This window comes from Sphingomonas sp. P3_C5, assembly GCF_056402635.1.
This window is the reverse complement of record NZ_JBFUHA010000011.1, coordinates 114109-171704: the sequence shown is the minus strand read 5'-3', so window position 1 is coordinate 171704 and position 57596 is coordinate 114109. Positions and strand designations below refer to the sequence as shown.

Sequence of the window (57596 nt, the reverse complement as noted above, 5' to 3'; positions counted from 1 at the left end):
CGGCGTCGTGGATCAATCAGGTCGAGCGTTGGTTCGCCGAACTCACCCGCAAGCAAATCCAGCGCGGTGTCCACACTTCCACAGCCCAACTCGAAGCCGATATCCGAAGCTTCATCGATCGGCACAACGCCAATCCAAAGCCTTTCCGATGGACCAAATCCGCCGACGATATCCTCGCCGCCGTCAAACGCTTCTGTCAAAAGACCGAGCAAACATTATGCACCGAACTTTAGATTCAGGTGACTAGGGCCAATCGACATTCAGCCCATGCCGGCCTGCAAATGGCGATTTCCTGCGTTTCGGTACTCACCTACCTGAAGTACGCCGCGCTCCGATGCTCGGAAATCTCCATTTTCGGCTCGACCTGAACTGAATGTCGATCGGCCCTAGATCGGTAGTGGCCCTCAGGGTGCGGCTGCGCGGCCTGGATCGCTCCGCAGCTTCGTCCTTGTTGCATTGGACAGGGCGCCCCGGAACGGACGATCGTACCAACGATCCAAAAGCGGACATAAGATCAGAAGGCCGATGATGCAGGCAGCGCCGACGACCGGTCCCGGCAGGTGCGCCAAGGTCGCTGCCGCTGCGCTCAATTCCAATAGAGGCCTGTGCACAGCGTAGATCGGAAATGATATGATGCCGAGGTATATGAATATCTTTAGAGCGGCGGGCGAAGGCTCTGTTGAAGTTCCCACGATGACAAGCGCCGGGCTTAGAATTAGGATAAAGAGTAGGTCGTAATAATACTCAAAAAAGACTGGCACCATAAAACACGCGATTAAGGCAAGTAAAAGTAACGTTGCCGGAACGCGTCGGACACGAATATTCAATCTATAAATCAAAAGTCCGGCTGAGAATGAAAAGATCGTTCTGGCAATGCCGCCAATGGTATCTGTAGACAGAGCACCCAAGTTGGCGCTTTCGAATCTGAAAACCAGTGCGACGAGCGCGCCTCCCGCCAGGGTGATTATGATAGCGAGAACTCGATTGCTGAGTTTATGAAACAGCATCGCGTAGGCGACATTCACCAGCAACTCATACATCAACGACCAAGACGGTATATTCATGCTGAAGAGATTGTAGCCTCTTTCTTTAATTGGGAACGGCAAGAACAGTAGGGCGGTCGTTATCGCTATACCGAGCTGCATGGTTGTGAAGGCGTAGTGGTTGTGAGTGAGGATTAGCGCCAGTTCACGAACTGTGCCGAGAAGAATGCCGGCAAGATATAGCGGATAGAAGCGGATAATCCGGATTTTGGCAAACTCGCGCCAGCCGAGCCCGCCTGCGATCCGATTATCGTAAGCATGCGCGATCACGAATCCGGAAAGCATGAAGAACAGATCGACGGCCAAATATCCCCTTGGGAAGATCTGGATATGGAAGAGATTGACCGCGTGGTAGAGGACGACGCTAACCGCGGCGACGCCTCGCATTGCATTCAGGGTCTCATAGTTTTTCCGTTCCATGGGTTCCCCAAGAGCTTTCGATTCAGGCAGCGCATGATCGTCGCGCGCCACAGGTCCCGGACGCTTCAGGACTGTATCTCGACGAATGCCGAGACTGGTCCCTGCCCCAGCCTATTCCGTGTTTAGCTGACGATCCGACCGAAGATGCCGTTCCCAGATCGTGACGAGGCTGTCCCGAAACGCCTCGACCGAAAATCGCTTGCCGAATGTATCGATGCCGTTGTCGCAAAGGCGTTGGCGCAAGGCGGGATCGGCCATCAGTCTGGCGATTGCCGCGGTCAGCGCGGCCTGGTCGCCGACCGGGCAAAAGATGACATCATGGCCGTCAGTCAGCACCTCGGGCATCGCCCCGATCGGCGTGGTGATCGCCGGGGTGCCAAGACCAAGCGCTTCGAGCACGACGAGCGGAAGTCCTTCGTCATAGGAGGGCAGCACGAGAAGGTCAGCGCTCGAGACCAAATTGTTCGCGGTTTCCTGGCCAACCCAGCCGCTGAAGCCGATCTTCTCGGCAATGCCGGCGCTATCTGCCACGGCTGTATAATAGGCGATGTCGCCATTGCCGGCAAAGCGGGCGTGCCAGGGGATGTCGCTCGGCGGTAGCTTGGCGAGGGCGTGGATCAGATCCGTCACGCCCTTTCGCTCGATCAGATTGCCGAGGAACAGGATGCGCAGCTCGCCGTGATCGTTGCTGTGGCGTCGCCCGACCGGCGGGTCGATCGGCACGCCGTTGATCAGGACTTCCACGCGCTCGCGGCTGATGCCGATCTCTTCGCACAGCCAGGTCCGCCAGCGTTCCCCGAGCACGATGTTGCAGGTGGCGATCCGGAAGGGGACGAGCGCCAGCCAGCGCCCCAAAGGCGATAGCCGCGCGATATCGCGTTCAAAGGTGACCGCATGGAAATGCAGGAACACCGGCATGAAGACCAGCCTGCAGAACAGCACCAGGGTTCCCTTGCGTGCCGCCGACCCTCGGTCTCCGAAATTCACATGGACGATTGCCGGCGTGAACGTCACGCGTGCCTTGAGGATGATCCAGCAGGCCTTGATGACCAGCAAAGGCGACCACCAGCGACCGCGATGATCCCGCGTGCTGACCGGAACGGCCTTGAAGCCGCGCAGCGCGTCCGGCGGCGCCTGGACCACATAGTCCCGGACGCGGCCCATGCCTCCGCCATTTTCCTCGTGCGGCGCTACAATGAAGGCAATCGTTCGTCTTGAGATAGCTATTGTGCCCCCTGGTTCGACTTCAACACCCGGAAACCGTTTGCGGATCCGGTATTCGACGTGACTTCATCCGGGCCCAGACCCGCCTGAGGAATTCAGGCGGGCGGACCTCAGTTATAACTATCGGCCGCGACCTTGGCCCAGGTCGCGTGGTTCGCTTTCTCTTCCGCCGCCACAGCCATTTTTGCCAAGAGATCGGGCTTGTTGACGAAGGATTCGATGGCCTTGCCTACCGCCTGCGAGTCTCGCTCTTTCACCAATATCCCGGTTACGCCGTCCTCAACCGCTTCGGGAATTCCGCCCGAACGCGTGGCAATGGCCGGCAGGCCGTAGGCTCCGGCCTCCAGAAAGGCGAGGCCGAAACCTTCGAACCGCCCGCCCAGATCCTGATAGCCGGGCAAGCAGAAGAGATCGCCTGCGGACAATCTTTTGCGAACATCATCGTCCGGCAAGGCACCGAAAAAGCAGGTTTTTGCCTTCAGATCCTTGATCGCCGCGCGCAACGCGTCAGCATAGTCAGCTTCCTGAAGAGGGCCGATGATCCACCATTCGATGCGGCTCGACACGGCTTCCGGCAAAGCCGCGAGCGCGTTTGCCACCACCATATGCCCCTTGCGGGGGACAACCCGGCCAAGGGAGACGATGATGAATCTATCGTCGGCTATTCCGAGCGCTGCGCGGGTGGTGCGCTTGTCCAGGCGGCCGGACTTCCAGACTTCACCTACGCCGAGCGGTATGCCGCGAACGCTCGTCGCATCTATGTGTGGGAATGTCCGCAGCAGGAGATCGGCGGTGAACTGGCTGTTCGCTGTCCAGCGCGCCCAGCCGGATCGCCAGAAGCCGATCGCCTTCAGCGCCATGCGGCGGCGCGGCGCGCTCATATAATTGATCTCGGTGCCGTGGACCGTGAGGATCGTCATGGCCTTGCCGCGCGGGGACAGCCGGGCCGGGATGAAGAACGGCCAGTCGACCGCGTGGATGAGATCGAAGGCCTGCTCCTTTAGAAGGCGCCTTGTTTCCTGAATCCGTTTGGGCAGCCCCTTGAAGGAGGCCGGACCGCCGGCGAAGCGCACGACACGAAAATCGAACTCGGCATCGATCGCAGTACAATCCTTGCCATAATCGGGTGCCAGGACCACGACCTCATGCCCCGCAGCAGCCGCCGCCGACGCCATCTCCCGCGCATAAGATCCTATTCCTCCATGGAAGGGCGGAAATTCGCTGGTGAGAAGGGCGATCTTCATGAAGTTCAGTATCCGGGATGATGGCGGGTCATTGATGTGCAGACATCGTCAGGCGCTTCGCTTCAGATCTGGAGGCTGTGCCCCGGACTTGTAGAATTGCTGGAACATGGCGCCGGCGCGAGCAACGTATCTGCGTTGCGCCAGAAAGAGCATCATCAGCACGCATTGCGGTATCAGCAATGATTTCACGCCGATCGAGAGCGACCCGGCCGTCACAAGCATGAAAAAACACGCCATGTAGAATGCAGATCGATCAAGGGCTTGTGAAATCCGAAACAAGAACAACGGCAGGCCCACAATCATCGGCAGGACGGCAATAAACCCATATGTCAAGGTGAGTGCCACCCAACATAGTTCAATCGCGACGCCCGAGTGGAATTTAGCGAACGCATCGCGCTCGAGCACATTTATGCCCCACAACAGATCGTGAGCAGATACCTGCATTAGTATCTCGATCGCTGAGTTGCGCTGCTGAGCACTATTCAGGTCGTTCGTGAAACGATCAAGGGTCGCATCGACGAACGGAAGAGGGAGGAAAACGAGCGTCAGGCCGACCAGGACCAGAATTACCGGCAGTGCCCGCTGTAGCAAAGTCAGATCGGCCTGACCGGCTTCGCGCCGGGCAGCGACCGAACTCAGGAGCAACACGACGGGCGTAAACACGAGTGCGGACCGGCCGCCAAAGGCGAACATTGCAATGCAGTGCAGGATCAGTTCCGGCAATCGGCGGGTGATCGGATTTTGGCCGCGCCGCGCAGAGACAAGGTACACAATGACGAGGCCCGTCAGCAACGAGGCATTCAGCGGGTGGGCGACAAACGCGGTTGAACGAGGATCGCGCGTCGTGTCCATAAAGCCGTGGATCAGTCGATGGCCGACCAGTCTTTCTCCGATGCCGATCAACGAATTGAGCGCCATGAAAATGCGCAACGGCATCTCGAAGGCGCGTAGTTCATCGGTGGAGAGGCACCGCGCGCACAGGTAAATCATGGATGGCGTGAAAAAATTGGTGATGACGGTGGTCAATTCTCCACTTGTAACACCCGCCATCGTAATAAAAATTGCGCGAATTAGGAGAATGAACGCAGCAATATTGAAAAATATGAACGGACCGGATTTTAGCGTTCTTAGAATCTTGCTTGGATACAGAAAAGTAGCGACGCCGGTGGCAGCCACGATCAGATATGTTCCTGGATGCATCCGGGTGAAAATCGAACCGGCATCCGATGAGTATTTCCAGCCGACATTGTCGAGCAGGTCAGCGCCGAACAGGAAAATAGATCCTGCCGCCAGCACGAACAAAAGGTGAAACAGGCGCGTCACTGCGAAAATTTCGCCAGCCGCGAACCATCCGGGCTTGATTTATACCGCATCGCAGCATCCTGTAGCGCACGTGCAGCGGCACCCGCAACCAGCTTGTTCGCATAGGGTGTCCAATGTGGGTCGATCGGCAGCCTGTCCAGCGCGGCATGGTCGCGCGCATAGGCTGTAGCGAAGAGCGGGCCAGCCTCGACCACCGAAAATCCACTCGCTCGCGCCTGGTCGGCGAGGCGATGGCGGGCGAGCCAGTCGCGGGTCGGGCAGAGGCTCTCGGTCGGTCGCTCGCCTTCGAGGCGGCCATGGTCTCCGTCGAATGCGAGGACGATCTTCTCGGGAGGGAGCCGCAAGGCGCGGGGAAGCTCGTTCACCCAGGCGGCGAGCAGCCGCTCATCTTTCGCGGACAGGCGGGCAGGCCGGCACCCGGTCTTGACCGGCTTGGGGAAACCGGACGCGAGCAGCATGGACGGCGAGAATTTGAGGTTGACGCGGATATAGCGAAACAGCCCCGAGCCCCGGAGATGCTCGCCAAGGCCGCCATGAACGCGCGGCGGCGTGAGGTGTATGACGTCCGGCGCGGGGCCCCAGCTGTAAAGGCCGGCGTCTGGCGTATAGCCCTCGACGAAATCCTCGGCGACGATGAGGACGACGGCCCAGCGCGGCCGATAGCGCTGCCCGACCAGCCGGGCCACGCCCAGATAATGTGGCAGGCTCGTCCCGCTGATGCCGAAATTATAGACCTGATCCTGGGGCAGGCCGAGATCGCTGGCGAGGAACGCCTGCAAGCGACCATCGGCGGGGTTGCTCATCCCCTCGATATAGCTGTCTCCGATCACGACGCCGACCGAGGCGCCGTCCTTGTAATCGAAGGGCGAGGAGAAGCCGGCATTGTTGACATGTCCGTGCTGAACATTCGCCAGATTCCAGGCGAAGGACATGGTCGTGTCGGTGTTGGGGACCATGTGTCGCGCGGGCCAGTCGCTGGAGGGCTCAGCCGCCAATACGCCGGCGGGCAGCGGCAGGAGCCGGAGCACGATTTCGGCCGCGAGCAAAGCGAGGAGGATGCCGCCGACCAGGTGGATGATTCGTGTCATGCCCGCTCCCTTTCGCATCAGAAGTTGAAGTAGATGAACGCGGAATTCTCACGCGAGGCGGCGACCAGGGCGAGCCAGCAGACGGCCGCGCTCCAGGCGCCGAGGCCGGCCCAGATCGGCCAGGCGGCGGCCGCTGCGCGGCGCTCGATGAGGGGCTTGAGGCGGTCGAGGATCAGCGTCTGCGAATTGGGCAGCAGCACGACGAAGGCGATGAGGGCCGTAAGCAACAGCCAGGCCTGCTCGCGGCCGGCGAGTTGATCGACCTGGGGTGTCGCGCCAGCCATGGCGTGCAGCATCGCCAGGGCGCCATCGACCGTCGTCGCGCGGAAGAAGACCCAGGCGATGACCACGCCGAGCATGGTGACCGCCCATCCCAGGGCGCGTGCGGGGAGGCCGCTGATCAGCGAGAGACGGAGGCGCTGCGTCAGCCAGCGCCAGAAGTGGTTGATGATGAGGTACGTGCCGTGGAGCGCTCCCCAGATCACGAAGGTCCAGGCGGCGCCGTGCCAGAGGCCGCCAAGGACCATGGTGGCGGCGAGATTGACGTAGCGCCGGACCTGGCCGTGCCGGTTTCCGCCCAGGCCGATATAGAGATAATCGCGCAGGAAGCGGGACAGAGTCATGTGCCAGCGGCGCCAGAATTCGATGATGTTGATCGAGCGATAGGGCGAGGCGAAATTGAAGGGCAGCTGGATGTTGAGCAGCAGCGAGATGCCGACCGCCATGTCCGAATAGCCGGAAAAGTCGAAATAGATCTGCATCGCATAGGCGATCGCGCCCTCCCATGCGTGGAGCGGCCCGACCTGGCCGTGAGCCGCCGCGTTGAAGGCGTGATCGGCTATGCCTGAGACGCTGTCCGCCACCAGCACTTTCTTCGCCATGCCGACGAGCAGGAATGCGGCGCCGAGGGTGAATTTGACGAGATCGGGGCGGTAGGTTCGGGGCTCGGCGAATTGCGGCATCATTTCCGCGTGATGCAGGATCGGGCCCGAGATCAGATGCGGGAAATAGGTGACGAACAGGCCGTAATGGACAAGCCGCGCGTCGCGAACCTTGCCCTTATAGGCATCCGCCAGAAACGCGATCTGAGTGAAGGTGAAGAAGGAGATGCCGATCGGCAGCACCACATTCAGGACCGGAAGATGGACGCTGGCKGCCGCGAGATTGTCGATGAAGAAGTTGTAATATTTGAAGAAAGCCAAGAGGATGAGATTCGCCGCGATCCACAGCGTGGTGATCGCCTTTCCGGTCTTCGAGCAGGCATGGCGCGCGATCCAGATGCCGCCGAAGAAATTGAATAGGATCGAGCCGACCAGCAGGCCGATGAATTCKGGTACCCAGAATCCGTAGAAGACCAGCGACATGGCAAAAAGCCAGCTTGCGGCGAGCGCGGGCCGGGTAAAGCGCGCGATCAGGTAGAAGCCGATGACCGTGACGGGCAGGAAGAGGAACAGGAAAAGGCCCGACGTGAACAGCATTGTCGCTTACCCTACTCGCGATCGGCCGTTGCGAGGCGTCTGCCCCTGCCAGCTGGCTTGTCGAATTGTCAGGTCGCGAGCGATTTCGCAAGTGCAGCATATTCGCCGGCGATGCTGTGCCAGGAGCGGCGCTCGAGCGTCACTTCCCGATATTGGACGGCACGCGACTGCCAGCTTTCGATCGGCTGGGCATAAAAGGCGCGAATCGCGGCGCTGATCTCGTCTGGGCCAGCCGGCGGGGCGATGGTGACGGCGGGCATGCCTTCCGCGATGAGCGTGCCGATTCCGCCGGCGCTCGTCGCGATGATCGGGCGGGCGTTTGAGGCAGCGAGGAGCGCAACGCCGCTTTGCGAGTGGAAGTCGCCATAAGGCATGAGCAAGGCGTCGCTTTCGGCGAACAGCTCTGCGAGCTCGTCATCCTCGACATAGTGCATTCTGAGCGACACCGCGTCGCGATGCTGGGCCGCGAGGTGTGCGCAGGCGGCGGCATAGCCAGCCTCTTCGCGGTGCGCTTCGCCGGCCACGATAAGGCGCACGGGAACGCCCGACCGGCGTGCGGCTGCAGCGCCGGCTATGGCGCCGAGGACGTTCTTGTTCCGGCGGATGGTACCGAACAGCAGCAGCTGGCTGGTGCCGGGGGGCGGGGAGAAGCTCTTCATCACGAAGACGCCGTGCTCGATGACATGGACGGGCGCGGATATGCGCGGGTGCGCCGCGCTGAACTGGGTGCGGGTGGGCTCGCTCAGCACGACGATTGCCGAGGCGGTGCGGAAGAAGAGGGAGTGCGCGCMGCGCTCGAAGACGCGCAGCCGGGCCGGGAGCATCCATGCATGCGGCAGCGGATCATGGGCGATGACGATGAGTTTTGCGCCGGTCAGCCTGAGCAGGAACAGGACCGGGATGGCGATGATCAGCGGATCGGGAATGGTGATGATGAAGACACGCGTCGAGAGCCGCGCGCGCAACAGCGACAGGGCGCTGCCGATCATCCTGCTGATCGAAACGATCGCGCGGCGGGGCTTTGCGCTCCCCGGCCCGAGTTCCCTCGGCGGCCTGAGCCGAATCAGGGCGGCGTGATCTGTCTCCAGAAAGGAGAAATCGGTGCGCGGCGAGACGAATATCACGCTGGCGCCTTGCTCGATCAGGCCCTTGGCGAGCTCCTGCGCGAACAGTCCCGCGCCGGCTGTTCGCCAGGAGCGGGTATAGAGGCACACCTGGCCCGGGAAAATGGCGGTGGAGGCTGCGCCGGAATTGGTCATGATTCGCCGATACCCCCAAAAGCACCTCGCAACGATGACTCGCCGGTAACGATCAGCGGGCGATAGGCCAACTTTGATCGTTCCGCCGATGATGTTTGATTAATCCTTGCTTCCGACCTGTGGCTGCGTCAGCTACCGGAGCGCCATTGAACTGCGACGCGGGGCGGATCGAGCATGACGGATGCCGAAATCGGATTTGAACGCGCGGCGGCGCCAGAGGCGGACGCCGCCGTATCCGAGGTGGCAGGCTCGCCTGGTTCGAGGGGGCGTTCCCGCCGCGCGCGCGAGGATCGCGCCGGGGTGATCCGGCTGTTCATATTCGGCGCCTGTATCTTCCTGCTGACCAGCCCTTTCACCTTCACGCTGATCCATGAAGATCCGAACGTTCGGGTACTTCTGAACATCAGCAACATGCGCCAGTCGGACAATTCGCAGGTGCTGCTTTACCTCGTGCGCGCCGGCGTGCTGGCGATGGCCGGCCTGTTCATGATCCCGAGGATCCGCGCCGTGTTCCGCGGCCTGCCGCAGCTGCTGCCGGTGATTCCATTCACCGTCTGGGCCGCGCTCTCGATTCTCTGGTCGGATGATGCGGCGGTGACATGGCACGGTGTCGCGGCGCTGGTCGCGCTCTGGCTCACCGGATTCCTGATCGCGCAGCAGCTCCGACCCGTCGACCTTGCACGCGCGATCGTGGTCGCTGCCGTGATCATGGCGGTGACGTCGATTGCCTATGCGCTGGTGCTGCCGGCATACGGCATTCACCAGATCACTGACGCAACCCAGAATGTCCATGCCGGCGCCTGGCGCGGGGTGTATCTACACAAGAACTTCCTGGGCCATGTTTCCGCCTTTTTCGCAGCCGGCATTTTCTTCCTTGGGAAGGAGGTCGTGCCGTCGCGCATCCTAAAATGGGGCATTTTCGCGCTGCTGATCTTCACCGCGGCTATGACGACATCGGCCAGTGCCCTCGCCATGGTCGTCATTTCGGTGGCGGCAGTATGGGGGTGCGTCATGGCCAGCCCGAAGACGCGCACCAAGGCGATCATCATCGGCGCGCCCGCGGCACTCGCGCTGTACTGGTCGGTCGCGGCGATTCTCGATGCGCTCGGCCGCGACGATACTTTCTCGGGCCGTACGGTGGTGTGGAGGCTGGCCACCGACAGCTTCTTCAGCCAGCCCTTTAACGGCTTTGGCTATGTCGCGATGACCTACGGCGATTTCTCCTATCAATTGATACGCACGACTGGCCTGTCCGATCCGCACAACGCCTTTTTCGACATTGCGCTCGGCACGGGTTTTGTGGGCCTGGCGCTGTTCCTGCTTATCCTGCCCTTTGCCTGGATCGCCGCGCGGCGGCTCTATCTTGCGGGCGGCGGCGAAGCGCAGGCGGCGCTGGCCCTGTCCGGCATCGCAATCGGGTGGATCATATCCGGCATGACCGAATCGAGCGACCGGCCCTTCACCGCAATGGGCGGACTTGGGCTGTTCGCGTTCATCGCTTTGTTGTCGGTGCCGCGTGCGCGCCGTCAGGTTCGACGTTCGAGAGGCCTGAGGCCGAAAATGGCTGAGCCCGTTCAGGCGCGGGCATAGCGCCCCAGATATGCCGCGAACCTGCCGGTGCGATCGCCGATGATGACCTCGGCCTCATGCGCGCGCAGCGGCCTCACGAGAAAGACCAGTAGCAGGAAGGCGGATCCCGCCACGATTCCGACCCCAATGATATTGACCGGCGTGGGGCTGAGCTGGCGCGATATCCACACACCGGCCCCCGCGCAGAATGTCGCCAGCAGCGACACGGTTACGGCGATGCGGAGGTCGATCACCTTGCGTATGCCTCGCCGCCTGAGGGCTGCGTACATCAGCCACAGGCGCGACAGCGAATCGGCGACCGGGCAAAGCAGGAGTATGATGAGCCCGAAGCGCGGCGCGAGCAGCAAGGCGGCGGCGAGCCAGACCAGGCTGAGCGTGAGCGTGCGAAACAGCGCCGAGGCGGCGTTCAGCGCTACCGCGACGATCTCGAAGGCGCGATAGGCAGAACTGGTCAGCAGATAGCCGAGCAACCAGGGCAGGGCCGTTGCCGCTGCGGCGTACCGCCCGCCGGTCATCACCGCGATGATTGCCTGTCCAGAGACTATGGTACCGACAATCGCTGCGCCAATTGCGATCATGTCGGCCTTGGTCACTAGGGAAAGCACCGCTTCCAGGCGCGATTGGTCACCCGATCTGGCATAGTGCCGCATGACCGCCGGCTCGACGAATGGAAACAGCAGCATGCCCGGCGTGTAGCGCTGGAAGCTCATTGCCAGTGTCTGGGTGAACGAAAAGCCGGCGAATGCCAGCGTCTCGAGAACACGGCCGGCGATAAGTCGCACGATGGCCGGGCTTGAGGCGAACCAAGCCAGGGCGCTCGCATAGCCGCTCGTCCCGGTCGCCAGGAATTCGCGACGGTTCAGCCGCTGCACGGTATCTCCTTTGGGCAGGTGTCTCAGCGCGCGAAGGATCTGGGCGATCAAATATGCAGAGGCGACGAAGGCGGTCAGCGTGGCAATGGCCAATATGTTGGTAGCGCCTGTCGCTACCCCAGCGACCGCGGCTGCTGCGACCAGGATCAGCCGGAGCGACGCTTCTCCAATCAGTGCGGCACGCGAAGCGCGTTGCAGGCCAAGCGACTGGGCGACCGCGTCGGCATCGACCTGCACCAGGCTGATGAGGATATAGAGCGACGCCGTCAGCAGAAATCGCGGATCGACTTTTTCTGCCAGGCCGAACCAGGTGGCGATCCAGTAGGCGATCACGATGGCGATCGCGCTTCCGATAACGCGGAAGGAGAGGATAGAGACGACCAGGCGCCGCACCGCCGAAGGCCAGAGACCGGTTCCGGCCTGACCGACATATTTGGGAATCAGCCTGGGTATGCCGAAAGATATGACCGTCTGCATGAGGGTTGCCCATGCGAAGACGAGCGCGAAGCGCGCATATTCGGGGATCGGGAGGAGACGCACGACGAGGATCTGGAAACCCAGCAGGACGACAAGCGAGGTCAGCCGTCCGCTGAGGAATACCGCCGCACTGTTCCGCATTGCCCGCTCGCCACCGCCATGAGAGCCCTGTCGTTGGGGCACGGCCCATCAAGTTACAACCCTCATGGGCAAGGCATGCGACGTAACCGATTGACCGCTTATTCGACCCTAGTCATTTACTTGATCCCCATCCCGCGCTGGTAGTTCGCAATCCATAATGTCGATCCATTCGGAACATGCCAGGTTTTCGCGCTTCGTGACCATGTCGAGTTCACGGATCAACAGCGCGTCGCCCTGGCTGGCATTGTTGCAAATCGCTTTCGCTCTGTTGCTCGGACTGGCGATGGTAGGGCCCGCCATGACTGGCGGGAGCGATCTGGGGGATGCGGCGGGCAGTGCCTTTCGGCAGACATTGTATCTCGTCGTCGGGCTGCTGATCCTGATTGGGATCAGGCCGCTGATGCAACCGTCTCGCATGGTTGTCGTCCCTTGGCCGATCGTGCTGCTGTTGGCCTATTGCGCCGTTACATTGCTCTGGTCGATTGCCCCCGGCGGTGGGCTTCGGCGGTTGATTCTGACATCGCTCATCATCTGGTCTATTTTCGCCGCCGCGTCGGAGCTCGGCTATTCGCGCACGCTCGGCGCTCTCCGCCTGGTGCTCGCACTCGCGGTTTTCGGCAACATCGCGACGGCCCTGTTGTTGCCCGGAATCGGGATTCACCAGGCCAATGACGTTCTCGACAAGAACCTGATTGGCGATTGGTGCGGATTCATGATGCAGAAGAACATCACCGCCGCCGCGACAGCCTTTGCAATCCTTGCCTTCCTGTTTGGTGGGGGGCGGTTGTCGCCGATCCTTCGGTACGGCGTACTCGCGGCGGCGACGTTTCTGCTGTTCAAAACGGGTTCGCGAACGTCGATGGGCGCGTGCGTGGGAACCGCCTTCATTGGCTTCCTGTTTCTCGCCTACCGCGCCCGTTTTCGTATGACATTGCTCGTGACGTCCGTCCTGACGCTGTTTGCGGTGCGCGCGGTGTTCGGCGCCATACAGGTCAACAAGATATTATACCCCAGCGACCCCAAATTGCTCTCCGGGAGGTCGGACATCTGGGTGCCGCTGCTCGATTTCGCGCGGGACAGTCATTATCTTGGAGCGGGCTTCGGCTCATTTTGGGACGTCGGGGCGGGCAGCCCCATCTTTCGATACGCCAAGGGCTGGGTCGTAACGCTGGGGCAGGGCCATAATGGTTATCTCGATCTGCTGGTCACGATCGGCCTGCCTGGCCTGCTGCTCGCAATCATTGTGCTGTTCGCGTTGCCGATGATGCGATTGCTCTCGAGCCGGGCGGCCGAAGGGCAGCGCGGCGCGCTGGTCATTGCGATGATTGCCTTTTGCGTCACCCAAAACGCCACTGAGACATCGCTGCTCGATCGGGACACGATCGGCGAGATCATGTTGATGACTGCCCTCGCACTGCTCACCCTGATTACGCGCGATGCTGGCCCGAATTGGTTGCGCCCCTATCGGAGGCCGGCCTTTGTGGGATTTGCTGCACACGCACATCGTCCGGCCGCACCGCTGCGGAACATGCGTGCGGCGTAGCGCACGCGAATCGGGTTGCCTTCGGGGTTGCGAGATTGTGCAGTGCAGCTATGGCAAGATGGCCGCTACGGAAGGTAGACCATGTTGAGTTCTGATGATCCGCGGCATCGCAATGAAATCTGCAATACCGCCTCTATTTCCGCTTATTTCTCGGACTACGCCGATAGGCTCCGCCATGCACTTGGAACCGTCGACATGGCGATGCTTGAGCTTGCCCGCGCATCCATTGAGGAATCGGCCGCGCGAGGCGCGCGCATCCATGCGATCGGCAATGGCGGATCTGCGGCGATTGCCGATCATTTATGCTGTGACCTCGTCAAGGGTACGCATGTCGATGGCCATCCGACGATTGAGGTAGGATCGCTCACCTCGAACGTCGCGCTCTACTCGGCGATCGCCAACGATTTCGGGTTCGACGAAGTCTTCTCCCGACAGATCGGGTTTTTGGCCAAGGCCGGTGACGTGCTGCTGGCGATTTCATCGTCGGGCAACAGTCCCAATATCCTTGCGGGTGTTGCGGCGGCGGCGGCGAGAGGCGTCACAACGATCGGACTGAGCGGCTTTTCCGGCGGCAAGCTCAGGCACATTGTCGACATCTCCCTTCATGTGGATGCCTCGAATTACGGGATCGTCGAAGACGCACATCAGTCGATCATGCATATCCTGGCGCAGTTTATCGCGTGCCGACGCGACGGAGCCTAGCCGATGCCTGTTAGCGATGCGATTTCCATCCTCGTTACCGGTGGCGCCGGATTTATCGGCTGCCATGTCTGTGAACAACTTGTCACGCGCGGACACCGGGTTCTCGCCGTGGACAATCTGGTCTTGGGGCGCCGCGAACACCTGGCCGGGCTTACGGCGAACGATCGTTTCGGTTTCATCGAAATGGATGTGACCGATCGTGCCGCTCTGGACACTTTGTTCGAGCGGGAAGGGTTCAATGCCGTCTTCCATCTCGCGGCGAATTCGGACATCGCGCGCAGCCATGCCGATCCCGGCGTCGACTATAGCGCAACCCTGGATACCAGCTTTTCTGTGCTTGAAGCGATGCGACGCCACCAGGTGCGTCAGATCGTCTTTGCCTCGACCTCTGCCGTTTACGGCGATGCGGTCGGCGCCCTCGGCGAAAGCCATGGGCCGTTACTGCCGATATCGCATTATGGGGCCGCCAAGCTTGCATCCGAGGCGTTCATCTCGTCCTACGCGGCCAATTACGGCATCCGCGCCTGGATACCCCGCTTTCCCAATGTCGTGGGCGACCGGCTGACGCACGGTGCGATCTACGATTTCGTTGGCAAGCTGCGGCGAACACCGGAGCGCCTCGACGTGCTTGGCGACGGTACGCAGATCAAGCCGTATCTGCACGTCGACGATCTGGTCGATGCGATCCTTCTCGGTTGGGAACGCATGACCGCCGAGGTCAACCTGTTCAACATCGCCGGCTCGACGCGGTGCAGCGTCAAGCGGATGGCGGAGATTGTCGTCGAGGCATGGGGCCGGCCGGCCGAGATCGTCTATGGCGGCGGTGACCGCGGGTGGATCGGCGACGTTCCCTCGGTCGAATATGACACCAGCGTGATGCGCGAGCTCGGTTGGTCGCCGCGGCTCGATTCCGAGGGAGCTGTCCGTGCGGCGGCGCGCTGGGCGATCGAGGCGACTTCGTGAAAATTGCCATCCTTGCGGGCGGCAAGGGAACCAGGCTCGGCCTGGTTGACCGGCCAAAATCCATGGTGATGGTTGGCGGCACGCCGTTGCTCGAGCGGCTGATCGAGACCGCCCGGCAGGCCGGCCTGACCGATATCATACTGCTGACCGGCTATATGGCCGAAGTGATTGAAGAGCATTTCGGCGATGGCGAGAGATTCGGTGTCCGCATCGCCCATGTCCGTGAACATACGCCGCTGGGCACGGCAGGTGCGGTTCGCGCGGCGCGAGCGCTGTTCGACGCACCCTTCCTGCTCCTGTACGGCGACACGCTGCTTGATGTCGATCTTGGCCGGATGGCTGCTTTCCACGCGAAATCAGGCGCGCTCGCGACGGTCTTCGTTCATCCCAATGATCATCCGCAAGACAGCGACCTTGTAGAGGCCGACGAGAGCGGGCGGATCGTCAGACTGTTCACCAAGCCGCACGCCGACGGCGCATTGCTGCCCAATCTCGTCAGTGCGGCGCTCTATGTGCTCGACCCTGCCGCGATCGATTACGTCTCTGATGGTGGCGCAAGCGACTGGGCACATGACATTTTTCCAGCGATGCTCGACGCCGGAGAGATGCTGTGCGCCTATCGCAGCGTCGAATATATAAAGGACATGGGTACGCCCGATCGGGTGGTACGCGGTGAGACCGATCTTGCATCGGGTCGGGTCGCGCGACTGAGCTTGCGAGAGGCAAAGCCGGCGATCTTTCTTGACAGGGATGGTGTGCTCAATGTCGAAATCAACGGCGTGCATGATGCTGCGTCCCTGGCGCTGACGGATGAGGCGGCAGCCGCGGTGCGGGCCGTCAATCTGGCTGGGGTGCCGGCAATCTGCATTACCAATCAGCCCGATATCGCCAAGGGCCTGATGAGCTTCGACGATCTTCGTGCGGTCAGTGCGGCGCTCGATACCGGACTGGCACGCGGTCAGGCCTATCTCGACGATATGTTCTTTTGCCCTCATCACCCCGAGCTCGGCTGGCCCGGTGAAGTGCCCGCCCTGAAGATCCCTTGCGAGTGTCGCAAGCCAGCCGCGGGAATGCTGAAGGCCGCGGCCGAGCGGCACCGGATCGATCTTGGCCGCTCATGGCTGATCGGCGATCGGCTGAGCGACGTCGCCGCCGCACAAGCCGCGGGTAGTCGCGGAATTCTGCTTGGCGAAGAAGGACTCGCCCCCGATCAGCACCTCTATCCCACTATCGTGCCGGACCATGTCGCGGCTGGCCTGATGGACGCGGTCACTCATGCTTTGTCAGAACTCTCATGATCATTTCCCGAACACCGTTGCGCATCAGCTTTTGCGGCGGGGGCACTGATCTGCCCAGCTTCTACCGCGAACATGGCGGTGCGGTGCTCAGCATGTCGATCGCGCGTTACGTGTACCTCTCAATGCACGACTATTTTGGCGGCGAGAGCTATATTCTCAAATATTCCCAGCTGGAGACCCCGGATACGGTGGACATGATCCAGCATCGGATCATCCGCGAGGTTTTCCGGTCCAAAGGCATATCGGGCGTGGATTTCAATTCAAGCGCTGATGTGCCGGCCGGGACCGGCCTCGGTTCATCGAGCGCCTTCACGGTCGGGCTCCTCAATCTCTGCTATGCCTATCAGGGCAGCTATGTGAGCCGTTCCGCGCTCGCCGCTGAAGCCTGTGATGTCGAGATCAACCGCCTGGGCGAACCGATCGGCAAGCAGGATCAATATGGCTGCTCGATCGGCGGCATGAAATTGATCCGCTTTCATCCCGACGAAGGCGTTACCTACGAAGTCGTGCCACTGACGCTCGACATGCGACACCGGCTCGAGAGCAATCTGGTGATGCTCTATATGGGGGGATCGCGTTCAGCGAGCGAAATCCTCGCGACACAGGCGAAGGTGATAGCGCAGGGCGGTGCGGCGATCGACGACTTGCGCGCCATGGCTGCGCAGGCCGAAGGTCTGCGCGGCGACATCATCCATGATATCGACGCGGTCGGGCACTATCTTCACGAGGGATGGATGCGCAAAAGGCGCATCGCCAGCGGCATCAGCAACGCGATGATCGACGATGCCTATCAGAAGGCGCTTGATGCCGGTGCGATCGGCGGCAAGCTGCTTGGCGCCGGCGGCTCGGGATTCCTGCTCATCTATGCCGTTGGCGAAGCGCGCGATGCGGTGATCGCAGCGCTGCCGCAGTATCCCGCTTATAGTGTCCGCCTCGACGAGATCGGCACAGCGATTATCTACTCGGACGAATCCTCAAGCCTCGATCGACAGCGCATCGTCGAATAAAGCCGGCGGCATTACCGACAGGTCGCTGGTCGATTTGACGGTGCGTTGCCGGGCCAGGACATAGAGGACCGGCGAATAGCTCCGGAGGAACGGGATTCGCGCTAGCGCACGGTAGAGCGGGCGAAACATGAATTTGTCCGACGTGGGGGAAGGCATGTAGCCCGCGCGCACCACATCCATGCCCAGATAGGCGATGAACGCCTTCAGTTGAGACATGGTATATTCGTGCTTGTGCCGGCCGGTATGATCGGCCCTATAGCGATAATAGATATTCCGCTGGAATATCAATTTGATGATGTTGCCGATCGCTGACACATTAGGGACCGTGATGCAGAGATAGCCATCGGACTTCAGGACTCGGCGCACCTCCCGCGCGAACGAGACCGGAAAATGGTCGAAATGCTCGAGAATCTCGCACGCGGTGACGACATCGACGCTGTCATCGGCAAAGGGAAACCCGTCCGCCTCCATGTTCGCGTGGCTGAGCTCGATCGGTCCGGCGTCCGAGTAGATCTCGGCGCTGTCCTTCAGCGGGTGATCGTCGTTCGCGAAGAAGACGCCGTGCGCGCGGGCTGCGCCCGCCTTTTTGCACCGATACAGCAGATAAAAGGGGGAAGCGCCGACATCGATGACGGTCTTGCCCGCAACCAGCGGACGGATCACTTCGAATGTCCGATCCATCCGATCGAGCGCCTTGGCGAAATAGCTTCCGCGGGCATGATAGGGGGTGGGGGACTGTAACGCAGTGTCGTAGAACAGCGCGAATTCGCTCATTTTCGTTCCCATGCGCGAAGAATTGCTGCGGGACGACGCATCATCCCGCCAAATTGGAAGCGCGTCACCTGCCGCACCATCAGACCTTGACGGGCTGCTGCGCCACGCGTGTGCGCACGCGCTTTCGCATATCATGCGGGACAAGCCATATCAAAGCGAAGGCGAAAAGCTGGCGCGGCGTCGGCCGGCCCTTCACGAACGCAGCGCGCAGCAGGCCCGCCAAGGCCGGTCCGCGCCTGCCCTCGGGCGGCACCTGTGAGGCGACGGTCAGCGCAAAGCCGCTATAGGCGCGCGGCGTCACCAGATCGTCCATGTCGTCGATCCAGCTCATCGACTTCTCGAGCCTGTAGGTCTTGCTCAGCGAGGGGCCGCCCTGCGGAGCATAATAGACAACAAGGGGTTCCTCGACGGTGACGAACCGGTAGCCGAGCTGCTTCACGGCACGGATGCACAATTCCCATTCCTCGTGCTGGCGCACGTCGCGAAAATTCAGAATATCGAACATCGCGCGCGGGAATATGAGCGCCGAGGTCTGTATCATCGCTTCGCCGCCCCGCAGCCAGGAATGGCGACCGAACAGCCACTCGTCGATCGGCTGCCGGCCCCGATAGGGCAGGGTGGGGCTGATACGCTCCCCGATCGGCGACACGATGCGAAACAGGGTCGACAAGACGCAGCGTTCGTCGGGTGCCGCTGCAAGTTGCCGCTCGAGTTTTTCCGGCAGCCATTCGTCGTCGTCGTCGAGAAACGCCACCCACCGACCGGCACTCGCCGCCGCGCCTGCGTCACGCGCGACACCGGCGCCGCCCTTTTCCGTCCGGACGATCGAACGCAGGCGGTCGTCATCGATTGCGGCGAGGGCCGACACGGTTGCCGGATCATCGCCATCGATCACCACGATCACTTCAAGATCCCGCATCGTCTGCGCCAGCACGCTCTGAACGGCACGCACGACGAGCTTTGGGCGCCCGAAAGTGGGGATGACGACACTTACCTCGGACATTGCAGCTGCTCTACCTCGCTCGCGAGAAGGGAATCCCGGCCGACCTCCCTCTCGCCCCGGGCCGAACCTAGCGGCGAGAGATCGGCATAGTCCAGTTCAGCGAGCGAGCGGCGCGTCTGCCGCCAGATCATCACGGCGAATACCGTTTCACCGATCAGGATGCCGCCAAGGGAAGCCAGGGTTCCGAAGATCGCGAGAAGCACCAGAACCGCCACGATCGAACAGCCGCCCGATACGACGCTGGCGAAGGCCAGCCGGCGAAATGCTCCGATCGCCTGCAGGAATGCGCTCTCCGGAGCGCGCATCAGTCGGGCGAGGCCGACGCCCATCCACAAGGCCCCGCTTGCAGCGAGAAAATCGAACGAATAGCGCGTGCCGAATACGGCGCCTGGCGCCAGATAGAGCAGGAGCACGGCGGCGCCCGCAGTGCCGGCCCATATCAGCAGCATGATCAGCCTGAACAGGCGCATCGCGGGCTGCACTGTCGATGCCCCCTCGGCGCTGACCGCCAGCGCGAGCCGCGGTCTTTCGAACTCCATCATTGCGTTCATCGCGACGGTGAAGGGCCTGATCAGGAGGCTGCTCGCTGCAATCGGCGCGAATGCCGCAGGCCCCTGGAGCAATGTTACGAGATAGGCATGTGCATTTGCGGTCGATTCCGTCGTCACCACGCCCAGGAGCGACCAGCCCGAGTGCTGCCGCCAGACATGGATATAGCCGCGCGCCCTGGCCGGGCGGACCGTGATGAACTGGCTCTGCAGAAAGGTCCGGCCAAAGCTGAGCAATCCGACCGTTGCAGCGATCAGCAGCGCAGCGGCGGTCATGCGCAACGGATCGGCGGGTTCGACCTTCAGCAGGAACGGCGCACACATCATGATCGCCGCATAGCTGAGATCTGAACGCGTCACCGCGAGCTGGCGGCCAAGAGCATAAGCATGCGCGCGTGCAAACCAGCGCAGGAGCGCCATAGCGGCATAGCCGGCGAACAGCAGCGCGGCCGGCCAGTCGATTGCCAGGGCGCGGCCGATCAGGGCGAAGATTACGAAGGCGAACGCCGCCCCGATCAGATTTGCCGCCATCAGTTGCTGAATCACGCGGGTTTTCTCATCCGTCGCCGCGTCGCGCAGGAGCGCCGGCAGCGGCGCGCAGAACAATGCGGTCCATACGCCCCAGCTGAATTGGGAGAGGATGAGCATCAGGGAGAAGATGCCATAGGCGTGCGGCGCCATCTCATGCAGGAGGATGAGCGACAGGATGAACTGCGCGAAAGCCGACCCCACCGGACCCGCCATGGCGGTCAGGTAACGGGCTATTCGAACAAGGGATCGCGATTCGAACAAACCAGCCGCGCCTTCCGTCTCACCAATGCGCATTGTCATTAGGGGCGCCGACACATAAAATCACGGTTATTTTGCGGTGCAGCAAAGTCGGTGCTACGATCGCTTGTCTGCTGCGCGACTCCGTCAGCCGGCAGATGGGCGAGCGGACCGGGGAATGCATGCGATCGTAGCCAAGGCGGATCGGGCAGCATGGCCGGTCATCCGCGCTGTAGGGGTGTTTTTCTTGCCCATATTCGCTGCATTGGCGTTGATCCTGCTGATCCCCGGAAATAACGATAAACCCCTTCCGCCCAGCGTTTCCCCGACTGGCCTCTCTTCGGCACCCGGCCCGGTTCGTGATGAGCGTTATCTGTGGCGGCCGGTTGCGATTGGCGGCGGCGGCTACATAACCGGCCTGGCAGTGGACGCATCCGGGCAACGGCTCCTCGCCCGCAGTGATGTGCACGGCGCCTATGTCTGGAACCAATCGCTGGATCGCTGGGTGCAACTCGCAACGTCCGCTTCCATGCCCGAGGAGTTCGTCAGTTCCAGGGGTGCGGTGCACGGCGCTTATGAGATTGCCGTCGCGCCCGGCAATCCCGAGCGACTCTATCTGGCAATTTCCGGGCAGGTCTTCCGCTCGGACAATGGCGGCGCGCGGTTCGAGTCGGCTACAAAGAAAGTGCCATTCCCACTCTCCTGGGATGCGAATTCGGCCTTTCGCTTCAACGGCCCCTTCATGGCCGTTAGCCCGAAAGATCCCGACCGGCTCTTCCTTGGTACGCCAGGGGATGGGCTGTGGCGAACCGGCGATGGCGGGAAGACTTGGGCAAAGGTCACCGAAGTACCGCCAGGTGCTGACCTGCGACCCGGCGAACCGGGCCTGCAGACGGCGGGTATAGCCCTCTGGTTCGCGCCTGCTCCGTCGACGGGGGTGTACGCGGCAGTCCCCGGGCACGGACTTTACGTAGCGCCGAGTGCGGATGCCGCCTTTGCTCCCCTCGCGGCCGGCGCCGGCCCACTCACCATCGCTCGCGGGGAATTCACGCATGACGGCAGCTTTATCGCGCTTGATCGAGAAGCCGGCAGGGCCTGGATATTGCGCGGGAATCAGTGGCATGCGCTGACCGGGACGAGCCTGCCCTCGGCTGCCTTTGCAGGGGTTGCGGTCGAGCCCGGCGGCAAGCGCGTGATCATTACCGATCAGGGCGGAAAGGCGTGGTGTTCGAGCGATCAGGGCGAAACCTGGGTCGGGATGGATCACGCGGTCGCTCCGTCCGACCGCGAGCCGCCGTGGCTCGCGCGGCTTCACACCGGCTTTTTTGCCTCGGGGCAGATCCAGTTCGATCCGGTCGTTCATGGCCGCCTCTGGGTCGGGGCGGGAACGGGCGTATATCGCGCCGACCTCGCTGAGGGCTGCGCCGAGCAAATCACCTGGCACAGCCAAGTGCGGGGCATTGAGGAACTGGTGGCCGAGGATGTCATTCAGCGGCCGGGGCGGGCGCCTCTGTTCGCGGCGCTGGATTTCGGCATTCATGTCAAGCGCGACCTCAACAGCTTTTCGACCGCCTATGGCCCGAAAACCCGAGACCTGATCGCCGCGCAGAAGCTCGACTGGAGCCCGGCCGATCCCTTGTTTGTCGTCACCAACGCCTCGGATACCAGGCTGGGCTGCTGCTCCGAGGATGGCGATGCCGTTCTGGCGGGCTTCAGCGTGGATGGCGGCGATCACTGGCAGAAATTCCCGACATTGCCGGTGCCGCCGGGAACGCTGGCCAGTGATCCGCATGCAATGGCCTTCGGGACGATCGCGGTCGCGGCGGATTCCACCAGCAATATCGTCTGGGTTCCGGCGCGCAATCTGTCACCCTTCTATACGCGGGATCGTGGCGCCACGTGGCAGCGCGTCGTCCTGTCGGGCGAGCAGCTGCCGCTTACCGGCTCGTTCGACAGCCTCTGGTTGCCACGACGTACGCTGGCGGCCGATCGGGTCCTGCCGGGTACTTTCTACATGGTCCATAGCGGCAATCCGACGAACCCCGACTTGAAGGGGCTCTGGCGCACGAAAGACGGCGGTGTGCATTGGAGCAGGGCGTTTACTGGCGATATTGCTCCCGACAGCCAATTCGCAGCCAAGCTTCGCTCGGTGCCGGGCAAGGCGGGGCATCTTTTCTTTACGGCATCAGTCGCGTCGAGCAGCGATAGCCGGTTGCGGCGTTCGATCGACGGCGGTGCGCGCTGGACCATCGTTCCAGATGTCGATCGCGTCGACGATGTGGCATTCGGCAAGTCGGCGCCGGGCAGCGAGTATCCGACGATCTTCATCAGCGGGCGCGTTTCGGGCGCTCCCGGTATCTGGCGATCGGTCGACAATGCAGCGCATTGGCAGAGGATCGCAGACTTACCGCTTGGCCGGCTCGATCAGGTCAATGTGCTGGAAGGGGACAAGGACATATTTGGCCGAATCTATATCGGCTATGTCGGTTCCGGCTGGATTTACGGCGAACCCGCGCCGTGTGCCGCAGCACCGGTCAAGTTCGGCGATGATCGCGAGTGTTTTGCGACGCCCGCTCGATGAGGGCTTTCTCCCAATTCAATCGCTCGCCGGTCACGGGCGAGGAAAAAAGCGCGGAAACAGGGCCGCTTCCGGTTCCCTTCGTCGTGGCTGTCATCAGCAGCGGGATGATGTTCCGGGCATTTGACGGTGGCTGGGGTCAGGCACTTTCGTGCCTGCTCAACACTTGCCTGCTCGCAGCGCTACTATGGAAGGCACCGCCGGGCCTCGATTTCTGGGGGCGGGGCAAGATCGTCTTCGCATTGGTTGCGGGCGCGATATGCTGGGTCACGGCAATCACGTTCCTGACGCTGGATGCCTTTCCCGATTATGCGCTGGGCAAGCTACTGTCGCTGATCTCCGGATTCTCCGCGCTGCTGATCGGCGCCTTGATGTCGCGCGGGCGGCGCAAGCGGCGCGCTATCCTCGACTGGCTTTTGTTGTTCAACACGCTCTTCCTCGTTGCCGGCCTCTTGTTCAGGGAGACGGGTGTCGACGTGATGCTGCCTTTCTGGACCCTGGAACGAATGGGCCGATTCACCGGAGTCGCCGCCAATGCGAACGTCACGGCAGCGGTGGCGGCATGTTGTGCCATCATTGCAGTCGCCCGATTGCTCGGTGGCACGCGTGGTCTCGTGCAGCGCTGGGGCGACCAGTCTGGTGTCACCCACTCGCTGTTCATCCCTTTGGCGGCACTTCCGATCGGCGTGGTGATCATCACCGCATCACGCTTCACCGCCGTCGTGATGAGTGTCGTGATCCTTGCCTATCTGTTCGACTGGCTGATCAAGCGGCGGCGGAAGATGATCTGGCGCGTCCTTGCCATCGGGGTGGGGGCGATCGGCGCGGGTTGGTTCCTCACCTCGGACTTGGTGCTGAGGCAGCGCTTCTCGAGCATCGGGGCGAGCAATGACGACCGGTTTTCGGCCTGGACTCATTTGCTTGAGGTAGCGATGCAGCGGCCGTTTACAGGATATGGGCTGGGGACCTTTTCGAGCGTCCACGCCCACTTCCTGACGACGCCGCGCTTCGCGCAGGCCGAGTGGGCGTGGAATTCGCCGCACAATCTCTTCCTGCAGCTGATGCTCCAGGGTGGGCTTCCCTATCTCCTGCTGTTGCTCTCGGCCGCCGGTGTGGGCGCCGCGCAAACGATCCGGTCATTACGCGGCCGCTGGACGGGGGATCACCTCCTTGTCGTGGTGCTGCTGATCGTCCTGGTTAGTTGCGCGATGGTGGACCTAGTTCTCGACATGCCGGCGCCGGTTAGCCTCGCCATGTTCCTGGCCGGATCATTGTGGGGGCAGGCCATTAACCGGCCCGAAATCGGCGTCGTCGCGGCGGGAGACGACCCACCTGGTCATAAAGCCGCGATAGGCTTCGGTGCCCCGCATGGCGTCGAGCATCCCGTTTAGAATTTTGACGTCGTCGCGTGAGAGCCAGACCGCTTCGTCGAGCAGGTGAGAGTGCGTTTCCGCATCCAGCTGCTCCCATTCGCGCAACCCATATTCCACGCGCCAGCTGCCCGACTGGCGAAGATAGGGGGCCTCGCGATAGCTCTCACTCAGCGCGCGCAATGCCGCCGGCGAGGCATCGCCAGAGCGCAACATTTCGACAAAGGCAAGGGTAGCGGCGCGTTCGCCCCAATAGGGGCGAGCGCTCTGCAGCGTGGAGAGCTCGGCTGCGGCGCGATCAAGCAGGGGTGCGCGGCGCGCATCTCCCATGGCAAGGCGTTGTGCTACGCGCGCCGACATCAGTGCATCGGCGAAACGCACCCGCGGGACTGCGTTTTGCGATGCGTGGGTTGGCGGGAGATCGACCTTACCGGCATCGAACGCAGCCGTTTGATCTCTCAGCTGAGCCTCCGCGGAGGCAGCGACATGGTCCTGGGCAAGGACATAGCCCGAGACACTTGCCGCCGCCGCAAGGGCGCCCAGCATGAGCGTGTTGATGAGGCGCTCCGCGACGCCCCCTGAATCATGCCTGCTGATAATAGCCGGAATATTTCTTTGAATAATACAGGCTTCCCACCGCCTCAGCGCTGGAATCGACCATCGTGAAGATCACGCCCGCCATCTTGGCGCCATCCGATTGCAGCGATGCGAGGGCAGCCGATGCTGCCTGCGCCGGCGTCGCATCCCAGCGCACGACCATTGCGACGGAATCTGCCATGACCGCGAGGAAGCGGCCATCGGCCAGGCCCATGATCGGCGGAAGATCGAGCACGATCGCCTCATAGCGGCCGCGCAACCCCGCCAGTACCTGCTCCATCTTGCCGTCGCCGAAAAGGTTGCCGGAACTGAAAAATGGTTCCTTTACGAGCAGGTGATCGAGATTTTCGACGCCGCTTGCCTCGATGGTATCGTCCAGGCTCGCCTTGCCGTGAAGCAGTTCGACCAGGCCGGGTCTGGTGCTCTGATCGGCAACCAGCTGGCGCAGCACTGCGCGCCTCACGTCACAGTCGATCAGCAGGGTATGCTGGCCGTTGACCGCGAGCGTGCGAGCGAACGCCAAGGCGGTTGTCGTCTTGCCCTCGCTCGGCAGTGCCGAGGTAATGGCGACGATCTGCGGCGCGCTCGTGCCCCTCACACCCATGATCGACGCGCGCGCTATGCGCATCGATTCAGAGAAGAGCGAGGTAGGCTTTTCGAGCAGCAGATCTGCAGGGTGTTTGTGACGCTCTTTCGGGATCGTCGCCAACAGTGGCAGGCCGAGCCGCTCCTCGACATCGGCGGCTGAGCGCAGGCCCGATACGAGCATTTCCTGCACTGCTACCGTGGAGGCGCCAGCCGAAAGTGCGACAAGAAATACCAGCGCGAGGAGCAGCGGCTTATTGGGCGATGTCGGACGCAAAGGAGGCGTAGCGACGTCGATGACCTCGGCCTGGGCGATCTGGTTGGTCGCTGCCTGCTGCATATCGAGGAGGTTCTGGGACAGTTTATCATATTGCGCGCGCTCAGTGGTAACCTCGGCGTCGAGGCTTTTACCCTGTACCGCGCTCCGGGCATTCGATGCCTGCTGGCTCGCGAGCCGGCCCATCGACCCCTCCAGGCTGGCGAGCCGTGCGTTGGCAGCTGCGGCACGCGATTGCAGTGATGACATGATGCGCTCGGACTCGGCCTTGAGCTGGGCGTCGGCATCCGCGACCTTGGACCGGGCGGCGACCGTCGCCGGATGTTTTTCGCCGTAGCGAGACAAGACGTCGCCAAGATCCCGCAGCGCTTCAGCACGCTGGGTCCGGAACTGTCCGATCACAGGTGAGGCAAGTACGTCGGCAACCGTATCGATCCCGCCGCGCGCCTGCTGGCTGCGCGCCGCGCTGAGTACGGCATTTGCCTGAGCCGCCTCGGACCGAGCCTCGGCCAGCTGCCCGGAAAGCGGGGAAATCTGCTGATCGACGATCGTGCCGGTCGATCCACCATTGGAGGTCAAACCGCTGACAATGCCAACCTGCCCCTGATACGATGCCAACTGCGCTTCTTTCGCCCGGATGTCGGCGCTCAGCGCATCGAGCTGGGTCTTGAGGAAGGTCGCTTTTTTGCCTGCAGCGTCGGTCTTGGAGCCGACCTTGGCGTACAGATATTCATTGGCAAAGGCGTTCGCGATAGTTGCCGACTTCAGCCGGTCCTTGGAGGTGAAGGAGATGCCGAGGATGTAGCTCAACTTGGCGCGATTGACGTCGAGCCGGTCAAGGAGAGCGGCGGCGACCGACGTTTCACGGTCCGCGGGCGACATCGCCGCATTTGAGGCACTTGCCTTGCTGTATTCCGGATCATTGAGAAGTCGCAATTTGCGGACGACCGTGCGCGCAATGTCTACCGACTTGATCATCGTGACTTCGGTCTCGATCGCCTCCGGCGAAAGCGACTGGCTATCCGATTGCTGCTCGGCCGCGACGGGTGTGCGCGACGGGTCGATCCGGACGTGCGTGGTCGAGGTGTATTTGGGTGTGAGCATCAATACCACGCCGGCACCAAGCGCAAACACCGTAACGGAGACTATCACGAGCGTCAGCCATCGCATGAGCAGGACTTGGCGAATTCGTCCAACGATGCTCGAGAGCCCGCCCTCGTCAGCTTCAATATCGGAATTGACTTTCATGATTACTTAGTCACCTTGATTTTGGCGCGTTGGCAGCAATATGTTATCGTCTAAAAGTAACGCCGAGCTGGAACCGAAATTCGTTAAACCCGCTACTGAAACCCGACGTCGTCCGCCGGAGGTAGTTGAGAGATCCATTCAAGGAAATCGTCCGGGAAGAGAGATAAGTGGCGCCCGCGGTGGCTTGGTAGAAATTATTCCGGTTCGGCGAATCTTGATAAATCTGACGCCGATATTCGACAGCGCCGTTGAGAATCAGGTTTTGCAAGAGCTCGTGGTTGATCCGCAGCTGTACGCGGTTTTCGAAGAACGAGCTCGTATTCGCTATGCTGGTGTCCTCGACTGTACGCCCCAAGCCAATGCCGATCGTTGTCAGGGCCGACGGGAAAAATTCAATATCCGCTTCGACGGAGACGCCTGACGCATCGTGGTAGAGTGCGGACGTGTAGTTCCGGTTGATATAGCCGGCACCCAATTTGCCCCGCATCAATCCCGCAAGGTCAAAATTTACACCGCCGACAATGCGAAACCCACGCGAACTGCGATTGGCTACCCCACTGAACAAGGGAATGCTGTAGTCGATCCTGCTGTAGGTTCCCTGCGTGTAGAGCGACAGGCTGGGGGAGATCGCATATTGATATTCCCCGGTTGCGCGCCATACGATTCGATCGCGGTCCCGCTGGTCAATCACGCCGCCGGGCTGGACGATGTCATTGAAGCTGAAGCTGGTCCGATCGAGCGCAACGATCGCGCGCGATTGCCCTTGGCGATACTGGCCGCGAAGCGAGAAGAAGCTCCGATTATAGCTCGACAGGACCGAGAGCGAGGAATTGATCGCACCGGTCTGCGGTGATTCGAAGAGCCTACTGAATTGCCCCTCGCCGGTAAGTGAAAAGGCGCCCGCAATGTCTTTCCTGCCCAGCGCTCGCAGCGTGTAAGAGGATTCATTGCGTCGCCCGTTGCTCAGATAGCGGCGCAGAAGCGCCGACCMCGACAAAGCCACCTCGTCAATCGCCCAGTCGGACGTGGCGCTCACGCTCGGCAGAGCGTAGATGAACCCCGAGTCCGTCGGATTGTTTGTCGTCAGATAGATGTTGCTGTTGTAGCCAGCGCCAACTTCGACCTGCGGTTTCACTATAAAGCTGCCGAGCTGAACGCCGATCGGCTCATAGTCCGGCCGCGGACGCTCGAGAACGCCGACGTTCCTGTCGCGGTCGAAATTGTCCGGGATCGCCGTATCAACCAGCACCGACGAATCGGTCTGCGCAGCGGCTGGCATCGCGCAGCACGAAGTCAGGCCTATGGCAGTTGCGATAGCAAAGCGCGTCATCGTTGCCCCATTCTTTCGAAGTTTTCGTGAGCGGCGCGGACCGCAAACGCCAATGCAGAGCTTTTACTGATAATTGCTGTTCCCGCCGCCGCCGCCGCCACCACCGGGCGACGAGAACGCGCTGCTGCCGCCCCCGCCTGTGATTGCGCCGGTGCCCCGCCGCTTTTTCTTCAAAAGGGCGATGCGTGCGTTGGCGACGGCAGTGGCGAGATTGCCGGTTGCTCCAGCGCCGACCTCATCGAGTGCCGCTGAAATCGCATCGTCGGTGTAAGCTCCCTGGCTCACGACAAAGACGATAACGGCTTCGAGATCTTCCGCCGACGCTGTCGCCGGTTGCTTGGCGAGCTCGGTTTTGATTGCCGTAGCGAGCGCCTTGCCGGCGTCATCCGCTGCCATGGGGGCGCCGGCCATTGTTGCGCCTGCCATTGAGGGATTCCCGCTGATTGCCACTGCCAGCAGCGCACCAGTCAATGCAATGTTCCTGATCTTGTTCATAGCAATGTTATCCCCCAAAACAGCCGGCGGTATGGGTATGCCAACCCTTAGAAATATCTTTCTCCGATTCGGATCGTGTCGCCCGGCAGCACTCGCAGGTCCGGCGTGAGCTTATAGGCGATTTCATCAGTCCTGCCGGCTTGCCTTATGTAAACGACCGACTTCTGGGCGCGCGGGGAAAACCCCTGCGCAAGCGCGATTGCATTTAGCGCCGTCATCCCCGTGGCATAGGGAAACTGGCCAGGCGTCTTGACTTCGCCCAAGATGAAAAACGGGCGATAGGTGACGATCTCAAGCCCGATCTTCGGGTCCTTGAGATAGCCGTTCCCGAGCATCTCCTGGATCGTCGCGCTGACCTCGCCGGCCGACTTCCCGGCCACTTTGACATCGCCAATGAGCGGGAGCGACAGGAGACCATCAGCGGTGACCGAAAATTCACCGGAAAGCGTTGGTTCGTTGTACACCGAAATACGGATCTTGTCGCCCGAACCCAGCCGGTAATCTTCGCCCGCGCCCGTGGCCTGCACATAACGATCGCCGGATGATATGACGGGGCCGGTCGCGCCCGCGCAGGCCGAGAGCAACAGAAAAATCACCGCAACACTCAAGCTCAGCCGCATGATACACCCTTTGGCTACAATCTCGGTTGACCACTCCGTTGGCCCACACTTATTTTTACGTTATATTCACTTCCCCTCAGGCTGCAATAAAAATGCTGCATTGCATCTAAAACCGCTGTGCCATTCAGGGAGTGACGGGTTTGGAGCCCCGCCGCTTGACATTGCAGTGCTGTCCCTAGAGAGCCGAGGGTGTCCCAAAAGCGGGGCTGCGCGTCCATATGGTTGACGTTCCCACTATCAGGCTTGATGGTCGTCTGCGGGGTGGCCATATTGCTGCAGTTGCGAAATGAAAGCCCTGACGGTGTTTCCTGTCCCGAAAGCAAAGGTGTTTCGATGGCCATAGGTCGAACGGTGGGTGCTCGACGCGCCAGGCCGCGCACCAGGCGAGGCGAGCGCATCTACGCGATCGGCGACATCCATGGCAGGCTCGATCTGCTGGAGGCGTCGCTCGGTCAGATCGATCGTCATTCGGCAACGCTTCCGCCTGCCGATTCCGTGCATGTGGTCCTTTTGGGTGACCTTGTTGATCGCGGGCCGGATTCCGCCGGTGTTCTGAGACTGGCGCACGAAATTCAATCGCGATCCGGGCTTCTCGTTGTCCTGAAGGGAAACCATGAAGAGCTCATGGTCCGTGCAATGGACGGAGAGCCTGGTGTAATGCGTACCTGGATGAAAGTTGGCGGCGCGGAGACGCTGATGAGCTATGGCATCGATCCAGCGACAACGGATGCGGATATCATGCCAGCGACCAAGGCGCTCGTGCAACGCGTCCCCCGCGCGATCGTCGATTGGCTAAGGGCGTTGCCGCTGACAGCGCAATCGGGAGATTATCTGTTCTGTCACGCGGGCATTCGCCCGGGGGTGCCGCTCGCCAGACAGTCGCGCGAGGATCTGCTCTGGATCCGCGAGGAGTTTCTACGCGACGAGCGCGACCATGGCGCGGTGGTGGTCCACGGCCACAGCGTCTCGCCCGAAGTCGATGTGAGGGCTAATCGCATTGGGATCGACACTGGTGCCTATCGCACCGGCATTCTGACAGCCCTCTTCCTTGACGGCATGAACAGCGAAATCCTGCCCGTCACGCTTGAAAACGACCGCCCGCTTATGGCCGGCCAGGAACGCGTGGCTTTCGGCTGATGTGGTTCGCTCCCCTTAGTGCGGCGTTGCTTGGTGTTGCGGCACAGGTCAGCGCCGTGCCTGGCGAGCAAGCCTCGCCCCAACCCGCACCGCCGCTTTCCGTGAATCCGACACCTGCCAAGATCGGCTATATGACTGCCGGCCAGCTGGCTGATCGTTGCAGCGACAGTTCCGCGGCCGCCAGCACTTACTGTTTTGCTTTCATCACCGGCGTTCACGATACGGTACAGGCCTATGAGCAATGGCTGGCGCAGCGCGAATTCTGCGTCCCCGCGGGCACGCCTCAGGCCGACCTCAGGCGCTCGTTTCTATCCTATATGCTGGTCTACCCGAAGAATTCAGGCGGCGAGGCTGCGTCAGTGGTCGTTGTCGCGCTGAAGGCGGCATATCCCTGCAAGTGAAGTGTTTGCGCGTCAGGCTGCGGCGATGCGCCGCATTTCGTCTTGATGGTTGTCGAGCCGGGTAGCGGTGAAGACCACTTTCGTCCCTCGCAAGCCAGTTACGCGCTGGAAGTCACGGCGCAAGCTCGGGCCGATCCTTGCTTTTGCGATCGCTATCGTTTTGCTCTTCTCACTTGTCGGCGTGGCGGTCTTCGTCGCGCTCGGTGACGGGCGGGTCCCCGGCATTGAATCCACCGGGAAGCACCGGCCAGCGCAACCCAAATTTGATGTCAGCGAATTCGCTCCGGCTGATCCCACGAAGCTCAAGCAGGTTTCGGCCGAAACGGCAGAGGCCATCAACGCGGCATTGCCCGTTTCGACGGCTCCGAATCCCGCCGCCAGATCCTTCGCCGTCCCGCCGAAGGACATCATGGCCCTGGCGCGCAGCCTGGATTGTATGACTGCTGCCATCTATTACGAGGCGGCCACCGAACCGCTCGATGGCCAACGCGCGGTCGCGCAGGTCATCCTGAATCGCGTGCGCCATCCCTTATATCCGCATTCGGTCTGTGATGTGATCTATCAGGGGGTGGGTCACGGTCGAAGCTGCCAGTTCAGTTTTGCATGCGACGGATCGATATCGCGGCGGCCTGATCCTGCGGGCTGGCGCCGCGCGCATCTTGTTGCCCTCACGGCGCTTACGGGTTCTGTTTACGCGCCCGTCGGCTGGGCAACCCATTATCATGCCGACTATGTTGCGCCCGTATGGGCTCCAACCCTGGTCAAGACGAGCGTCATTGGCCGCCACATATTCTATCGATTGGCCGGCGGGCTCGGACAGGCGAACTCCTTTTCGGCGCGCTATGCTGGTCTGGAACCCGACGCGCCGACGATTGCGGCTGCGCTCGGGCAAGCGGTCTCTCCTGATCTCAGTCTCACGTCGGAGCCGGTTCCGCCAGCGGCGCGGCCAGTCCTGTTGCCATCGGGAAGCCCTGTCGATGGCGGCACGCAGGCCACGCCCAGTGTTCCGTCGCCTTCAGGGCGCTGGGTTGTGCCATCGCAGGGGAATGATGTTAACAACACGGCGCCAGCACGCTAATATACGACCAAAATCACTGGGGGGTGAACACGGTCTACCATGCAGCTGGACGATGAACGCTATAAATATATCCGCCTGAGCAGACCTGATTTTTGGATGCGCCGATTGCTCCGCCGTCCGACGCTCGATCGCGCGCTGTATGCCGACTCGAATATGACTGCTGAGGATCAAGCTGCCCTCGCCGACGTGGTGCGGTCTTCTCAACGGCGATTTCAGGATCGTCGGTTGCTGTTCATTTTCGGGATGATGCCGCGCAGTGGTACCAATTTTCTGTTCGAGCTCCTGCTTCGAGCGCCACCTTTTCAGCGCAGCCAGATAGGATTTGCCGAGTTGCCGATCCTGGCCGGCGAAGACTATTTCCGTGGGCCGACAGACCTCATCGGCAGGGTTCATCGCCCCAGTGCCGACGCATTCGGTCGGATGGAGTGGATGGCCTATGCCGTTTCGGGGTTCCGCAATCGCGTGCTGGACATTGCCAGCCCGGGGTCGGTGACCCTGATCAAGAATCCGGTAACCTGGAATATCGAACTGTGGCCGGTGTTTTTTCCGCAGGACCGGACGCTCTTTATCGTCCGCGATTCCCGCTACGTCGTGGACAGTTTCGTGCGCACTTTCGCGCGTCGCCGCTTGAGCCGCACGTTTGAGGATATCTGCATCGAAACGGCGCTTGCGGCTGAAAAGAGCCTCGCCTTCATTGCCTCGCAACCGAAGGAGCGGTTGTTGCTGCTGCGCTACGAAGATGTTGTAGCCGACAAGGCAGGGACGGTGTCGACCGTCCTCTCCTGGATGGGCTGCGACCCTCAGCGATGCCCGACGGAGGCGCTCGAGGATGTGGCGGTGTACGGGTCTTCGACGCACTCCCGGCGCCATGCGAGCGGACGGGTCGACTGGACGCCCGTCGCCCCGGACGCGACCTTCGATCCGGTCAACCGTAGTCTCGATTGGTCATCGTCATGGCGCAGGGTTTTCGATCGTCACTGCGGACTTCTAAACGAGCGTCTCGGATATCCCGCTGCGTGAATGCCACGCGGCCAAGGCTTTGGATTCGATCTCTTTGGGAAGTCTCTGACCTGGTTCGGGAAAAGGCTTCAGCCACACCTCGTGAAGCCGCCGGCATCGACCGCCATTCAATCAACTCTGGATCGTGAGCCACTCTCTTGGATCCTGGCGTGACTGGATGCGCAACCAGCGATAATCGGTCTGATCCCAACGGCGCAGCTGATACGACAGGCTGTCGAGCACAAAATCGCCGTCGGCGAGATGGACAACGAGGATTGTGTGAAGGCCCCATTGTTTTGAGAAGACGACAGCCAGCGTGAGATCGCTCGGGTCGATTCCCATCTCGATAAGCCGCATACGCTTTTCGATCGCGATATCTTCGCAATCACCCGCCATGCGTCCGTTGTGAGACGGGCGTGCCCAATATTCCCCCGTGCCGTAGAGATTCTGGTCCGTAAGCTGGATCACATTGCGGTTCACCTCAGTATTGAGGTGCTTAATCAATGCGAGATCGAGCGCCGCATATCGGCCCTTTGCCGAATTTCGGTGTGCGGCTTCGCTCAAGGCAGGCCGTGCGCCGGCAACATTTGCGGGAGATGTTTCCGTCGAATCCGCAACCTCCCCGACTGGAGCGCAGCCTGTCGCGGCCATGTCGCTATTCTCGGAGAAGAACGGCAAAAAGCCGACTGGTTCGAAAGCGAAGGATTGCGCGTCGGAAATGTCGCTGAAGCCGCCACCCGATACCGAGACTTCGCGATCGCAGACTGCGGGAGCCTCCACCACCGCAGCCGCGTCGATCGTGACGGATCCGGTCGCGCCCTGTTCGGGATCGTGAAGGGACGATTGCGCGACGTTTGCGGGCTCAGTTGCCCGTCCCTGCGCGCCATCTCCCTCCATCTTCCGGCAGAGCTCGCTATCGCGGCGGCACAACTCCACATAGCCTAGCGGGGTATCCGCCACTGGACCCAGTGTAACAAAGGGCCCCGTTTTGGCGAGGGCAGGGCTCGATAACGCCGAGCCAGCGAATAAGATCGCGACGCCGGCCCAGATAGAGGTCGATAGTGCCCTGTGCATGAAGGCACCGGTAACCCGGCATAATCGAAGGCTTTGTTTAGACGGTAGGTTAACTTGGCGTTTAGGGTAAAATCACGCCGTAATTTGAATCGGAGAGGCCACTCACAGCATCGTAGTGCCAAGGAAATGCCCGCTTGAATCGAACTGATCGATCTGGAAGGGAGTTTGCGCCGCAGGGTTGTAATAATCGATTTCACTGCTGTGATCTGCGTGCATCAGCTTGATATTCTTGCTGCCGTCTACAGCATAACTCGCCCAGCTGGAAAGGCTCCAGTCGCTATTGAAGTCGCCATGGCTGGTGAGCCTGCCGGTGGGGTCATAATTGTCGAGAGCGATGTGGCCGTTATTTTCGAGATAGGAGTGCTGCTGGACGTGCCCGAACGTGTCGTAGATCATCGTATCGAGAAAGCCCCAGTCGACATTGTACGTGTCGACTTCCTTGACGATTCCGCTTTGATATTGTGTGCGAACATGCCCGCTCGCGGTGTCGTCCGCGGTTGAGACAAATGCACCGCTGGCATCGTGCTGCTCCGAGTGTACGACCGTGGTCGTTCCGGGCGCGTAGAGATGCAGCGAGTAGCTGCCGTCACTGGCAAATACCTTGTCGCCGCCCACTGCGCCCGCCACGGTGATGAACTGGGCAGACAAAGGCTTTGCGGTTGCCGGATCATAGCCAGTCAGCCAGCCCGAACCATCGGCGCTCGCGATCCACTGGCGCAGCATATGCCCGTCGGGATCATATTCGCTTCGGCTGATCAAGTGATTGGATGCGTCGACGATGTCGCTCATCGACGCGTGCGCGCTGCCGAACCCGAACGTGTCGATCTGCTGCGCGCCGTTGGCGAGAGCKGTCCGCGAAACCTGCACATCGAAATAATTCTGGAGCACGCCCATTTGCGCGGCGTCCTTGAGGCCAACGCCGGGCTCGACCGAGAACATGTAGTTACCCTGCCAGCTCTCGCCGGCCGCCCAGTACGTCACGCCCTGCCATACGTCCTGGTTCAGCTTCAGGAACGCCAGGCTATTGTCGAGTGCCGCGAGCGACGCGCTGTCGGACGCGACGCCCACTTCGCCAAGGTATAGCCGCACGCCAGCGGTGCGCGCCCAGTCGGTGACGGCGCTCAGCCGCTCTGCCCCGATGGTCGATGAAACGACCGACGCATGCGTACCCGACCCATCGCTGTCGAGATATTGATGGATTTCAAACGCATAGTTGTTGAGCGGATCGATAATGGCGCCCGTCGCGCCCAGCACTCTGGCATTGTCCGTGGTGGTCCAGGTCGAGCCGGCGTCCCAATGCACGCCGGGGATCAGTATCTGCTGGGTGGCGCCGCTGGCACGGATTGCGCCGATGGCGGCATTGACCATCGGCAGCCATGCAGCAGCCGTTGCCTGTTGCGGCTCATTCATGAGATCGAAGATGACGTTCGGATCGCCCTTCAGCGCTCCGGAAAGCTTCGACCACACATCTGCAAAGGCGCTCGTCGGTACGTCCGCCGTGCCGATCAGTTTGCCATTATAAGCGCCGTAATTGTGGAGATCGACGATAAGAGTCAGCCCCTGCGCTTTCGCATAATCAGCAGTCTGCTGGATCTTCGCGAGGTAGGCAGGGTCTAGCGCGCCGTTCAACGTGGGCTGCAGACTTTCCCAGGATATGGTGAGGCGGACCGTGTCCATCCCCTTGGCAGCAAAATATTGCAGCTCTTCGTGGGTCGGGAAATAGTCGATGCCGGTCTTCTGGCCGGCCGCTCCGATATACTCAGCTCCGCTGATATTGATGCCAACGCTGAGCGCATGGGTCGATGGGGAAACCACGTCCGCAAAGTGAAAATTCGCAGATGTCAGGTCGCTCGTGATGACGCCCTTCAGCGTGAGGCTGGTCGCGCTGTCGAGGCGCAGGATCGTGTCGCTGCCGCTCTGGATCAGATGGGACTGGATCTGTGCGAAGCTTGAAAAGGCGTAATGATCGAGCTCGATAATATCAGCCCCGACACCCTTGGCGCTGAAGTCGGTGATGACATCCGCGCCGTCTCCCTTTGCATGGACGAACAGGTCGTTTCCGCCCCCGCCGGTCAGCGTGTCGTTGCCCAATGCGCCCTTCAGAATGTCATTTCCGGTCCCGCCCACAATGCTGTCCGCCGCCGCGGTGCCTGTGAGGGTAAGCGGCGTGCCCGCCGAAAATGTGACACTGCCATTGCTTGCTAATGTCGTCTTCCCGTTTGTCACCATCACGCCATCATAGGATGCGCTGCGGACAAAAAGGTTGCGATCCTCGTGCAGTGTCAGGTCGCCATGCGCATCGTTGATATATTTGACTGTGACGGCGTGGGTCCCGGCGCCCCAGTCGCCGCGCAGCGTGACGGTATCGACATGCCCGCTTGTCCGTGTGGATGCGGCCGCGAAGGTGCCGCCGACCTGCTTGCCGTCGACAAAGACCTGATATTGCGCATCGCCCTGATACGCATCCTCTGCGATCTGGAGGACGATCGTATCGGCGCCAGTTCCGACATTGATCGCGCCGTTGACCGGCGACGTCACCGTGTGAACGGTCGCGGTGCCGTTCGCATAGAGGTTCGCCTTGCCGTCACCGATGGTGATGCCGTTATAGCTGACACTGTCGACATAGAGATTGCGGTCGAGGCCGGACACAAGATCCCTGGCATCGTTGATGAACTTGACGCTGATGTCGTGCGGCCCTGGTCCGAAGTCGCCATGGAATGTCACCGTGTCGGTCTGACCATTTTTGCGGAGTGCGGATGCAGTGAGGGTGCCACTGATCTGCTTGCCGTCGACGAACACCTGATACTGGGCGTCATCCAGATAGGCATCCTGGGAGATTTTCAGGACCAGCGTGTCCGGTCCGGTTCCCTGATCGAGCGTTTTCGGCGTGTAGTCGGAAATGGTGGTGACCATGGTGTGCACATCCCCCGGTAAAGCACTGACACCAATGGGGGTTAACTCTCGAAGGTAACCTAAATTAGAACAGTGAACATGCTGGTAACCAAAGAGATTTTTAGACCGAGATTGCACGGTGCGCCTGGGCGGGCGGTGCGGCGCGGATATGCGGGCGCGATTTTTCCGAGAGCGAGCTCCAAGAGGCCGGCGCGGCGCAGAATTCGATGCGGCCCGTCGCTATTCTGCCGTCAACAGCTCGCGTTCACTGCCTTCGAGGTAGAGCGCGGTGAGGACGCCGGTTCGAAAGGCGCCGCTATCGATTCCGATGCGATTGCTGAGAAATTCGGTCGTCGTGGTGATGCTGTGCCCGTGGACCACCATCACGCCGTGATCGCGACGATCCTCGAGGAAGGCGTCCCGAATCCAGATCAGATCCTCGCGATTCTGGTGCTTGATTCGGACACCGGGGCGAATGCCGGCGTGGCAGAAAAAATAGTCACCGGACTGAGCCGTGACAGGCAGGTTCCGCATCCAGTCGATCAGGTCTTCGGGGATTGCAGCCCGCATCGCCGCAACGATCTCGCGGACGTCGGCCTCGTCGCCAGGCGGCGTGATGCCGAAGCTGCGGAGCGTCGCGTCACCGCCGAATTCCAGCCATGGGCGGACCGCATTCAAATCGCCTTCATAGGCGGCAACCATCATCTCCTCATGATTGCCCTGGAGCACGAGAAAACGCGGGGTGCGGCTCTGAATTGACCGTGCCAGACGGATGATATCGGCCGAGCGATCGCCTCGATCGATCAGGTCCCCCAACAGAACGACATAGGACGAACGCGCCGGCGGCAAGCCGGCGGCATGTGCTTCGACCTTGTCGAGAAGGCGACGCAGCAGCTCATAGCAGCCATGAACATCACCAATAGCGTAAATACGGTCGCCGGAACGGGTCGCGAATTTGCGATCACGTTTGCCAAATATATTCACCATTCAAAGCGCCCCGCGCCGCCACAATGCGGTCAGGCCGTCTGGCGAGTTGTGAGGAAATTATCGAAATACGCGATTGTCCGGATCAGGCCTTCGCGCAACGAAACCGTCGGGCTCCAGCCCAGCGTTTCGCGCGCGACCGTGATATCGGGCTTGCGCTGTTTCGGATCGTCAGCGGGCAAGGGCAGGTGGATGATCTTTGATCGAGAGCCGGTCAGCTCGATCACCTGCTCCGCAAGCTCAACCATGGTGAACTCGCCGGGATTGCCGAGGTTGATCGGGCCGGTCACGCTATCATCGGTCGCCATGAGCTTCACGAAACCATCGATCAGATCGGTGGCGAAGCAGAAGGAGCGCGTCTGGCTGCCGTCGCCGAAGACGGTGATGTCATTGCCCTGCAGCGCCTGGACGATGAAGCTCGAGACCACGCGACCGTCATTCGGGTGCATGCGCGGCCCATAGGTGTTGAATATCCGCGCGACCTTGATTCTCAGATTATGCTGGCGGCGATAGTCGAAGAACAAAGTTTCAGCGCAGCGCTTCCCCTCGTCATAGCAGGAGCGAATGCCGATTGGGTTGACGTTTCCCCAATACGCCTCGGTCTGAGGGTGGACTTCCGGGTCGCCATACACTTCCGAGGTGGAAGCCTGCATGACCTTCGCGCCCACGCGCTTCGCGAGGCCGAGCATGTTGATCGCTCCGGATACGCTGGTCTTGGTCGTCTGGACCGGGTCGCGCTGGTAGTGGATCGGGCTTGCGGGGCAAGCCAGATTGTAGATCTCATCAACCTCTACGTAAAAAGGGAAGCATACGTCGTGCCGTACGAGTTCAAAGTTCGGAAAGTCTCGCAGGTGCTGGATATTGTGATGGTTGCCAGTGTAGAAATTGTCCACGCAGATAACGTGAGCGCCGCTCTCCACCAGAAGCTCGCAAAGATACGATCCAAGAAAGCCGGCCCCTCCAGTGATCAATATTCTCTTGTCAAGATGCATACTGGTTCCATCGTATTTTCGCCGGGGGCTTTATTGTAAAACAAGGGCCGCTTTATATGGAGGCGCTGCCATCGCTCACACCGGATGACGGCCAGCCTGGCCCTCCGGATGCCTAAAAGGCATTCTGATGGGTGAGGACGCCGAAGGTGCTGAAGAGAATGGAGATGTCGCGTGAAATGCGCCATCCCTCGATATATTCCATGTCAGCCTGGAGCCGATTGGTCAGGTCGCTCTCCTCATTGGTCGCGCCGCGATAGCCGCGGACCTGAGCCAGGCCGGTGATGCCGGGCTTGAGCTGATGGCGCTGCCAATATTTGATATCGATATCCCAGAACAGCTGGCCGGCCGCCTTTGTGCCCAGCGGATGGGGACGCGGGCCAACCAGGCTCATGTCGCCCAGCAAGACATTGAAGAGCTGGGGAAGCTCATCGATGCTCGTTGACCGGATGAAGCGCCCGACGCGCGTGATCCGATCATCGTCGCGAGATGTCGAACGTCCGCCGGAATGGTCACTGCCTTCCGTTTTCATGCTGCGGAACTTCAAGACCTTGAACAGCTGGTTGCCGCGACCGAACCGGTCCTGCTTGAAAAGGACCGGCCCCGGAGAGTCGAGCTTGATCAGGATGGCCACCACGACAAGCAGCGGCGCCAGGGCAATGATGAGAGGGACGGTGATGGCGATGTCGAACAGGCGCTTGCGCAGCCGATCGGTGAGGCTCAGGGGCCGATGAGAGACTCGCAAGCTCAGTTTTCCATTCCTTTTGCCCATGCCGATGACACCGAGATCGTCCTTGCGGTCGACCAGGATTTCACCGTCGATATGCGCGCCCTTCAGCATCAGCGCCCAGGCGCTTTGCCGCGCTGTGACACTGTCGATGATGATTCGATCGAACATTGCGGCCAGCCGACCGAAATTTCCGAGCATTGCCGGATCAGTCAGGTCCGGACTGAGGCCCGCAGTGCTGGCGTCCATGATTGCGTTCACATCGGCATCGAGCCACGCATCGATCGGCGTGCCATCGACAATCACCAGCTGATTGATCAGGCCATCGGGGAATTTTGCTGCGACGCCGCGTGCGAAAAGAGCCCGGCCGACCAATAGCAAGGTGCCGCCCAAGCCAATGCTCAGGGTGAATGCGGCGCGTGAGATGTCCGCGCTGCCCTTCACCTGGAACGCGACGAACACTACGATCACCGTAGCGCGTACCAGTGATGAGGCGGCCCGCCGCATAGAGGCCCAGGTGTTTGTCAGGGACGCGAAGCCCCAGACGCCGCTGCCGGATCCGAGCAGCAGGTACAGCATGATAACCGCTAGTGAGGGATAAAAGGCCAATGCCAGCTGATGAGTCTGGCCCATCGCTGCGGTCGAGATGAGCGCGCCACACAAAAGCGCGACCAGATCGCACACGAGCAGCTGCACGTAGAGGATCATGCGCCGCGATTGCATCGAGATGCGCTGATCTCCCAAAAAAGGGCGCGCCTGCATCTCATGGGTTCCGATGGTAATCTGCTGATACACTGACACAGTCCTCAGCCCCGCGAGATTCGTTGTGCAACGCACAATAAATACCGCAGTTGCGTTGTCTACGCTAGATCAAATGTGAGGCGATGTGCGAAGTTGGTACACTTGTACAATGATGGTACCGCTCACAGTAGTGAGGCGCACAAAATTAGGTAGCTATCAGAGAATCTTAAATGATCAGGGCTGGGCTTAGAGAAACAGCTTGAGCAGAGCGCCAACCGCACAAAGAAGTGCCAATGGCCCAAGAATCCGCGATCCGATACGGATAAGCGGGTCCACCCTATCAGCAAATCGCGGTTTCAAGCCCACCTTGGACGGTGGTGCCAACCAGACTAATCCAGCCATGTCTCTCTCCTGCTCAACTCTTTGCCTGAGTAAATGCTGAAGTTCAATGGCTGAGCCCTGATCGCCGACCGAATCCTGCGCGCCTTTGACAAAGCACTCGGACTCCGGAAGATCATTCCTGGCGGCTAACATCGATCCTGCTCCTACGTCGAATTCGACTTATCGCTACAATAGTTAATAAACCTCTTAGAAGCCTAGCGCAGAAGCAGCCGATTCGACGTATTTTTTTGTGTGATTTCAGAGGCTCGCAGAGACCTGTGCCCGAGCGCCTAAGGGAAGATACCTACGCTGCCGAACCTCGTTCGTAGCCGCTATGCAGGACCAGCCGGCCAGCCCTCGCGCGTCTTGAGGAGACCCGCCGCGCGGCCCGCCTCGATGACGGCAATTGCGTCGCGACGGCAGGCGGAGCCGATGGCGGAGTCGGTGATCGCTATATCCGGCGTGGACGATCGCAGATTGGCGACGATCCGCGTCAGCAGCGTTTCGAGCGTGTCGGGCACGAGATGGAGGTGTGGGCGGAGTTGCAAAGACTCCTCGTCCTGCGACGGAGCACCCAATGGAAGCGCGCCGCTCATCGGCAGGCGTCACGCATAACGCCGAGATCGGCTCGCCTGTTTTCACCCATCGCGCGTCCTGCTCCTGACCGGCAAAAAGCGTTTGCCTAACATACAATCTAGCGGCGCTTTTCGCGGCGTACAGACCAAAAAAGGAGGCCGCCGATTCTCCCGCTCCCGGAGGCTGCGCACGGCACGACGGGAATTGGTTGTGTCGGTCATGTCAAAGAGCATCGCGGCCGCTTCTGACGGCCCGTTCTCGCTATGGCCGATTTCAGGCACGGGTTGAATCGCCGCCGCACAGAGCGATCCTGTTGGAGTGTGACATAATTCGGCGTGAATTTCGGGCCGCCGAAGGGCTAACAGGAGGGGAATCCTGGAAAAACCGGCTCGGCGCGTTGGAGAATATTGTCATGCCTATCGGGGGTTCTGACAATCGACCACCTGGCGGGCGTGGGGCGCGATGGTCGACGATCGCGCCTTGGGCGTTGGAAATGTCATGAGGGGTCGCTGACATTTCCTATCTGTACAGAACATTGTACATAATCACTCAGGGGCGGTTCCAGTCTGGCGACGCGAATGCTTGCTCCGCCGTCACCCAATCAGAAAAATCGGACCGTGCGCGCGACCGCTGGGGTGTCGCGCCAAGTGTTAGCGCTTGTTTGCGAAAGGGCGCGGTGCGATCGTAGGAACACGGGCGAAAAGAAGCTGTCCGAGCACAGGAGAGGCCAATGAATATGCGATGGGGAATAGCCGCCGGCTTGCTGGCGGTTGCCATGCCGATGTCCGCATCGGCGCAGTTTCTCGGCAAGTCCGAGATGCCGACGACCGCACCCAAGCTGGGCACGATATGGTCGCCCAAGCCGACCAAGCTCCCCCCTTATGTCGCACCGAACAAGGTCATCTGGCGCCTCGCCGACATCCTCGCAGCGCATAAGGGGAAGGCGGCCTGGGTTCAGCCGATCGTCCGCAATTCGGATCAGGAGGCAGACTATATCGCGATGGCGCCCGGCACCAAGACCAAGGCGCATCTGTACGCCGACGATCGCGTCGTCTGGATCGTTCAGGACGGTTCGATGAAGGTGACCATCGACGGCTATCCGCCGTTCGTCGCGACCAAGGGCTTCATGGTCAACGTGCCATTCCGCCATGTCTACACGATCGAAACGCTCGGCGATAAGCCGTCGCTGCGCTTCGAGGTGCGGCAAGCCGGTGCAATCCCGCTCTATCCGGCGACCGAGACTCCCGATCCAGTGCCCGGTTTCACCTACCAGAAGGTCAGTGCCAATCCCGGGCCGAACAAGGAGACGGAGAGCAACCCGATCTATGTCGATTTCTGGAAACAGGTCGTGCAGGAGGGCGGCACGCCGAGCAAGTTCGTGTGGGATGACCATTTCACGTCGAACATCCTGCGCGGCAAGGGCGCGCCGGTGCCGCCCGACACCAATCTCGGCCACTTCCATGTCCGCATGACTGAGTTCTGGTTCATCATGGAAGGCCGGATCGGCTACAAGATCGATGGCCTACCCTATTTCGTGGCTGATCAGGGCGATGTCGTCACCGCCGTCGCCGGCCGCTTTCACCGCGCCGGCAATGATCCGAGCGCGCCGATGTCAACGCGCATTCCGTTCAATCCGCGGCCGCCGATTCTCCATAACTTCCAGCCGGCCGACTAAGGGCTTTCCGCGTCAGTCGGGCTCATTGAAACAACGGACGCGGGCGCCTGAAAGCGTCCGCGACGTTGCTGTGTGGCTGATTTCGCGCGCAGCCTCGGGTGGGGAAACTGCCGCCGCTCCTCCGGGGATATGGTCTCAGCACAGGCGACCGGCCCGCCACCTTGTGCTAACCTGAGCCGTCACAAGGCATTTAGGGAAGAAAATGATCGGAATAGCACTTCTCGCGTCTGCCATCATGGCAGCAACCCCTACCAAGACCGATGTTCTGCCGGGTGACGAAACAATCTACCATCAGGCGCTGGAGTGCAGCGTCTATTCACGACTCGCCAAATCAATACATGCAAGTAATCCGAGTGCGGTCGCAATGGATAACAAACTGGATGTCTATTGGACAAAGCGCAGTGAAGAGATCGGCGCGAAAGCCGGCCTCACTTCCCAGACCGTCAGCATGCAATCGCTGGTTATTGAGATAAAGGCCGAGCGCTTCACGCCCGTAATGCTTGCTTGCCTGCAAGCGACTCCCGAGAAAGCGCTGCGCTGACCAAGCGCTAGACTCATACTTACTTCCGAGCTGCCCGGTCGAGACCCATGCGCAGTGAACCTGCGGCCACATCCGGATCGGCCCGGGCATGGCGGCCGCACCGACTACCCCGCCTGGCAGAGGCGGGCCGCCTTTGGGGCTCGTGCTGCAATAAAGGCGATCGGCTCGACCGTCGCGATGGCGTTCAGGCAAGGGCGCGAAGAGGGCGCGGGTGGACAGCGTTTCAGTTGAACTTTGACGCATCGGCTGTCGCATCCGGCGCCCGCCTTCTATACGCTAGCGCAAAGCATGGAGGCAGTATGACGACTATTCGCATTGACGTGGTCGCCAGGGATCACGAGCTCAAGCCCTGGGCCGTTTTTGCCTGGTTCGATGACGGCGAAATTTCCGAGACAGGTACCGAGACAAAAGAGCAGGCAGAGAAGCTTGCCAGCGACCTGCTCCGCAATTTCAAAATGATGGCCCGCGCGCAATCGAGCGTTGGCGCCCACTTCGAAGCCAACGATGCCTGAAGGGGCCCAACAGGCAGAAGCGCGCTGATCACCCAGCGGCTTCTGCCGGGACGGGATCGTCCTCGGGTAGCGCACCGATCACTGACTTCACTTCAAGGAACTCCTCGAGCCCGAACTTGCCGAACTCCCGGCCATTGCCCGATTGCTTGTAGCCGCCGAACGGCATGTCGAAAGCGAGGCCGCCAGCGTTGACGAACACCGCGCCCGCACGGATTTTCGGGACGATCGTCTTTGCTCTCGCCGGATCGCCGGCGATGTATGCGCCGAGGCCATAGGGCGTATCGTTGGCGATCTTCACTGCGTCCGCATCGTCCTTGTACGGCATGATGACGAGGACCGGGCCGAAGATTTCTTCCTTCGCGATCGTCATGTCTGGCGTGACGTTGGCGAAGACGGTGGGCTTGACGTAGAAGCCGTGATCCTTGCCTTCCGGCCGGCCGGTGCCACCGGCGACGAGCGTGGCGCCTTCGTCGATGCCTTTCTGGATCAGGCCCTGGATCTTGTTCCACTGGCTCTCATTGACGACAGGGCCGATATGATCGCCCTCGGTCAGCGGCTCGCCGACCTGCTTGGCCGAGAACATTGCGCCGACCTTCTGCGCCGCTTCGTCATGCTGGGAGGTGTGGACCAGCATCCGCGTTGGCGCGATACAGCTTTGGCCTGAGTTGAGCAGCACGCCGCCGACGCCGCCGGGCAAGGCCTGGTCGAGCGGCGCGCCTTCGAGGATGATGTTGGGGGATTTGCCGCCCAGCTCCTGCGCGACCCGCTTGACCGTGTCGGCTGCGTTCTTGGCGACCATGATGCCGGCTCGGGTCGAGCCGGTGAAGCTGATCATGTCGATGCCGGGATGCTTTGCGAGCGCGGTGCCGACGCCGGCGCCGTCACCCTGGACGAGGTTGAAGACACCCGCGGGTACGCCGGCCGCATCCATCACCTCGGCGAAGATCGCGGCCGAGCTTGGCGCTTCCTCGGAGGGCTTCAGGATCATGGTGCAGCCGGCGGCGAGGCAGGGGCCGACCTTGGCGACGATCTGGTTCATCGGCCAGTTCCACGGCGTGATCAGCGCGACCACGCCGATCGGCTCGCGGACGACGGTGTTGTCGCCGATCTTCTCCTTGAAATCATAGGCCTGGAGCGCCTTCAGCGCATTGGCGAGATGGCCCATGCCGGAGCCGGCCTGGGCTGTCTTGGCGATCGAGATCGGGCAGCCCATCTCGGTCGCGATTGCCTCGGCGATGTCGGGCACGCGCTTGCCATATTCCTCCATCACGCGCTGGAGGAGCGCAACGCGTTCGGCCTTGGACGTCTGCGAGAAGCTTTCAAACGCGCGGCGTGCGGCGGTCACTGCATCATCGACATCTTCGGGGGTGCCGAGCACGATCTCGGACGCAATCCCTTCGGTTGCGGGGTTGATCACCTTGTGCCTGCGGCCGCACTTGCTGTCGACCCAGCGGCCGTCGATGTAGTTTTGCAGATAGCTTTTCATGGCAGGTCCTTTTCGGGGGGTATCAGGCGGGCAGCAGGCCCAGATCGGTATCGGTGGCGGGGGTGCCCCATTTGTCGCGCGGCGGCAGGGGCCGGGTGTCCCAGGCGGGCTCGAGCGTGAAGCTCGAGATGGTGCGCCCTTCCGGGATTTTGCCGTTTCCGCCGCCCTGGCTGTAATCATAATAGAGCGTCATCAGCTCGCGGTGGCCGTGGTGGCGCTGAGCGACCGGATGCGACACGCACGCCTCGCGCCAGCGCAGCACGCGGGTGAGGTGCTGCGGGACTTCATAGGCTTCGTAATGTTCGAGGAACCACAGGCGCTTGAACATCGGGGTGAAGGCGACCTCGGCCCAGCCGAACTGATCGAACAGGAAATCGGAATCGGGCGCATAGTAACGGAGGAAATCGTCGAGCCGCGCATATTGCGCATCGACCTCGGCCTTCATCTCGTCGCGCTTGGTGGGGTCGCGGTTGAGGATCATGCGGTATCCGGCACCGGTGAACGCACCGTCAGTCGCGCACAGCATTGCCTCGACGGCATGCTCGTAAGGATCGCGGCGCGTGACTGGCCGTTCGGGGAAGCGATCCTCGAAATAGCGCATGATGACCATGCTCTCTTTCAGCGTCTCGCCATTCTCGAGCTCGAGCGCGGGGAGGGCGGTGGTACCGCGGGTCTTGCGGAGCAGCCATTCCGGGCGCGGCTTCGAGATGTCGATGACATGGTCCGCCATCACATCGTGGAGCCCCTTGAGATCGAGCAGCAGCTCGACCCGCTCCGAAAAGGGGCAACCGGGGATGTGGTACATGCGGAGCGCGCCGCTCGCGGGTTCGTTGTTCCACGCCATCATGCTCTCCTCAGGCGGCCTTTGCGGTGGCGCCGCGGTTCAGCGGAGCCGGTGCCGCGCCGGTGCCGTTCCTGGCGAACGGTTCCGGATCGCCGTCCCGCAGTTCGAGCCCGAACAGGCTGTGCATCGCTGGATGGCGTCCAAGCCCGCCGTAAAGATCGAAGCCGCGATCGAGCCAGTCGCGCAGCGGATCGTCAGCGGTGAGCGGCGGCGTGGTGGCGACCGATCCGGTCCAGAGGAACACGGCGAGCGCGGTGTAATCGGCGTAGTTGGGCGCGTCGCCGCCGAGCCAAGGGGTTTCGCGCAGCAATTGGCGGAGCGGTTCGAGCGTCGGCGGCACCAGCGGCAACCGGTCCTCGCGACCCGCCTGCACGTCCTCCAGTTTCTGGCCGCCGAGGAACATTGTCTCGCGGGTGGTGCGGACATATTCATGGTCATGCGGATAGGAGAGATTGTGATAATCGAGGATGTAGCAGCGGAACCATGGGCTGATGGCCGTGCGCCATAGCCAGCCGTCGAGGAATTTGGTCAGCACTTTCATGCTCGGCCCCTCGAACAGCATCGGCCGATCGGGATAGGTCTCATCGAGATATTCAGCGATCAGCCAGCTATCGAGCACCCATTTGCCGTCATCGACGATCGCGGGGAGGCGTTCCGAGCGACCGCCGGTGCGTTCGAGGATGCCGGTGAAGCCGCCGGGGATGAGATCGACCTCGAACCCCTTGTGCGCGAGCGCATAGCGGGTGCGCCAGACGAACGGGCTGATCGTGCAGCCCGATGCCAGGTTGAGATCATAGAGGGTGATGCGGTTGTCCTGCGCCATGGTCGTGCTCAGGCCGCCGGAGCCGGCTCGCGGACCGGCATCTCGGTCTTCGATTGCGCGAACATCGCCTGCGCCGCGGGGCGCGCGTTGATGCGATCGATCCAGGCGACGAGATTGGGCGTCGCCTCTGCGTTGACGATGTCGGCGAAACCGAACTGCATGCGGTTGGCGATCGCGAAGTTGCAGATATCGGCGAGGGTATAGTCGTCGCCGGCGAGCCAGGGGCTTTCCGCCAGCCGCGCCTCGAGCTTTGCGACTGAGACGCGGATCTTGCGCATCTCCTCGTCGAGCACGGCCTGGGGGAAGCCGGCGCGGGCATTGCGCCATTTCGCCTGTTGCTCGGGGATCGGGATGTGCTTCAGCTTTTCCTCGAACTCCTCGTCGGTCAGCTTGCGCGCCATCGGGCCGATCATGCGCTCCCAGCCGATGGTCGAGACGCACCAGCAGAAATATTCGTCGACCCATTTGGTCCAGACCCGCATCTCGGCGGTCTTCACCGGATCGGTCGGGCGCAGCTTGGGCGCGTCGGGGAAGGCGTCTTCGAGATATTCGCAGATCACGGTCGATTCGACGATGATATGGCCGTCATGGTCGAGCGCGGGCACCTGGCCGCGCGGGTTGATTTTTTTGAACCAGTCCTCGTGATGCTCGAATTTCGTCGGATCGACGAAGCGCGGGGTGAATTCCAGGCCCTTTTCATAGAGCGCGAGCAGGGGCTTCAGCGAGTTGGCCGCCGGTCCGAAGCTGTACAGGGTCAACATGGGCGCTCTCTCTCCTCCCGGAATCGCGCCGTTGCGCGTTGCGGCCTTGCTGGCGGGCGGGCGGGGCGGCTGCAAGTCGTCTGGTGATACTATCACCCGCAATGACAGCATGGCGGGTGCGCTTGCTCGCCGCCGCGCACGATGCTTCACCTCCGGCAAGAGGAGAGGCCAATGCTCGAATTGCTGACGTCCGAGACCCCCAATGGCTGGAAGGTCGCGATCCTGCTCGAGGAACTTCGCGTGCCGTACAAGGTGACGCCGATCTCGCTCACCAACCGCGTGCAGAAAGAGGATTGGTATGTCGCGCTGAACCCCAATGGGCGCATTCCGACTTTGGTCGATCATGATGCCGGGGATTTCGCGATCTTCGAATCCGGCGCGATCATGATCTATCTCGCGGAGAAGTTCGGGCGCTTCCTGCCGGCTGATGTCGAGAGGCGGAGCCGGGTGATCCAGTGGCTGATGTGGCAGATGTCGGGCCTCGGGCCGATGATGGGGCAGGCCACAGTCTTCAACCGCTATTTCGAGGAGAAGCTGCCCCAGGTGATCGACCGCTATGTGCGCGAGAGCCGGCGGCTGTTCGAGGTGATGGATACGCATCTGGCGAGGCGGGAATATCTCGCGGGCGACTATTCGATCGCCGACATGGCGTGCTTCCCCTGGGTGCGCGGGCATGACTGGGCACAGGTGCCGATCGACGGGCTCGACCATCTGCGGCGCTGGTTCGACGAGATCGCCGCGCGCCCGGCGGTGCAGCGCGGGCTGCTCGTGCCCGAGCCGCCCAAGGCTGAGGAAATGGAGGCGAAGACCGTCACACAGGGCAAGAATATCCTGGCCTGATGAGACATAGGAGGTTGCCAGATTGACGCATCTTGCGAGCGCCCTTCTTCCCCTCTCCTTTTCAGGAGAGGGGCAAGCTGCGCAGCAGCGCGGGGTGAGGTTGAGTGCGAGACGCTCATGCTGGTCACCCTCACCCTTCCCATCGCTGCGCGATGGGCCCCTTCCCTCTCCCGCTGGGAGAGGGAAAAGCAAGGTTCTGCCGAATTGTGTCGTAGTTTGGGAAGAGAGGAAGGATGGCGACAATGGTTGAGCCGAGCCGGGCGCCCGAGGCTGTCGAGACGGCAATCGACTATCTGTTGCCGACGTCGAAGATCAATCGCCGCTTCTGGGCGCCGGGCAAGGAATTCAACACCGGCGAGTATCAGCCCTATCCGGTCACGATCCGGAACGCGCGGCTGGCGGAGGAGCCGCTCGCGCTCGACACGCATGGCTTTTGTATCTCGCGCCAGCCGAGCGCGATCCGCGACTTTCGCGACCAGGAGGAACTGAAGCGCGACTATCCCGGCGAGGTGATCGCGATCGCCAAGCGGCTCACCGGCTGTGATCTGGTGGTGCCGATGGGCGGGCAGCTTCGCTCGCCGGTGATTTCAGGGCCGGGAATCCAGCCGCCGGCGGCTGAGGCGCATGTCGACTTCAACACGGCGACCGCGCACCGCATCGCGGGGAATATCTATGAGAAGGCGGTGCCGGATGGGCCCGGTTTCGGGCGCTTTATCGCCTTCAGCCTGTGGCGGACGTTCTCGCCGCCGCCGCAGGACTGGCCGCTCGCCTTGTGCGATTTCCGCAGCGTTGGGGACGAGGATGCGGTCGCCAATGTGAAGGTGGATGTCGACGAGATCCCGACCGGTGACGCGCTTTACGCGCCGATCGAGGGCGAGGATCAGATGGCGGCGGCGACCATCTTCCATCACAATCCGGCGCATCGGTGGTGGTATTTCCCGGATATGACGGCGGACGAGGTGATCTTCATCAAGTTCCACGACAGCGATCATGGGCGTGCGTGGCGGGCGCCGCATACTGCGTTTCATGACACGAGCCGGCCGGATGCGGTGGTTCGGGAGAGTTATGAGTTTCGGGCGATTGCTTATTTTAGCCGGTGAGCTGGGATCGAAAACCTCTAAGCCCCTCCCCTTCAGGAGTGTCAGGTGAACAGCGCCCCGCGCTGTTCAGGACATGCTGGGAGCATGTCCGACCTGACACTGGGTTGGGGTGGGGCAGTGCCGCACAACCGGCGCTCGCGGATAGGCCCCACCCCCAGCCCCTCCCCTGAAGGGGAGGGGAGAAAGTGTCGCGCTTCCTGCAATCTGATATCAGCCGTTGACCAGGTTCAGTGCGTGGTCGCCGCCAGTTTCGCCAGGCGCTCGGCGCTTGGCGCATCGAGCGGGGCGAACAGGATGAGCCGCTGCCCGGGCGCGCCTTCGACGGCATAGGAGCTGTGCCAGAAGCTGATATCGCCCACGCCGGGCATCAGCGCGATGTTGATGTGTTCCGAATAGGGCAGGATGTTCGATTCCTGCCAGCATTCGCGGAACAGCTCGGAACGCTCCATCATCTCGGCGATGATCGCGTCGAAGATCTCGGGCTTCGAGGTGCGGCTGTAATCCCATTTGAAGCGGGCGACGAGGCGGTGGCCCATTTCGCGGTAATGGCTGGGGTCGTTGCGATAGCGCTCGCTGAGCATCAGTATCTTGAACAGGTTGCGTTCGTTGCGCGGCAGGGGCGCGTAATCGCGGAAGGCGCGGGTGACGAGCGGGTTCCAGCCGATCACCGTCCAGTCCTCGATGATGATCAGTGCCGGGATCGAAAGGCTGTTCATCATGTGCTGGGTCGCCGGGCGGATATCCTCGTCGATCTGGGTCTCGAGCGGCGGGGGGCGGTGCTGCGCCAGCGCGAACAGGAATTCGCGCTCGTTCGCGTCGAGCCTGAGGGTGCGGCCGAGCCGCTCGATCATCGGCACCGAGAGCTGGACTTCGCGGCCCTGCTCGAACCAAGTGTACCAGGTGACGCTCATGCCGGCGAGTGCTGCGACCTCCTCGCGACGCAGACCCTGGGTACGGCGCCGCTCGCCGGCCGGCAGCCCGACATCGGTGGGGGACAATCGGGCGCGCGCCGATTTCAGGAAGCGGGAGAGTTCTTCACGATGCGCCATGGCTTATCCAGTTACTCCCAATGATGGCACACCGACCCGTCTAGTGCGGTTCGCCGCATTCTGCGACTTCCGGTCTCGAAGCGCCAGCCTGTATGCGGCGCGAGACTGGAGAAGCAAGCTTGGCCGACAAGGTCTTCATCACCTGCGCCGTCACCGGAAGCGCGCCGATGCCCAACCATCCCAATTTCCCGTTCCGGCCCGAGCATGTCGCGGCGGAGGCGCTGACGGCGGCCGAGGCCGGAGCAGCGATCATCCACCTCCATGTTCGCGAGCGCGAGACCGGGGTGCCGAGCCAGGCGCTCGACGATTACCGGGAGGTGGTGGGGCTGATCCGCGCGAAGAATGATGCGGTGATCCTGAACGTCACCACCGGCCCGGGCTGCACCTGGATGCAGAGCGATGAGGATCCTGCGGTCGCCGGCCCCGGCACGTTGATGTTCACGGCCGAGCGGCGGCTCGAGCATATCCTCGATCTCAAGCCCGATATGTGCACGCTCGACATCTGCACGATGCAGCTCTGGGGCGGGGTCGCGATCAACCTCGATCCGATGATCACGCGGATGGGGCATATGATCCAGGATGCCGGCGTGGTGCCCGAGATCGAATGCTTCGAGGCGGGCGATTTCGTGTTCGCCGATGATCTGATGGCGAAGGGGGCGATCCCGAAGACGGCGCCTTTCTCGTTCGTGCTCGGCACCAAATACGGCCTGCCGGCGACGCCCGAGGCGATGATGTACGCGCGCAACCAGATCCCGCGCGGGGCGCGCTGGACGGGGTTCGGGGTCAGCCGGCATTCTTTCCCGATGGCGGCGCAGGCGGTGCTGCTCGGCGGCAATGTTCGGGTCGGCTTCGAGGACACGATCTATCTGCGCCGGGGGCAGCTCGCCAATGACAATGCGGCTTTGGTGCATTGGGGCGTGGACCTGGTCGAGCGGCTTGGCGGCGATGTCGCGAGCGTTGAGGAAACACGGGAGATGCTTGGGCTCGCGCACTGAATCATACCATAAAAACGGAGAGGAAAAACATGGCCGAAGAGCCTGAAAAGACGGCGCCTATGGCTGAGGTGCGCGGCAGGACCGCGTTCATCACCGGCGGCGCCAATGGCATCGGGCTCGGCATCGCGCGGGCGCTGGTGAAGGCGGGCGCCAATGTGGTGATCGCCGATATTCGCGAGAGCTCGCTTGCCGAGGCGAAGGCGTCGCTGGGTGCCGATGATCAGGTCGAGACCGTGCGGCTCGACGTGACGGACCGCGCCGGTTTCGTGCGGGCGGCGGATACGGCCGAGGCGCGGTTCGGCAAGATCCATATGCTGATCGGCAATGCCGGGGTCGGCGTGATGGGGCCGATCGTCGACACGAAATATGATGACTGGGACTGGGCAATGGGGGTCAATTTCGGGGGCGTGATCAACGGCCTCGTCACGATCCTGCCGCGCATGCGGGCGCATGGCGAAGGGGGGCAGATCGTCACCACCTCGTCGCAATCGGCGCTGATCCCGATCAGCTTCTCGGCGACCTATACCGCGGCCAAGGCGGCGGTGCTGGGGCTGTCGGAATCTATCCGCGGCGAGCTGGCCGGGGAGAATATCGGCGTTTCGGCTTTCATGCCGGGGCCGGTGCAGAGCAATATCGCAATGTCGGGCGAGCTTCGGCCCGATCGGTTCAAGCAGGATAGCGGCTATGCCGAGCGGGAGGCGCAACTCGGCAAGCGCCCGGTTTCGCCGCTGTGGATGTCGGCCGACGAGGTTGGCGAGCGGGTGCTTGCGGGGATCCGGAACAACGATCTTTATATCCTGACTCATCCCGAATTCGCCCAGGGCATGCGGACGCGGTTCGATGCGATCCTGGCTTCGATGCCTGATGAGCCGATCAACCAGGAGCGGGCTGAGGGGATTGGCTTTCTGCTCGGTAACAAGGTGTTCGACGAACAGCTTGCGCGCCGTACTGCCGATCCTGTCACAAGCCCGGAGGTGGCGAAATGACGAAGGTCGCAGGGCGCACCGCCTTCATCACCGGCGGGGGATCGGGCGTTGCGCTTGGCCAGGCGAAGGTCTTCGCTGCCGCCGGGTGCAAGGTCGCGATCGCTGATATCCGGCAGGACCATCTCGACGAGGCGATGGAGTATTTTGCCGGCACCGATGCTGAGGTGATGGCGGTGAAGCTCGATATCACCGACCGCGCCGCCTATGCCGCGGCTGCCGATCAGGTCGAGGCGAAACTCGGGCCGGTCGAGCTGCTGTTCAACACGGCGGGCGTGTCGATCTTCGGTCCCCTGCAGAAGGCGACCTATGACGATTGGGACTGGCAGCTCGACGTCAATCTGAAGGGTGTGATCAACGGCATCCAGACCTTCGTTCCGCGGATGATCGCGCGCGGCAATGGCGGGCATATCGTCAACACCGCCTCCATGTCGGCGTTCGTCGCGCTGAAGGGGACGGGCATTTACTGCACCTMGAAGATGGCGATCCGCGGGCTTTCGGAATGCCTTGCGCTCGATCTTGCCGATGAGGGGATCGGCGTGTCGATGCTGTGCCCGGGTGCGGTGAATACCAACATCCATGAGGCCGTGCTGACGCGGCCGGCGCATTTGCAGAATACGGGCTATTATGGCGCCGACCCGGAGGTTTTCGCGCATTTGAAGCGGGTGATCTCGGTCGGGATGGAGCCTGAGACTTTGGCGCGATATGTCCTTGAAGGGGTTGAAGCGGATCAGCTTTATATCCTGCCTTACCCCGAGTTCCGAGGTACGCTTGAGGAGATCCACGAGCGGGTGATGGCTGCGCTGGCCAAGCCCGAGGATGATCCGGAATATGAGAAGCGCGTCGCTCATGGGGTGCCGGGCGGGCAGAAGAAGGTGGCGGCCGAGGGGTGAGCCTTTGGTCAGCCCCTCCCCTTCAGGAGTGCCAGGTGAACAGCGCCCCGCGCTGTTCAGGACATGCTGGGAGCATGTCCGACCTGGCACTGGGTTGGGGTGGGGCAGCGTCGAGCGGGGCTCGATGCCCCGATCGGCGCTTCGGTCTGGACGGCACGAGTCTTTTTGAGCGCGCAGACGCGCGCCCCCACCCCTAACCCCWCCCCTGAAGGGGAGGGGCTGATACTTGAAGCCGAAGCGCCTAACCCGCGAGCGACAGCATCAGCGTGAGCAGCTGCTCGGGCTGGTCGCCCATCACATTATGGCTCGCGTCCGCGCGGTGGACTTCCCAGGCTGGGTCGGCCGCGACCGTCGCGTGGAACCCGGCGAACGGCGTCGGCTGCCAGCTTTCGGCGAAGATATAGACGCGGCGCCCGACCTTGGCTTCCTCGCCGGTGAAGCGGACCGGTTCGATCAGCGTCAGCAGCGGATGGCGGCCGACGCCGACGCCGGTCACGCCGGGTAAGGGCGCGACAAGGCCGGGGGCGTCGCGCTGGGCGTTGATATAATGCCGGTGTTCATACTCGCCGGTGATGTCCCAGAGCGACTGACCGTCGCCCGGGAGGAACGCATCGATATAGACCAAGGCGTCGATCCGCGCGCCAAGCTTCGCCGCGACGCCGGTGACCACCATGCCGCCATAGCTGTGGCCGGCAAGCACGAAGCGCTCGAAGCCTGCCGCCTCGATCTGCTCGACCACATCAGCGATGTGTCGGGACAGATCGATCGCGGGGGACAGTTCGTCCGCCCGCGACCCCAGCCCGGTCAGCGCGGCGATGACGACGCGGTGGCCCGCGTCGCGCAATTCGCCGGCCAACCGCGCATAGGCGTTTCCGCCGCTCCACGCGCCATGGACTAGGACATAGTCGGTCACGCCGGCTGAGTGGTCCGCCACCCCTGATGATAAGTTTCGCGGGCGACGCGCGAATAGGGGACCGAGCTGACGATCGCGCGGACTTCGAGCTGCTTGTGCGGCTCGACCGTGGTTTTCCGCGTGCCGCCGTTCGGCTCGCCCCACACAACCTTCACTTCAGTGCCGACCTCGATCGAGGGATCGATCGTCGCGAGGCTCAGCGCGGTCTTTTCGTTGAAGCTGTAGCCGGTGAACATCGACAGGCCGACGGCATTGCCGTTCGCATCCTTGACCGCATCGTAGTTGGACGAGGCATAGTTCGCGAGCGGCAGGTCGAAGAACTTGTACTGCTCGCCGTCCGGATCGAACAGGGAGGCGAAGATCTTCGCCATGTCGTCGGGGTTCCAGGCGAGCGTCACCTTCCTGCGCTGCGCCGAGCCGTCGATCTTCTCAAGGGCTTCGCGGCCGTGGAAATCATGGTCGAACTTGACGAACGGGCCGTAACCCAGCTCCCACGGATTGCGGTAATAATCCTCGATATTGTCCGAGACGAAGCTGCCGCCGATCGAGCCGGTCGCCTCATAGCTGTCGGCACCGAGCCACTCGCGATACGCCTTGAGCTTCTCGCCGGTGTAGATCGCCGGGAGCGGCGAGGGGATCCAGCCGCTTTCGAGCGTGTTCGAAGGGTAAGCGCGGCTGCCGCACGGCACGATGCCGAATTCCTTGCCCGCTTCGAGGATCGCCGAGCGGATTTCCTCCTGCTCGTCATAGGGACCCCAGATCTCGAGGCCAGGCGCGCCGGACATGCCGTGGCGCAGCGTGCGCACCTTGCGGCCGGCGATGTTCATCTCGCTCATGTTGAAGAATTTGAGCTGCTCGACGGGGCCGCCATTGAGCTTCTCGATGATCGCCCAAGCGTTCGGGCCCTGGATCTGGAAGCGCCAGTTGATGCGCTTGACCGGCTTGCCCATCGGGCGCGACGGGCTGCGATCGTCCTTGACGATCTCGACATCATAGCCGCCGGTCTCGGCCTGGAACATCAGCCAGTTCGCGGCGGGCGCGCGGCCGACATAGACGAACTCCTCCTCGGCGAGCCAGAAGATGATGCCGTCGCCGATGACATGGCCATAAGGCGTGGTCGGGACATATTGCTTGGCCTTGTTGACGCCCCATCCCTTGGGCGAGTTGATCATCGTGTCGGTGAGGAGCCTGAGCGCGTCTTTTCCGCGGATGAAGAGATCGACCATGTGGTGCGACTGGTCGAACAGGACGGCCGAGTGCTGCCACGCCCATTGCTCGCTGCGCCAGTTGTGGAATTCCGGCGCGACGACCGGATAGACATAGGCGCCAAGCTGCGAATTGCGCAGCATTTCAACGGGGTTACCTGCCTGTTGAAGCAATGTTTCGAGTGAATTGGCCATCATTTCCTCTCCTCTTGCGCTCGACAACCGGCTGCCGGTGCGGCGCGAAATGCGGGCCTGCATAGAAATAAACTGTATGTAACGCAAACGATTTTGATGAGGTTATGGTTGATGGCTCGGTGACTGTCGTGGCGTCGATTGCGGGAAGGGGAGGCTGACCACCTAAAGGCGAATCAACTGGTGGTGGCCGACGACGAGCGGAGCAGCGGCGGTGAGTATCTGCGTCAGGCCGGCTGCCGGATCGAAACGCGTTTAACTACCTGTCGTCACCCCGGACTTGTTCCGGGGTCCATGGCGCCGCGAACGCAACGCCTGCACACCCTGCGGAAACATGGATGCCGGAACAAGTCCGGCATGACGGGAATGGAAGTTGGGTCGACGAACTCTCTAGCGTGCGTGGCCTGACCAGGTGCGCAGGCCCGGTTCGGTATGGTCGGGCATGGCGAGCGCCTGCTGCATTGCCGGGCGTGCGGTCACGCGGTCGCGCCATTCGACGAGGCGGGGGCAGCGGGTTGCGATCGCCATTTCGGGGAACATGCGCTCGACCATCATGCCGCAATGGGAATAGAAATTGATGTCGGCCAGCGTGTAGGTTGCGCCGGCGAGCCAGGGCGTCTTCGCCAGCTGCGCCTCGACCTTGTCGACCGCATATTCGACCTTCTCGGTCGCGTTGGCGAGCTGCTCGTCCGAAAAGCCCGAGCGCGCGGCCATCCATTTCTTGCGCTGGTCGGGCAGGGGCACGCGTTCCATCAGCGCTTCGAACTCGCCGCTGTCGATCTTGCGGGCGATGATCCGCACCATGCGGTGCCAGCCATGCATCGAGACGTGGTTCGTCACATGCTCGTCAACGAACTTGTTCCAGTAGCGCATCCGGGCATTGCCCTCGGGCGTGTTGGGGCGGAGCGGCGGTGTGTCGGGGAAGGCGTCTTCGAGATAT

Annotated in this window: 50 protein-coding genes and 1 pseudogene (1 of these 51 running past the window's edge); 22 read left to right on the top strand and 29 right to left on the bottom strand. The window is 61.7% G+C overall.

Annotated features, from left to right (window positions below):
- Positions 1-233: pseudogene (locus tag AC1DVS_RS22800) on the top strand (IS630 family transposase); the annotation flags it as partial.
- Between the two features lie 171 nt (positions 234-404).
- Here the strand turns inward: AC1DVS_RS22800 and AC1DVS_RS22795 are convergent.
- The 7 genes from AC1DVS_RS22795 to AC1DVS_RS22765 all read right to left on the bottom strand — a co-directional run bounded on the left by AC1DVS_RS22795 (position 405) and on the right by AC1DVS_RS22765 (position 9079).
- The gene (locus AC1DVS_RS22795) at positions 405-1514 is read right to left on the bottom strand and encodes an acyltransferase family protein (protein ID WP_478026645.1); all 1110 of its coding nucleotides are present in this window, start codon (positions 1512-1514) and stop codon (positions 405-407) included.
- Between the two features lie 60 nt (positions 1515-1574).
- On the bottom strand, positions 1575-2627 hold the full coding sequence (locus AC1DVS_RS22790) for a glycosyltransferase family 4 protein (protein WP_478026643.1): 1053 nt from the start codon (positions 2625-2627) through the stop codon (positions 1575-1577).
- Between the two features lie 170 nt (positions 2628-2797).
- Positions 2798-3931: a glycosyltransferase family 4 protein gene (locus AC1DVS_RS22785; RefSeq protein ID WP_478026642.1), complete on the bottom strand. Its 1134-nt coding sequence runs from the start codon at positions 3929-3931 to the stop codon at positions 2798-2800.
- A gap of 48 nt (positions 3932-3979) precedes the next feature.
- A complete protein-coding gene (locus AC1DVS_RS22780) occupies positions 3980-5254 on the bottom strand; it encodes a VpsF family polysaccharide biosynthesis protein (RefSeq protein ID WP_478026640.1) in 1275 nt (424 codons plus the stop codon).
- Positions 5251-6342 carry an SGNH/GDSL hydrolase family protein gene (locus AC1DVS_RS22775; protein WP_478026638.1) on the bottom strand — a complete coding sequence of 364 codons (1092 nt, stop codon included), beginning with the start codon at positions 6340-6342 and terminating at the stop codon, positions 5251-5253. Before AC1DVS_RS22775 ends, AC1DVS_RS22780 begins: the two co-directional genes overlap by 4 nt.
- 17 nt (positions 6343-6359) lie before the next feature.
- Complete coding sequence (locus tag AC1DVS_RS22770; RefSeq protein WP_478026636.1) at positions 6360-7820, bottom strand: MBOAT family O-acyltransferase; 1461 nt, start codon at positions 7818-7820, stop codon at positions 6360-6362.
- Positions 7821-7888: 68 nt separating this feature from the next.
- Complete coding sequence (locus tag AC1DVS_RS22765) at positions 7889-9079, bottom strand: glycosyltransferase family 4 protein (RefSeq protein WP_478026634.1); 1191 nt, start codon at positions 9077-9079, stop codon at positions 7889-7891.
- Positions 9080-9253: 174 nt separating this feature from the next.
- Here AC1DVS_RS22765 and AC1DVS_RS22760 point away from each other — a divergent pair, with 174 nt between their 5' ends.
- Positions 9254-10669 carry an O-antigen ligase family protein gene (locus AC1DVS_RS22760; RefSeq protein WP_478026632.1) on the top strand — a complete coding sequence of 472 codons (1416 nt, stop codon included), beginning with the start codon at positions 9254-9256 and terminating at the stop codon, positions 10667-10669.
- Here the strand turns inward: AC1DVS_RS22760 and AC1DVS_RS22755 are convergent.
- Positions 10654-12159: an MATE family efflux transporter gene (locus AC1DVS_RS22755; RefSeq protein ID WP_478026630.1), complete on the bottom strand. Its 1506-nt coding sequence runs from the start codon at positions 12157-12159 to the stop codon at positions 10654-10656. The two genes, AC1DVS_RS22760 and AC1DVS_RS22755, sit on opposite strands and share 16 nt — an antisense overlap.
- A 157-nt stretch (positions 12160-12316) precedes the next feature.
- Here AC1DVS_RS22755 and AC1DVS_RS22750 point away from each other — a divergent pair, with 157 nt between their 5' ends.
- The 5 genes from AC1DVS_RS22750 (at position 12317) to AC1DVS_RS22730 (ending at position 17672) form a co-directional block, all read left to right on the top strand.
- Entirely contained in the window at positions 12317-13702 is a 1386-nt protein-coding gene (locus tag AC1DVS_RS22750) for an O-antigen ligase family protein (RefSeq protein WP_478026628.1), read from the top strand.
- A gap of 81 nt (positions 13703-13783) precedes the next feature.
- The gene (locus AC1DVS_RS22745) at positions 13784-14404 is read left to right on the top strand and encodes an SIS domain-containing protein (protein WP_478026626.1); all 621 of its coding nucleotides are present in this window, start codon (positions 13784-13786) and stop codon (positions 14402-14404) included.
- 3 nt (positions 14405-14407) lie between these two features.
- Complete coding sequence (locus AC1DVS_RS22740) at positions 14408-15367, top strand: SDR family NAD(P)-dependent oxidoreductase (RefSeq protein ID WP_478026624.1); 960 nt, start codon at positions 14408-14410, stop codon at positions 15365-15367.
- On the top strand, positions 15364-16665 hold the full coding sequence (locus tag AC1DVS_RS22735) for an HAD-IIIA family hydrolase (RefSeq protein WP_478026623.1): 1302 nt from the start codon (positions 15364-15366) through the stop codon (positions 16663-16665). The genes AC1DVS_RS22740 and AC1DVS_RS22735 overlap by 4 nt, the downstream gene beginning before the upstream one ends.
- Positions 16662-17672 carry a GHMP family kinase ATP-binding protein gene (locus AC1DVS_RS22730; protein WP_478026622.1) on the top strand — a complete coding sequence of 337 codons (1011 nt, stop codon included), beginning with the start codon at positions 16662-16664 and terminating at the stop codon, positions 17670-17672. The genes AC1DVS_RS22735 and AC1DVS_RS22730 overlap by 4 nt, the downstream gene beginning before the upstream one ends.
- On the opposite strand, the gene AC1DVS_RS22725 is transcribed toward AC1DVS_RS22730, so the two are convergent.
- From AC1DVS_RS22725 to AC1DVS_RS22715, 3 genes are all read right to left on the bottom strand, one after another.
- Positions 17640-18446, bottom strand: a complete 807-nt coding sequence (locus AC1DVS_RS22725; RefSeq protein ID WP_478026620.1) for a class I SAM-dependent methyltransferase — start codon at positions 18444-18446, stop codon at positions 17640-17642. The two genes, AC1DVS_RS22730 and AC1DVS_RS22725, sit on opposite strands and share 33 nt — an antisense overlap.
- Before the next feature lie 79 nt (positions 18447-18525).
- Positions 18526-19449: a glycosyltransferase family 2 protein gene (locus tag AC1DVS_RS22720; RefSeq protein WP_478026618.1), complete on the bottom strand. Its 924-nt coding sequence runs from the start codon at positions 19447-19449 to the stop codon at positions 18526-18528.
- The gene (locus tag AC1DVS_RS22715) at positions 19437-20729 is read right to left on the bottom strand and encodes an MATE family efflux transporter (RefSeq protein ID WP_478026617.1); all 1293 of its coding nucleotides are present in this window, start codon (positions 20727-20729) and stop codon (positions 19437-19439) included. The genes AC1DVS_RS22720 and AC1DVS_RS22715 overlap by 13 nt, the downstream gene beginning before the upstream one ends.
- Before the next feature lie 214 nt (positions 20730-20943).
- Between AC1DVS_RS22715 and AC1DVS_RS22710 the strand changes: the two genes are divergently transcribed.
- The gene (locus AC1DVS_RS22710) at positions 20944-23346 is read left to right on the top strand and encodes a WD40/YVTN/BNR-like repeat-containing protein (RefSeq protein WP_478026615.1); all 2403 of its coding nucleotides are present in this window, start codon (positions 20944-20946) and stop codon (positions 23344-23346) included.
- Between the two features lie 83 nt (positions 23347-23429).
- Positions 23430-24734, top strand: a complete 1305-nt coding sequence (locus AC1DVS_RS22705) for an O-antigen ligase family protein (RefSeq protein ID WP_478026613.1) — start codon at positions 23430-23432, stop codon at positions 24732-24734.
- Positions 24735-25296: 562 nt separating this feature from the next.
- Here AC1DVS_RS22705 and AC1DVS_RS22700 read toward each other — a convergent pair.
- The 4 genes from AC1DVS_RS22700 to AC1DVS_RS22685 all read right to left on the bottom strand — a co-directional run bounded on the left by AC1DVS_RS22700 (position 25297) and on the right by AC1DVS_RS22685 (position 29865).
- Positions 25297-27420 (bottom strand): GumC family protein, encoded by a 2124-nt coding sequence (locus AC1DVS_RS22700; RefSeq protein ID WP_478026611.1) that lies wholly within the window; start codon positions 27418-27420, stop codon positions 25297-25299.
- 43 nt (positions 27421-27463) lie between these two features.
- Entirely contained in the window at positions 27464-28699 is a 1236-nt protein-coding gene (locus AC1DVS_RS22695) for an outer membrane beta-barrel protein (RefSeq protein ID WP_478026610.1), read from the bottom strand.
- 114 nt (positions 28700-28813) lie between these two features.
- The gene (locus AC1DVS_RS22690) at positions 28814-29176 is read right to left on the bottom strand and encodes a hypothetical protein (RefSeq protein WP_478026608.1); all 363 of its coding nucleotides are present in this window, start codon (positions 29174-29176) and stop codon (positions 28814-28816) included.
- A gap of 116 nt (positions 29177-29292) precedes the next feature.
- Positions 29293-29865 carry a polysaccharide biosynthesis/export family protein gene (locus AC1DVS_RS22685; protein WP_478026607.1) on the bottom strand — a complete coding sequence of 191 codons (573 nt, stop codon included), beginning with the start codon at positions 29863-29865 and terminating at the stop codon, positions 29293-29295.
- A gap of 246 nt (positions 29866-30111) precedes the next feature.
- On the opposite strand from AC1DVS_RS22685, the gene AC1DVS_RS22680 reads away from it, so the two are divergent.
- The 4 genes from AC1DVS_RS22680 to AC1DVS_RS22665 all read left to right on the top strand — a co-directional run bounded on the left by AC1DVS_RS22680 (position 30112) and on the right by AC1DVS_RS22665 (position 33501).
- Complete coding sequence (locus AC1DVS_RS22680; protein WP_478026652.1) at positions 30112-31002, top strand: metallophosphoesterase family protein; 891 nt, start codon at positions 30112-30114, stop codon at positions 31000-31002.
- Positions 31002-31403, top strand: coding sequence for a Rap1a/Tai family immunity protein (locus AC1DVS_RS22675; RefSeq protein WP_478026605.1), 402 nt, complete (start codon positions 31002-31004; stop codon positions 31401-31403). The genes AC1DVS_RS22680 and AC1DVS_RS22675 overlap by 1 nt, the downstream gene beginning before the upstream one ends.
- Before the next feature lie 181 nt (positions 31404-31584).
- Complete coding sequence (locus AC1DVS_RS22670) at positions 31585-32481, top strand: cell wall hydrolase (RefSeq protein WP_478026603.1); 897 nt, start codon at positions 31585-31587, stop codon at positions 32479-32481.
- A gap of 39 nt (positions 32482-32520) precedes the next feature.
- Positions 32521-33501, top strand: coding sequence for a sulfotransferase (locus tag AC1DVS_RS22665; protein WP_478026601.1), 981 nt, complete (start codon positions 32521-32523; stop codon positions 33499-33501).
- Positions 33502-33612: 111 nt separating this feature from the next.
- On the opposite strand, the gene AC1DVS_RS22660 is transcribed toward AC1DVS_RS22665, so the two are convergent.
- Positions 33613-34044 (bottom strand): transglutaminase-like cysteine peptidase, encoded by a 432-nt coding sequence (locus AC1DVS_RS22660; protein WP_478026599.1) that lies wholly within the window; start codon positions 34042-34044, stop codon positions 33613-33615.
- 85 nt (positions 34045-34129) lie between these two features.
- Here AC1DVS_RS22660 and AC1DVS_RS22655 point away from each other — a divergent pair, with 85 nt between their 5' ends.
- A complete protein-coding gene (locus tag AC1DVS_RS22655) occupies positions 34130-34315 on the top strand; it encodes a hypothetical protein (protein ID WP_478026598.1) in 186 nt (61 codons plus the stop codon).
- Positions 34316-34656: 341 nt separating this feature from the next.
- On the opposite strand, the gene AC1DVS_RS22650 is transcribed toward AC1DVS_RS22655, so the two are convergent.
- From AC1DVS_RS22650 to AC1DVS_RS22630, 5 genes are all read right to left on the bottom strand, one after another.
- On the bottom strand, positions 34657-37467 hold the full coding sequence (locus AC1DVS_RS22650; protein WP_478026596.1) for a cellulase family glycosylhydrolase: 2811 nt from the start codon (positions 37465-37467) through the stop codon (positions 34657-34659).
- Between the two features lie 219 nt (positions 37468-37686).
- Positions 37687-38433 (bottom strand): metallophosphoesterase family protein, encoded by a 747-nt coding sequence (locus AC1DVS_RS22645; RefSeq protein ID WP_478026595.1) that lies wholly within the window; start codon positions 38431-38433, stop codon positions 37687-37689.
- A gap of 29 nt (positions 38434-38462) precedes the next feature.
- On the bottom strand, positions 38463-39422 hold the full coding sequence (locus tag AC1DVS_RS22640; RefSeq protein WP_478026594.1) for a UDP-glucuronic acid decarboxylase family protein: 960 nt from the start codon (positions 39420-39422) through the stop codon (positions 38463-38465).
- A 112-nt stretch (positions 39423-39534) separates the two neighbouring features.
- A complete protein-coding gene (locus AC1DVS_RS22635) occupies positions 39535-40854 on the bottom strand; it encodes a sugar transferase (protein WP_478026592.1) in 1320 nt (439 codons plus the stop codon).
- 746 nt (positions 40855-41600) lie between these two features.
- Positions 41601-41816: a hypothetical protein gene (locus AC1DVS_RS22630; RefSeq protein ID WP_478026591.1), complete on the bottom strand. Its 216-nt coding sequence runs from the start codon at positions 41814-41816 to the stop codon at positions 41601-41603.
- 758 nt (positions 41817-42574) lie between these two features.
- Between AC1DVS_RS22630 and AC1DVS_RS22625 the strand changes: the two genes are divergently transcribed.
- The 3 genes from AC1DVS_RS22625 (at position 42575) to AC1DVS_RS22615 (ending at position 44572) form a co-directional block, all read left to right on the top strand.
- Positions 42575-43519, top strand: coding sequence for a cupin domain-containing protein (locus tag AC1DVS_RS22625; RefSeq protein WP_478026590.1), 945 nt, complete (start codon positions 42575-42577; stop codon positions 43517-43519).
- A 202-nt stretch (positions 43520-43721) separates the two neighbouring features.
- On the top strand, positions 43722-44060 hold the full coding sequence (locus AC1DVS_RS22620; protein WP_478026589.1) for a hypothetical protein: 339 nt from the start codon (positions 43722-43724) through the stop codon (positions 44058-44060).
- A gap of 299 nt (positions 44061-44359) precedes the next feature.
- Positions 44360-44572: a hypothetical protein gene (locus tag AC1DVS_RS22615; RefSeq protein WP_478026587.1), complete on the top strand. Its 213-nt coding sequence runs from the start codon at positions 44360-44362 to the stop codon at positions 44570-44572.
- Positions 44573-44600: 28 nt separating this feature from the next.
- Here AC1DVS_RS22615 and AC1DVS_RS22610 read toward each other — a convergent pair whose 3' ends face one another.
- Genes AC1DVS_RS22610 through AC1DVS_RS22595 form a run of 4 tightly spaced genes read right to left on the bottom strand, consistent with a single transcriptional unit; the run spans position 44601 to position 48486 of the window.
- Complete coding sequence (locus AC1DVS_RS22610) at positions 44601-46058, bottom strand: aldehyde dehydrogenase family protein (RefSeq protein WP_478026586.1); 1458 nt, start codon at positions 46056-46058, stop codon at positions 44601-44603.
- A 22-nt stretch (positions 46059-46080) separates the two neighbouring features.
- Entirely contained in the window at positions 46081-46902 is an 822-nt protein-coding gene (locus AC1DVS_RS22605) for a glutathione S-transferase family protein (protein ID WP_478026585.1), read from the bottom strand.
- Between the two features lie 10 nt (positions 46903-46912).
- Entirely contained in the window at positions 46913-47725 is an 813-nt protein-coding gene (locus AC1DVS_RS22600; RefSeq protein ID WP_478026583.1) for a beta-etherase, read from the bottom strand.
- Positions 47726-47733: 8 nt separating this feature from the next.
- Positions 47734-48486 (bottom strand): glutathione S-transferase family protein, encoded by a 753-nt coding sequence (locus AC1DVS_RS22595; protein ID WP_478026582.1) that lies wholly within the window; start codon positions 48484-48486, stop codon positions 47734-47736.
- 171 nt (positions 48487-48657) lie between these two features.
- Between AC1DVS_RS22595 and AC1DVS_RS22590 the strand changes: the two genes are divergently transcribed.
- Positions 48658-49326, top strand: coding sequence for a glutathione S-transferase family protein (locus tag AC1DVS_RS22590; protein ID WP_478026580.1), 669 nt, complete (start codon positions 48658-48660; stop codon positions 49324-49326).
- Positions 49327-49568: 242 nt separating this feature from the next.
- The gene (locus AC1DVS_RS22585) at positions 49569-50426 is read left to right on the top strand and encodes a CmcJ/NvfI family oxidoreductase (protein ID WP_478026579.1); all 858 of its coding nucleotides are present in this window, start codon (positions 49569-49571) and stop codon (positions 50424-50426) included.
- Positions 50427-50653: 227 nt separating this feature from the next.
- Here the strand turns inward: AC1DVS_RS22585 and AC1DVS_RS22580 are convergent, their stop codons facing one another.
- Positions 50654-51475 carry a helix-turn-helix transcriptional regulator gene (locus tag AC1DVS_RS22580; RefSeq protein WP_478026577.1) on the bottom strand — a complete coding sequence of 274 codons (822 nt, stop codon included), beginning with the start codon at positions 51473-51475 and terminating at the stop codon, positions 50654-50656.
- A 119-nt stretch (positions 51476-51594) separates the two neighbouring features.
- Here AC1DVS_RS22580 and AC1DVS_RS22575 point away from each other — a divergent pair, with 119 nt between their 5' ends.
- The 3 genes from AC1DVS_RS22575 to AC1DVS_RS22565 are packed head-to-tail and all read left to right on the top strand — an operon-like array spanning position 51595 to position 54346.
- Positions 51595-52470 (top strand): beta-keto acid cleavage family enzyme, encoded by an 876-nt coding sequence (locus AC1DVS_RS22575; RefSeq protein WP_478026576.1) that lies wholly within the window; start codon positions 51595-51597, stop codon positions 52468-52470.
- Positions 52471-52499: 29 nt separating this feature from the next.
- On the top strand, positions 52500-53456 hold the full coding sequence (locus AC1DVS_RS22570) for an SDR family oxidoreductase (RefSeq protein WP_478026574.1): 957 nt from the start codon (positions 52500-52502) through the stop codon (positions 53454-53456).
- On the top strand, positions 53453-54346 hold the full coding sequence (locus AC1DVS_RS22565; RefSeq protein ID WP_478026572.1) for an SDR family NAD(P)-dependent oxidoreductase: 894 nt from the start codon (positions 53453-53455) through the stop codon (positions 54344-54346). The genes AC1DVS_RS22570 and AC1DVS_RS22565 overlap by 4 nt, the downstream gene beginning before the upstream one ends.
- A gap of 241 nt (positions 54347-54587) precedes the next feature.
- On the opposite strand, the gene AC1DVS_RS22560 is transcribed toward AC1DVS_RS22565, so the two are convergent.
- The 3 genes from AC1DVS_RS22560 to AC1DVS_RS22550 all read right to left on the bottom strand — a co-directional run.
- A complete protein-coding gene (locus AC1DVS_RS22560; RefSeq protein WP_478026570.1) occupies positions 54588-55259 on the bottom strand; it encodes an alpha/beta fold hydrolase in 672 nt (223 codons plus the stop codon).
- Positions 55256-56662: a vanillate/3-O-methylgallate O-demethylase gene (gene ligM / locus AC1DVS_RS22555; protein WP_478026568.1), complete on the bottom strand. Its 1407-nt coding sequence runs from the start codon at positions 56660-56662 to the stop codon at positions 55256-55258. Before ligM ends, AC1DVS_RS22560 begins: the two co-directional genes overlap by 4 nt.
- Positions 56663-57046: 384 nt before the next feature.
- On the bottom strand, positions 57047-57596 hold the 3' portion of the coding sequence (locus AC1DVS_RS22550; RefSeq protein WP_478026567.1) for a glutathione S-transferase family protein. Its footprint extends 212 nt past the window's final position; the window shows 550 of its 762 coding nt (coding positions 213-762); its start codon lies beyond the right edge, outside the window — the gene reads right to left on this strand; the stop codon is at positions 57047-57049.

Bases quoted from the DNA above. Each gene is read 5' to 3' on its own strand.
- AC1DVS_RS22640 (WP_478026594.1), bottom strand. From the start codon at position 39,422: ATGCATCTTGACAAGAGAATATTGATCACTGGAGGGGCCGGCTTTCTT.
- AC1DVS_RS22690 (WP_478026608.1), bottom strand. From the start codon at position 29,176: ATGGCAGGCGCAACAATGGCCGGCGCCCCCATGGCAGCGGATGACGCC.
- AC1DVS_RS22710 (WP_478026615.1), top strand. From the start codon at position 20,944: ATGCATGCGATCGTAGCCAAGGCGGATCGGGCAGCATGGCCGGTCATC.
- AC1DVS_RS22755 (WP_478026630.1), bottom strand. From the start codon at position 12,159: ATGCGGAACAGTGCGGCGGTATTCCTCAGCGGACGGCTGACCTCGCTT.
- AC1DVS_RS22580 (WP_478026577.1), bottom strand. From the start codon at position 51,475: ATGGCGCATCGTGAAGAACTCTCCCGCTTCCTGAAATCGGCGCGCGCC.
- AC1DVS_RS22785 (WP_478026642.1), bottom strand. From the start codon at position 3,931: ATGAAGATCGCCCTTCTCACCAGCGAATTTCCGCCCTTCCATGGAGGA.
- AC1DVS_RS22595 (WP_478026582.1), bottom strand. From the start codon at position 48,486: ATGTTGACCCTGTACAGCTTCGGACCGGCGGCCAACTCGCTGAAGCCC.
- AC1DVS_RS22745 (WP_478026626.1), top strand. From the start codon at position 13,784: ATGTTGAGTTCTGATGATCCGCGGCATCGCAATGAAATCTGCAATACC.
- AC1DVS_RS22790 (WP_478026643.1), bottom strand. From the start codon at position 2,627: ATGGGCCGCGTCCGGGACTATGTGGTCCAGGCGCCGCCGGACGCGCTG.
- ligM (WP_478026568.1), bottom strand. From the start codon at position 56,662: ATGATGGCCAATTCACTCGAAACATTGCTTCAACAGGCAGGTAACCCC.
- AC1DVS_RS22625 (WP_478026590.1), top strand. From the start codon at position 42,575: ATGAATATGCGATGGGGAATAGCCGCCGGCTTGCTGGCGGTTGCCATG.
- AC1DVS_RS22655 (WP_478026598.1), top strand. From the start codon at position 34,130: ATGTCGCTATTCTCGGAGAAGAACGGCAAAAAGCCGACTGGTTCGAAA.
- AC1DVS_RS22700 (WP_478026611.1), bottom strand. From the start codon at position 27,420: ATGAAAGTCAATTCCGATATTGAAGCTGACGAGGGCGGGCTCTCGAGC.
- AC1DVS_RS22775 (WP_478026638.1), bottom strand. From the start codon at position 6,342: ATGACACGAATCATCCACCTGGTCGGCGGCATCCTCCTCGCTTTGCTC.
- AC1DVS_RS22570 (WP_478026574.1), top strand. From the start codon at position 52,500: ATGGCCGAAGAGCCTGAAAAGACGGCGCCTATGGCTGAGGTGCGCGGC.
- AC1DVS_RS22740 (WP_478026624.1), top strand. From the start codon at position 14,408: ATGCCTGTTAGCGATGCGATTTCCATCCTCGTTACCGGTGGCGCCGGA.
- AC1DVS_RS22760 (WP_478026632.1), top strand. From the start codon at position 9,254: ATGACGGATGCCGAAATCGGATTTGAACGCGCGGCGGCGCCAGAGGCG.
- AC1DVS_RS22645 (WP_478026595.1), bottom strand. From the start codon at position 38,433: ATGGTGAATATATTTGGCAAACGTGATCGCAAATTCGCGACCCGTTCC.
- AC1DVS_RS22620 (WP_478026589.1), top strand. From the start codon at position 43,722: ATGATCGGAATAGCACTTCTCGCGTCTGCCATCATGGCAGCAACCCCT.
- AC1DVS_RS22680 (WP_478026652.1), top strand. From the start codon at position 30,112: ATGGTCGTCTGCGGGGTGGCCATATTGCTGCAGTTGCGAAATGAAAGC.
- AC1DVS_RS22635 (WP_478026592.1), bottom strand. From the start codon at position 40,854: ATGATCCTCTACGTGCAGCTGCTCGTGTGCGATCTGGTCGCGCTTTTG.
- AC1DVS_RS22685 (WP_478026607.1), bottom strand. From the start codon at position 29,865: ATGCGGCTGAGCTTGAGTGTTGCGGTGATTTTTCTGTTGCTCTCGGCC.
- AC1DVS_RS22600 (WP_478026583.1), bottom strand. From the start codon at position 47,725: ATGGCGCAGGACAACCGCATCACCCTCTATGATCTCAACCTGGCATCG.
- AC1DVS_RS22675 (WP_478026605.1), top strand. From the start codon at position 31,002: ATGTGGTTCGCTCCCCTTAGTGCGGCGTTGCTTGGTGTTGCGGCACAG.
- AC1DVS_RS22610 (WP_478026586.1), bottom strand. From the start codon at position 46,058: ATGAAAAGCTATCTGCAAAACTACATCGACGGCCGCTGGGTCGACAGC.
- AC1DVS_RS22750 (WP_478026628.1), top strand. From the start codon at position 12,317: ATGTCGATCCATTCGGAACATGCCAGGTTTTCGCGCTTCGTGACCATG.
- AC1DVS_RS22725 (WP_478026620.1), bottom strand. From the start codon at position 18,446: ATGAGCGAATTCGCGCTGTTCTACGACACTGCGTTACAGTCCCCCACC.
- AC1DVS_RS22665 (WP_478026601.1), top strand. From the start codon at position 32,521: ATGCAGCTGGACGATGAACGCTATAAATATATCCGCCTGAGCAGACCT.
- AC1DVS_RS22730 (WP_478026622.1), top strand. From the start codon at position 16,662: ATGATCATTTCCCGAACACCGTTGCGCATCAGCTTTTGCGGCGGGGGC.
- AC1DVS_RS22585 (WP_478026579.1), top strand. From the start codon at position 49,569: ATGGTTGAGCCGAGCCGGGCGCCCGAGGCTGTCGAGACGGCAATCGAC.
- AC1DVS_RS22605 (WP_478026585.1), bottom strand. From the start codon at position 46,902: ATGGCGTGGAACAACGAACCCGCGAGCGGCGCGCTCCGCATGTACCAC.
- AC1DVS_RS22590 (WP_478026580.1), top strand. From the start codon at position 48,658: ATGCTCGAATTGCTGACGTCCGAGACCCCCAATGGCTGGAAGGTCGCG.
- AC1DVS_RS22615 (WP_478026587.1), top strand. From the start codon at position 44,360: ATGACGACTATTCGCATTGACGTGGTCGCCAGGGATCACGAGCTCAAG.
- AC1DVS_RS22720 (WP_478026618.1), bottom strand. From the start codon at position 19,449: ATGTCCGAGGTAAGTGTCGTCATCCCCACTTTCGGGCGCCCAAAGCTC.